The 57,671-nt window shown below is 45.6% G+C and carries 48 protein-coding genes (2 of these 48 running past the window's edge); 6 read left to right on the top strand and 42 right to left on the bottom strand.

What is annotated here, in order from left to right; all coding sequences use genetic code 11:
* Together K5Q73_RS04695 and K5Q73_RS04700 are read left to right on the top strand one after the other, a co-directional pair.
* Window positions 1-597 carry the 3' portion of a TorF family putative porin gene (locus K5Q73_RS04695; protein WP_220761971.1) on the top strand. The gene continues 96 nt to the left of window position 1, outside the view, so only the last 597 of its 693 coding nucleotides appear in the window; its start codon lies off the left edge, out of view; its stop codon occupies window positions 595-597.
* 332 nt (window positions 598-929) lie between these two features.
* Window positions 930-1,109, top strand: coding sequence for a PA3496 family putative envelope integrity protein (locus K5Q73_RS04700; protein ID WP_220761972.1), 180 nt, complete (start codon window positions 930-932; stop codon window positions 1,107-1,109).
* An 89-nt stretch (window positions 1,110-1,198) separates the two neighbouring features.
* Here the strand turns inward: K5Q73_RS04700 and K5Q73_RS04705 are convergent, their stop codons facing one another.
* The 5 genes from K5Q73_RS04705 to K5Q73_RS04725 form a co-directional block, all read right to left on the bottom strand.
* Complete coding sequence (locus K5Q73_RS04705) at window positions 1,199-2,578, bottom strand: sodium:alanine symporter family protein (RefSeq protein WP_220761973.1); 1,380 nt, start codon at window positions 2,576-2,578, stop codon at window positions 1,199-1,201.
* 614 nt (window positions 2,579-3,192) lie between these two features.
* A complete protein-coding gene (gene arsJ, locus K5Q73_RS04710) occupies window positions 3,193-4,407 on the bottom strand; it encodes an organoarsenical effux MFS transporter ArsJ (protein ID WP_220761974.1) in 1,215 nt (404 codons plus the stop codon).
* A gap of 595 nt (window positions 4,408-5,002) precedes the next feature.
* Window positions 5,003-6,013 (bottom strand): ArsJ-associated glyceraldehyde-3-phosphate dehydrogenase, encoded by a 1,011-nt coding sequence (locus tag K5Q73_RS04715; protein ID WP_220761975.1) that lies wholly within the window; start codon window positions 6,011-6,013, stop codon window positions 5,003-5,005.
* 150 nt (window positions 6,014-6,163) lie between these two features.
* Entirely contained in the window at window positions 6,164-7,198 is a 1,035-nt protein-coding gene (arsB, locus tag K5Q73_RS04720; protein WP_220761976.1) for an ACR3 family arsenite efflux transporter, read from the bottom strand.
* Window positions 7,199-7,243: 45 nt separating this feature from the next.
* On the bottom strand, window positions 7,244-7,588 hold the full coding sequence (locus tag K5Q73_RS04725) for a metalloregulator ArsR/SmtB family transcription factor (protein WP_220761977.1): 345 nt from the start codon (window positions 7,586-7,588) through the stop codon (window positions 7,244-7,246).
* Between the two features lie 198 nt (window positions 7,589-7,786).
* On the opposite strand from K5Q73_RS04725, the gene K5Q73_RS04730 reads away from it, so the two are divergent.
* The gene (locus K5Q73_RS04730) at window positions 7,787-9,070 is read left to right on the top strand and encodes an alpha/beta fold hydrolase (protein WP_259650768.1); all 1,284 of its coding nucleotides are present in this window, start codon (window positions 7,787-7,789) and stop codon (window positions 9,068-9,070) included.
* 60 nt (window positions 9,071-9,130) lie between these two features.
* On the opposite strand, the gene pmbA is transcribed toward K5Q73_RS04730, so the two are convergent.
* The gene (pmbA, locus tag K5Q73_RS04735) at window positions 9,131-10,471 is read right to left on the bottom strand and encodes a metalloprotease PmbA (protein WP_220761978.1); all 1,341 of its coding nucleotides are present in this window, start codon (window positions 10,469-10,471) and stop codon (window positions 9,131-9,133) included.
* A gap of 207 nt (window positions 10,472-10,678) precedes the next feature.
* On the opposite strand from pmbA, the gene yjgA reads away from it, so the two are divergent.
* On the top strand, window positions 10,679-11,221 hold the full coding sequence (gene yjgA, locus K5Q73_RS04740) for a ribosome biogenesis factor YjgA (protein ID WP_220761979.1): 543 nt from the start codon (window positions 10,679-10,681) through the stop codon (window positions 11,219-11,221).
* 157 nt (window positions 11,222-11,378) lie between these two features.
* The gene (locus K5Q73_RS04745) at window positions 11,379-13,925 is read left to right on the top strand and encodes an Ig-like domain-containing protein (RefSeq protein ID WP_220761980.1); all 2,547 of its coding nucleotides are present in this window, start codon (window positions 11,379-11,381) and stop codon (window positions 13,923-13,925) included.
* A gap of 264 nt (window positions 13,926-14,189) precedes the next feature.
* Here the strand turns inward: K5Q73_RS04745 and K5Q73_RS04750 are convergent, their stop codons facing one another.
* The 36 genes from K5Q73_RS04750 to K5Q73_RS04925 form a co-directional block, all read right to left on the bottom strand.
* Entirely contained in the window at window positions 14,190-15,326 is a 1,137-nt protein-coding gene (locus tag K5Q73_RS04750) for an ABC transporter permease (RefSeq protein ID WP_220761981.1), read from the bottom strand.
* 1 nt (window position 15,327) lies between these two features.
* Window positions 15,328-16,491, bottom strand: coding sequence for an ABC transporter permease (locus tag K5Q73_RS04755; protein WP_220761982.1), 1,164 nt, complete (start codon window positions 16,489-16,491; stop codon window positions 15,328-15,330).
* Window positions 16,492-16,510: 19 nt separating this feature from the next.
* A complete protein-coding gene (locus tag K5Q73_RS04760) occupies window positions 16,511-17,482 on the bottom strand; it encodes an HlyD family secretion protein (protein WP_220761983.1) in 972 nt (323 codons plus the stop codon).
* A complete protein-coding gene (locus K5Q73_RS04765; RefSeq protein WP_259650769.1) occupies window positions 17,472-18,863 on the bottom strand; it encodes a TolC family protein in 1,392 nt (463 codons plus the stop codon). The genes K5Q73_RS04760 and K5Q73_RS04765 overlap by 11 nt, the downstream gene beginning before the upstream one ends.
* A 200-nt stretch (window positions 18,864-19,063) precedes the next feature.
* Entirely contained in the window at window positions 19,064-20,512 is a 1,449-nt protein-coding gene (gene tldD, locus K5Q73_RS04770) for a metalloprotease TldD (protein WP_220761985.1), read from the bottom strand.
* Between the two features lie 101 nt (window positions 20,513-20,613).
* A complete protein-coding gene (locus K5Q73_RS04775) occupies window positions 20,614-21,450 on the bottom strand; it encodes a carbon-nitrogen hydrolase family protein (protein WP_220761986.1) in 837 nt (278 codons plus the stop codon).
* Entirely contained in the window at window positions 21,374-25,699 is a 4,326-nt protein-coding gene (locus tag K5Q73_RS04780; protein WP_220761987.1) for a YhdP family protein, read from the bottom strand. Before K5Q73_RS04780 ends, K5Q73_RS04775 begins: the two co-directional genes overlap by 77 nt.
* Complete coding sequence (gene rng / locus K5Q73_RS04785; protein ID WP_374706808.1) at window positions 25,699-27,165, bottom strand: ribonuclease G; 1,467 nt, start codon at window positions 27,163-27,165, stop codon at window positions 25,699-25,701. The genes K5Q73_RS04780 and rng overlap by 1 nt, the downstream gene beginning before the upstream one ends.
* A gap of 202 nt (window positions 27,166-27,367) precedes the next feature.
* Entirely contained in the window at window positions 27,368-27,964 is a 597-nt protein-coding gene (locus tag K5Q73_RS04790; protein WP_220761991.1) for a nucleoside triphosphate pyrophosphatase, read from the bottom strand.
* Window positions 27,965-28,031: 67 nt separating this feature from the next.
* Window positions 28,032-28,520 (bottom strand): rod shape-determining protein MreD, encoded by a 489-nt coding sequence (gene mreD / locus K5Q73_RS04795; protein ID WP_012156945.1) that lies wholly within the window; start codon window positions 28,518-28,520, stop codon window positions 28,032-28,034.
* On the bottom strand, window positions 28,517-29,404 hold the full coding sequence (gene mreC / locus K5Q73_RS04800; RefSeq protein ID WP_220761993.1) for a rod shape-determining protein MreC: 888 nt from the start codon (window positions 29,402-29,404) through the stop codon (window positions 28,517-28,519). The genes mreD and mreC overlap by 4 nt, the downstream gene beginning before the upstream one ends.
* A 41-nt stretch (window positions 29,405-29,445) precedes the next feature.
* Window positions 29,446-30,495: a rod shape-determining protein gene (locus K5Q73_RS04805; protein WP_012156947.1), complete on the bottom strand. Its 1,050-nt coding sequence runs from the start codon at window positions 30,493-30,495 to the stop codon at window positions 29,446-29,448.
* A 172-nt stretch (window positions 30,496-30,667) separates the two neighbouring features.
* The gene (locus K5Q73_RS04810; protein ID WP_220761995.1) at window positions 30,668-35,089 is read right to left on the bottom strand and encodes a DUF6701 domain-containing protein; all 4,422 of its coding nucleotides are present in this window, start codon (window positions 35,087-35,089) and stop codon (window positions 30,668-30,670) included.
* Window positions 35,090-35,102: 13 nt separating this feature from the next.
* Window positions 35,103-35,603 carry an MSHA biogenesis protein MshP gene (locus K5Q73_RS04815; RefSeq protein WP_220761997.1) on the bottom strand — a complete coding sequence of 167 codons (501 nt, stop codon included), beginning with the start codon at window positions 35,601-35,603 and terminating at the stop codon, window positions 35,103-35,105.
* Entirely contained in the window at window positions 35,593-36,477 is an 885-nt protein-coding gene (locus K5Q73_RS04820) for a PilW family protein (protein WP_220761999.1), read from the bottom strand. The genes K5Q73_RS04815 and K5Q73_RS04820 overlap by 11 nt, the downstream gene beginning before the upstream one ends.
* The gene (locus tag K5Q73_RS04825; RefSeq protein ID WP_220762001.1) at window positions 36,477-37,052 is read right to left on the bottom strand and encodes a prepilin-type N-terminal cleavage/methylation domain-containing protein; all 576 of its coding nucleotides are present in this window, start codon (window positions 37,050-37,052) and stop codon (window positions 36,477-36,479) included. The genes K5Q73_RS04820 and K5Q73_RS04825 overlap by 1 nt, the downstream gene beginning before the upstream one ends.
* On the bottom strand, window positions 37,039-37,515 hold the full coding sequence (locus tag K5Q73_RS04830; protein WP_220762016.1) for a Tfp pilus assembly protein FimT/FimU: 477 nt from the start codon (window positions 37,513-37,515) through the stop codon (window positions 37,039-37,041). The genes K5Q73_RS04825 and K5Q73_RS04830 overlap by 14 nt, the downstream gene beginning before the upstream one ends.
* Window positions 37,516-37,686: 171 nt before the next feature.
* Window positions 37,687-38,166 (bottom strand): type II secretion system protein, encoded by a 480-nt coding sequence (locus K5Q73_RS04835; protein WP_220762018.1) that lies wholly within the window; start codon window positions 38,164-38,166, stop codon window positions 37,687-37,689.
* 26 nt (window positions 38,167-38,192) lie between these two features.
* Entirely contained in the window at window positions 38,193-38,720 is a 528-nt protein-coding gene (locus K5Q73_RS04840) for a type II secretion system protein (RefSeq protein ID WP_220762020.1), read from the bottom strand.
* Between the two features lie 24 nt (window positions 38,721-38,744).
* Window positions 38,745-39,260, bottom strand: coding sequence for a type II secretion system protein (locus K5Q73_RS04845; RefSeq protein ID WP_220762022.1), 516 nt, complete (start codon window positions 39,258-39,260; stop codon window positions 38,745-38,747).
* A 132-nt stretch (window positions 39,261-39,392) separates the two neighbouring features.
* Window positions 39,393-40,001, bottom strand: a complete 609-nt coding sequence (locus K5Q73_RS04850) for a type II secretion system protein (protein ID WP_220762024.1) — start codon at window positions 39,999-40,001, stop codon at window positions 39,393-39,395.
* A 79-nt stretch (window positions 40,002-40,080) separates the two neighbouring features.
* Entirely contained in the window at window positions 40,081-40,572 is a 492-nt protein-coding gene (locus K5Q73_RS04855; protein ID WP_220762026.1) for a hypothetical protein, read from the bottom strand.
* An 18-nt stretch (window positions 40,573-40,590) separates the two neighbouring features.
* Window positions 40,591-41,811, bottom strand: a complete 1,221-nt coding sequence (locus K5Q73_RS04860) for a type II secretion system F family protein (RefSeq protein ID WP_220762028.1) — start codon at window positions 41,809-41,811, stop codon at window positions 40,591-40,593.
* Window positions 41,812-41,813: 2 nt separating this feature from the next.
* Window positions 41,814-43,547 (bottom strand): GspE/PulE family protein, encoded by a 1,734-nt coding sequence (locus tag K5Q73_RS04865; protein ID WP_220762029.1) that lies wholly within the window; start codon window positions 43,545-43,547, stop codon window positions 41,814-41,816.
* Window positions 43,547-44,818, bottom strand: a complete 1,272-nt coding sequence (locus K5Q73_RS04870; RefSeq protein ID WP_220762037.1) for a lipopolysaccharide assembly protein LapB — start codon at window positions 44,816-44,818, stop codon at window positions 43,547-43,549. Before K5Q73_RS04870 ends, K5Q73_RS04865 begins: the two co-directional genes overlap by 1 nt.
* On the bottom strand, window positions 44,815-45,723 hold the full coding sequence (locus K5Q73_RS04875; protein WP_220762039.1) for an ExeA family protein: 909 nt from the start codon (window positions 45,721-45,723) through the stop codon (window positions 44,815-44,817). The genes K5Q73_RS04870 and K5Q73_RS04875 overlap by 4 nt, the downstream gene beginning before the upstream one ends.
* A 2-nt stretch (window positions 45,724-45,725) precedes the next feature.
* Window positions 45,726-47,393, bottom strand: a complete 1,668-nt coding sequence (gene mshL, locus K5Q73_RS04880) for a pilus (MSHA type) biogenesis protein MshL (RefSeq protein WP_220762042.1) — start codon at window positions 47,391-47,393, stop codon at window positions 45,726-45,728.
* Window positions 47,394-47,398: 5 nt separating this feature from the next.
* Entirely contained in the window at window positions 47,399-47,734 is a 336-nt protein-coding gene (locus K5Q73_RS04885) for an MSHA biogenesis protein MshK (protein WP_220762044.1), read from the bottom strand.
* Entirely contained in the window at window positions 47,715-48,371 is a 657-nt protein-coding gene (locus K5Q73_RS04890) for a type 4a pilus biogenesis protein PilO (RefSeq protein WP_220762045.1), read from the bottom strand. The genes K5Q73_RS04885 and K5Q73_RS04890 overlap by 20 nt, the downstream gene beginning before the upstream one ends.
* Window positions 48,368-48,976: a PilN domain-containing protein gene (locus K5Q73_RS04895; protein ID WP_220762047.1), complete on the bottom strand. Its 609-nt coding sequence runs from the start codon at window positions 48,974-48,976 to the stop codon at window positions 48,368-48,370. The genes K5Q73_RS04890 and K5Q73_RS04895 overlap by 4 nt, the downstream gene beginning before the upstream one ends.
* A complete protein-coding gene (locus K5Q73_RS04900) occupies window positions 48,973-49,854 on the bottom strand; it encodes an MSHA biogenesis protein MshI (RefSeq protein WP_220762049.1) in 882 nt (293 codons plus the stop codon). The genes K5Q73_RS04895 and K5Q73_RS04900 overlap by 4 nt, the downstream gene beginning before the upstream one ends.
* Before the next feature lie 215 nt (window positions 49,855-50,069).
* On the bottom strand, window positions 50,070-51,977 hold the full coding sequence (gene csrD, locus K5Q73_RS04905; protein WP_220762051.1) for an RNase E specificity factor CsrD: 1,908 nt from the start codon (window positions 51,975-51,977) through the stop codon (window positions 50,070-50,072).
* Window positions 51,978-52,157: 180 nt separating this feature from the next.
* On the bottom strand, window positions 52,158-53,408 hold the full coding sequence (locus K5Q73_RS04910; protein ID WP_220762053.1) for a malic enzyme-like NAD(P)-binding protein: 1,251 nt from the start codon (window positions 53,406-53,408) through the stop codon (window positions 52,158-52,160).
* 204 nt (window positions 53,409-53,612) lie between these two features.
* On the bottom strand, window positions 53,613-54,386 hold the full coding sequence (locus K5Q73_RS04915) for a thermonuclease family protein (RefSeq protein WP_220762055.1): 774 nt from the start codon (window positions 54,384-54,386) through the stop codon (window positions 53,613-53,615).
* A 185-nt stretch (window positions 54,387-54,571) separates the two neighbouring features.
* On the bottom strand, window positions 54,572-54,784 hold the full coding sequence (rpmE, locus tag K5Q73_RS04920) for a 50S ribosomal protein L31 (RefSeq protein ID WP_220762057.1): 213 nt from the start codon (window positions 54,782-54,784) through the stop codon (window positions 54,572-54,574).
* Between the two features lie 246 nt (window positions 54,785-55,030).
* Window positions 55,031-55,759, bottom strand: a complete 729-nt coding sequence (locus tag K5Q73_RS04925) for a FimV/HubP family polar landmark protein (RefSeq protein WP_220762059.1) — start codon at window positions 55,757-55,759, stop codon at window positions 55,031-55,033.
* Between the two features lie 261 nt (window positions 55,760-56,020).
* Between K5Q73_RS04925 and priA the strand changes: the two genes are divergently transcribed.
* Window positions 56,021-57,671, top strand: the 5' portion of a protein-coding gene (gene priA / locus K5Q73_RS04930) for a primosomal protein N' (protein WP_220762060.1). It continues 545 nt past the right edge of the window; only the first 1,651 of its 2,196 coding nucleotides appear in the window; the start codon lies at window positions 56,021-56,023; its stop codon lies beyond the right edge, outside the window.

A 57,671-nucleotide genomic window follows, 5' to 3' on the forward strand; every position in this document is an offset into this window, starting at 1 on the left:
TCCAACTACCTATGGCGTGGTATCACCCAAACTAATGATGCTGTAGCAGTTCAAGGAGGGATAGACTATAGCCACGAATCAGGTTTCTATGCGGGGACTTGGGCTTCTAATGTCGACTTTGGCGATGACACAAGCTACGAGATTGATTTCTATACCGGCTTTGCAGGAAGCATTGGCGCAGAGTTCGAATATGACATCAGCTACCTCTATTACGCCTACCCAGATGCAAGCGGTAGCATAGACCTAGGTGAAGTCAGTGCGGCAATTAGCTGGAAATGGATAGCTGTCAGTTACTCTCACCTAGTAAACGCTGGGAGTGACGTGACGACAGAGCCCCTAGATAATACCGATATGGGTTACTTGCAAACTACTGTCACTTACCCCCTCTCTAACACCCTATCTATTGCAGTCCACTATGGCTACTCCAGCGGCGATGTCGTCAGCGCTTGGTACGATGAAGACAGCTATGCCGATTACTCGTTATCCCTGAGTAAAGACACTGATTTTGGTAGTATCACCTTTACTGTCAGTGATACAGATCTTAAAAATGACGATGCTAAAGTTTTACTCGGATATAACTACAGTTTTGAGCTATAACTGACTGTTAAAAAGGCTATTTACTCTATTATTTAGGATAAATAGCCTTTTTAGTCGATAAGTCATTTTGGTTGCTAATTTTCAACAAGCAACTAATAAATAGCTATTTTTATAAATAATGAGCTAAAAATGTAATTTTGTTACATTGATCGCATATTTTTAAATCACACCCTGCTAAATTCCAAATTAAGCACTCACTAATAAGGTTTAATCAAGTAAGCCAACGAGTGCAGACGTTGTTTAGTTATTAACCATATGGTATCGACAGCATTTCCTTTTAACGCTAAGCAAGCGATTCGGAACAATGGATACCTAGCTAAGAGGAATTCGTGATGGCTCAGACTATTGACTTTGTGCCCAACGATGCAGAGATGGAGGCGTATACAACGCCTAAGAATCAACAAGCCGCTGACGAGTTAGCGCACAAGAAAGAGGTGAAAAAGCGCCTCGAAGCTTACCTTGAAATGGCGCAATTAAAGCGTGATTTAAGCGAAGACGATTTTTGGGCATAAGCCCAACATAGAATCGAATAAGAAAAGCTCCTGATTAAATATCAGGAGCTTTTTTAGTTTATAGCCACGGACTATAACAATGATTATGGTTATCCGTTCTTCTGCGATTCCAGGTCTGTCTGGCGCTTCTTCAAGAAATACTCTCGCGTCAAGGCAAATACCACAGGGCTCAGTAGTGCCAAGGCGATAAGGTTAGGAATTGCCATCATCGCATTGAGCGTGTCTGCCAATAACCAAATAAACTCCAGCGAACTCACAGCACCGAGCGGCACCACAATTGTCCAGAGGATCCTGAATGGCTTAATGGCTTTAATACCAAACAAGAATTGCACGCACTTCTCACAGTAAAAGCTCCAACCCAAGATAGTGGTAAAGGCGAACACCGTCAGAGCGATTGCCACCACATAGTTACCGAGGGGGAAGGCATGAGAAAAGGCAAATGAAGTCAATGCCGCACCATTCTCGCCCGACGTCCAAGCGCCCGAGACGATAATAGCCAAACCTGTGATACTACAAACAATCAAGGTATCAATAAAGGTACCTAGCATAGCTACTAGACCTTGAGCCACCGGGTTATTGGTCTGCGCTGCCGCATGGGCAATAGGTGCACTACCTAGACCCGCTTCGTTAGAGAACACACCACGAGCCACACCAAATCGAATCGCAGCCCAGACCGCTGCACCAGCAAAGCCGCCTTGGGCTGCAACCGGATTAAATGCGCTATGTAAAATGAGTTCGATAGCCGCAGGGATCTCTGAGGCGTACACAACCAGAACTGCCACACCCGCTGCAATATAAAAAACTGTCATCATAGGCACGAGCTTGCCAGCAACATCGGCAATGCGTTTAATACCGCCCATAAGCACAGCACCAACCAGCACCATAAGTACCACACCGGTCACCCAGTTTGGCACCCCAAAATTACTGCTCAGAGCATCGGCAACCGAGTTAGCCTGAACCGTATTACCAATACCAAAACCGGCAAGGGAACCAAACAATGCAAAGGCGGTACCCAGCCAAGCCCATTTAGCGCCCAAACCATTTTTGATGTAATACATTGGACCACCTACGTGGTTACCATTGTCATCCACTTCGCGATACTTAACTGCGAGTACCGCCTCAGCAAACTTAGTCGCCATACCTACCAGCGCCGTACACCACATCCAAAACAGTGCACCAGGACCACCGATAAAAATTGCGGTCGCAACGCCGGCAATATTACCGGTACCAATGGTGGCCGACAGTGATGTCATCAAGGCATTAAAAGGGCTAATTTCGCCCTTCATGTTTTTATCTTTGTCAGGAATGCGCCCAGACCACAGTAGTTTAAAGCCTGTTCCCAGTTTTAAGATCGGCATCAAACGCAAACCTACGGTCAAGAATAACCCGACCCCCAGAATCATAACCAACATGGGTGTCCCCCAGACCACACCATTGATCATGCCTATAAAATTCGTAATAGCTTCCATTCAAACCTCGTCGATACAGAGAATTTATCGTTATTATTTATATTTATGCTTATTTATCGTCATGTATTTAGGGCTTTTTGATCTTCCATTTGAATAGCAAGATCAAAAGGTCCTAAAAGTTGAGGTCTATCTTTTTAGATATTAGCGCACTCAAACTTTCAAACAGAGTACAACGAATTGTTAACCTTTGGAAAGGCTAGAAAACAAACTAAAACGGACATATGAAAAGTTGTCATAACGTTTTACAACGCCATGACAACTATGAATATTGCTAGTGAGGCCTATCGCAGCGACTTATAGCGCTTGCAATTAATCTGCAGAAGTACGAGCTTATTTAAACGAGATAGTTAATCGAGACAGTAGAACGAGATAGTTAAACGAGATAGTTAAACGAACTTATTTAAACGACATAGTGGAACGGGATAATAAAAGTCACAAACAATATGGCTGCCGAAATAAACAAGTCGAAAGCAGACAACCCTGCCTCTTGATAGACCCAACCAAGAGGCAACATTGCTACATAGAAGCGATTAACTTTGAGTTCGAGCTAATTTAAACGACTATAGTTGAACGAGATAACAAAAGTAACAAACAGCATGGCTACATAGAAGCGATCAACTTTGAGTTCGAGGTAATTTGAATGAGATAACAAAGGTCACAAACAACATGGCAGCCGAAATAAACAAACAAGCCGCAAGCCCTGCCTCTTGATATACCCAGCCTGAAAGTACAGTACCGAGTAAGCGCCCCATAGCATTGGCCATATAATAGAAGCCAATATCCAGTGATACGCCATCCTCTCCGGCGTAACTGACAATCAAATAACTATGCAATGAAGAGTTTATGGCAAACACGGCACCAAAAATCATCAAGCCTACAATCAAGGCCAATTGTGGCGCGATCCAGCCAGTAAACATCACCACGCCCAAGATTGCGGTCACCAATGTCAGTAAGCCGACCCAAAGCGTGGCAACCTTGCCATCGGGTGCACGCTTTCTTGCGGTAAAAGAAGGCGCCATAGACTGAACCATGCCATAGGCAATAACCCAAATAGCCAAAAATGCCCCGACACTGCTATGTTCCCAGCCCATTTGGCTGGCAAGAAACACTGGAAGTGCAATCACAAACCACACATCTCGGGCTGCAAACAAAAACAACCGCGCAGCAGAGAGGATGTTAACGCTATCACTCTTAGAAAAGATCTCTGTAAACTTAGGTTTAGTTTTAGCTTTACCTAGGTCAGCTTTCAAACTCACAAGACTGCCAAGCCAAACAATCAGTAACATTGCAGCCATTATTGCCACTGCGCCAGTAAAGCCTGCAACAGACAGCAACAGGCCACCTAAGAAGAATCCAGCCCCTTTTAGCGCATTCTTAGAGCCCGTTAATATGGCTACCCAGCGAAAAAGTTTATCTTCGGCGTCTTTCGGCACTAAGGTTTTAATTGCACTCTTGGCACTCATCTTATTCAGATCTTTAGCGATCCCCGACAACGCCTGTGCCGCCATCACCCAGGGGACCGTTAGCATAGCCGCTGGCAGCAAAAGCATCGAAAGAGCCACTATCTGCAAACCTAGACCAATATTCATGGTGCGATTGAGCCCTAGCCTTGCGCCGAGCCAGCCGCCGACAAGGTTAGTGACAACACCGAAAATTTCATAAAACAGGAACAGCATGGCAATCGCCAACGGTGTATAACCTAAATCATAAAAGTGCAGCACCACCAGCATGCGCAAGGCGCCGTCAGTGAGCGTGAATGCCCAGTAGTTACCCGTTACCAGCAGATATTGCTTAACACTTTCAGGCAAAGAACGATATTTTGCTAACACGGCTTACCACCTTAAACCCCAGAATTAATAAAAAGAGCTAAATGCCCTCTCAAATAGGACACCAGTAACAATCAACTACTGCTTACGCTATCAGGCAATGAACGAAGTTTTATTAGCACGATCAAACCACCTTAAAAAAGGACCTAGGATGCGAGGACGTGGCTGTGCCACTACTAGAACGCTGCGCTGCTAGGAAAGCAAAGTCAAAAGCTATAACAGCAGACAGACTCAGTCTTTAACCGTCTCAGCTTTCCCGACTTTAACCGTCCCAGCTTGCATAGTCTTAGCTTGATGGGCTAAAGCCCAACAAACAGTCAATCTACTCTCTTTTCCGTAAGCGAAGCGTTCCGTGAGTGAACCTGCGAACGTTCCGTAAGGCCACAGGCCACTCATCTCAGCTTTTCCGGCTTTTCCTAGGATCTGCTGATGCTAGGAAAGCAAAGTCAAAAGCTATAACAGCAGACAGGCTCAGTCTTTAACCGTCTCAGCTTTTCCGGCTTTTCCGGCTTTTCCGGCTTTTCCGGCTTTTCCGGCTTTTCCTAGAACCTAGAAGCGAAGCGTCCTGCCTTTCCTAGGTCCTGCTTTTCCCTTGTATTTAAACCTGATCCAACTTACCAACCATAATGGCTAATTCAGCGGTGCGATTGGCATAACCCCATTCGTTGTCGTACCACACGTAAAGTTTCACTTGGGTACCATTAACCACCATGGTTGATGGCGCATCTATAATGCTCGAGCGCGGGTCAGTTTTATAATCCACAGAGACTAATGGACGCTCCTCATAACCAAGAATACCTTTCAGCTCGCCCTCGGCTGCTGCTTTTAGCAGGCTGTTCACTTCGGCTTCGGTAGTTTCGCGATTTAGCTCAAACACACAATCGGTAATCGAGGCGTTAGCCAATGGCACGCGAACTGCGTGGCCATTTAACTTTCCTTTTAGCTCAGGGAAGATATGCGTAATCGCCGTTGCACTGCCCGTTGTTGTAGGAATAAGACTTAAACCACAGGCACGTGCGCGGCGTAGATCTTTATGGGGCGCATCTAAGATAGTCTGGGTGTTGGTAATATCATGAATGGTAGTCATAGACCCATGCTTAATACCTATTTTTTCATGGATCACTTTAACAACTGGTGCCAAACAGTTAGTGGTACAAGAAGCTGCCGTAACGATTGGATGAAGTTCTTTGTCATAAAGGTCATGGTTAACCCCCATAACGATATTGAGCACGCCTTCTTCTTTCACTGGCGCTGTAACCACAACACGTTTTACGCCTTGGTCTAAATACGCTTGTAACAATGCTTTAGTCTTCATCACGCCAGAGGCTTCAATCACCACGTCACAATCTGACCAATCCGTATCGGCAATCGCTTTATTACGCGTAGTGGCAATGCGGCTTGCACCAATCAAGATATTATCGCCGTCTGCCGTTGCTTCCTCTGACCAACGACCATGAATTGAATCGAACGTCAGCAAGTGAGCCAATGTTGCCGCATCGCCGGCTGGATCGTTGATCTGTACAAATTCCACATCGCCATTGTGCCATGCCGATCTTAGCGCTAAACGCCCCATTCTACCGAAGCCGTTGATACCTATTTTGATTGTCATAGTCGTCTCTTAATCTGTTTTGAGTTTAAGTTAACTGTTGTTGCTTACATCTACCTTGTGCAACTAAGAATACATACATCACGTTACACGGCTAATACTGCAAATATTACGCTTAATGCTTACATTATTAGCCACCTTAATGACTACTGCTTAACTGCTTGCTTCATCTTCAGCAAACAGATGGCGACTGCGGTTAGCGATCGCCACTAACGACAGCATAACCGGCACTTCAACCAAGACTCCGACTACAGTGGCTAATGCCGCTCCTGAGTGTAAGCCAAATAGTGAAATAGCTACTGCAACCGCCAATTCAAAGAAGTTTGATGTCGCAATCATACAAGCTGGCGCCGCCACTTTATGAGTAAGCTTCATCTTTTTAGCCGCATAAAATGCAATAAAGAAAATACCGTAAGTTTGGATCAATAACGGAATCGCAATCAGGGCTATATTTTGTGGCTCAGCAATAATGGTTTCTGCCTGAAAGCCAAATAGCAGCACCACAGTGGCAAGCAGTCCCACCATAGACCAAGGCTTCAGCTTAGCCACAAATGCATTTACCTGACTATCGTCGCCTTTTTTCTGCAGCATATAGCGGGTGATAACACCTGCAATCAATGGCAATACCACATATAAGCCGACTGATGATAACAAGGTCGCCCATGGCACCTGAATATCACTCACGCCCAATAGCAATGCTGTGATTGGTGCAAATGCCACAACCATGATTAAATCATTTACCGAGACCTGTACTAAGGTGTAATTCGGATCGCCCTTAGTCAGCTGGCTCCAGACGAAAACCATAGCAGTACAAGGTGCTACGCCCAGTAAAATCATACCCGCAATGTATTCACTCGCCGTTTGTGGGTCGACAAAATCAACAAAGAACACCTTAAAGAATAGCCAGCCTAATGCAGCCATAGTGAAGGGCTTAATCAACCAATTAATCACTAATGTCAGTACTAACCCTTTTGGGCTTTTACCCACATCTTTCACGGCTGAGAAATCGATTTGCACCATCATTGGGTAAATCATCACCCAAATCAGTACCGCAATGACAAAATTTACATGGGCATATTCAAGCCCAGCTATCACTGTAAATGTGTCTGGCGCTAAGTTACCCAGAAACACACCAGCTAGAATAGCCAGACCAACCCAAACACTTAAATAACGTTCAAAAATACCCATTGTATGTAGCCTAATATGATTAAAAATAGTCAAACAAGATGCCGATTAGCAGCAGACTTTAGTCCGTTCTGGACGAGAGCCCATCTGTAGAAGCTTATTTAGGTTATCGGCAATCATCTCCCCCTGCTCTTTTGCCAGAGTCAGTAAGATCTCATTTGCCCACACTGGTAACTCGGGGTTAATACGATAAAAAACCCATTGCCCCTGACGTCTATCCACTAACAAACCAAGCTTACGCAGCTGCGCCAAATGACGAGAGATCTTAGGTTGGATCTCATCAAGTGCGGTCATTAACTCACAAACACACAGTTCTGACTCAGCCTGAATAAGCAGTAGGCTGCGGAGCCTCGTATCATCAGCTAGCGCCTTAAAAAAAGTTAAAGGTGTCATCATCATCTCTCGATAAACTTAATATTTACTGGACACAGAATATATGAAAAATAATATATATGTTTTTTCATATATTCAAGTAGCTTTATTGTTTTCAGATAAAAATAGGTAAATGTTGAACCCTTGAATAAAAATACTGCTAAGTTATCTATATGATTTAGATGAGATTGGCGTAGCCCAGCAAGGAACAACTTCGTCATGCAGAAGCTAAAAATAATTTTCATGGTGACCTTGATGCTCTTGATGATGCTCGTCACGGGCTGCGCTAACTTTCGTCATCTAGCGAAAGAAGTCGATATGCTCAACCGTGTCTATGTCGAATACCAAGTCACAATTGAGTCGCAGCATGAGACTGAATCTTTTGTCTTGGTGCAATTACAAAGCCTAGATGCCGACACCATTGATGGCTATGAAGTGGTGATAGGTAATCAGCACATTACTGTAACGGGCGACACTAAGAGCCAGTATCTTTTTACGTTTAACGACACCAATAACGATCTACGATTTCAAGTCGGTGAAGCATTCTCAATTAACCTGTTACCCGAGGACACCAGTAACCCTCTGCTTCTGTATCTGAGCAATTCCCAAGACAACTATCCGCAAGCCTTAGTCGATAAGCCATTGAACAACTTAGTCAATGTGAACTTCAGCCCTGCTAAGATAGGTGAGCCTGCCGACCTAGATTTTCCGCAGTTTGATAGAGAAATAGCTGAACTCGGCATGTGGAAACCCATAACCCACCTCAAGCAAGGCAACAGCGGCATTTTCTTTATCGATGATTTCGATCCAAACAAGATCCCAGTACTTTTTATTCATGGTATGAACGGTACTGCACGGGATTTTGCGCCACTTATCGCCAAACTAGATAGGCAAAAGTACCAGGTTTGGGTCATGAACTATCCGAGCGGTTTGTCTATCGAGCTATTAGCAAATGGGCTCAATAGCCTGATAAAGATCATCGACTATCGTTATGACGTTAAGACTTTTCACATAGTCGCACACAGCATGGGAGGACTGGTCACTCAGGCCTATTTAAATTTGTGCCGCAATCAGCTTGGCTGTGATGATATTGCCAGCTTTAGCTCTATATCGACGCCATTTGCGGGCGTTGATTCGGCGCAAAGTGGTGTCGATTATGCCCCAGTTGTTATGCCAGCGTGGCGTAATCTAGCGCCAAACAGTGACTTTATTAACACGCTATTTATTGATAGCTCCTCTGAGCCACTTGCAAAGAATCGAGATGACCTCACCCGCCCACCACACCAGCTTATTTTTGGTTATAAAGTCAGTGGTATTATCAATAAGAAGAGCAGTGACGGAGTGATAAGCCTTGATAGCCAACTAAGAGACACGGCACAACAGCAGGCCGAACGCATATATGGCTTCAATGAAGACCATGTCAGTATTTTAAGTAACGATAACTTAGCTAAAGTGCTACATCAGTTTTGGCTAACAGCAGAGAAACAGCATGCCGCTAGATAAAGCTGGCGAGCAACAAAAAAGGCTTCCCCAAGGAAGCCTTTAAAATATTCAACAAATGGCTTAGTTACCGGCGATCTTCATCTTATCCATTAAGATCCCGCCAGTGCGGATCGATGAACGTAAATCGCGATCTTTAGCAACGCCAACGATATTCTGGTACATATCCTTAAGGTTGCCGGCGATGGTGATCTCTTCCACTGGATATAAGATCACTCCGTTTTCGACGTAGAAGCCCGCAGCACCACGAGAGTAATCACCCGTGACCGTATTCACGCCTTGGCCCATCACTTCTGTGACTATAAGCCCTGTGCCCATCTCTTTGACCAATTGATCGAAAGTTTGGCCGGTAGTCGATAGGGTCCAGTTGTAGATCCCACCTGCGTGCCCCGTATTGGCAATACCTAACTTGCGTGCTGAGTAGCTTGTCGTTAGGTAAGTGGCCAAACGGCCGTTATCGATAATATTGCGCGACTGGGTGGCTACGCCTTCGCTGTCGTAAGCTGCACTTGCTAATGCACCAACCAACAGTGGATCTTCATCAATGCTGAACCAATCTGGGAAGACTTGCGTGTCGATCGCGTCAAGTAAGAAGCTCGACTTACGGTATAAACTACCACCGCTAATTGCACCAACTAAGTGACCGATTAAACCTGTAGCAATCTCAGGAGAAAACAACACAGGCAGTTGTGTGGTAGCTATTTTACGTCCACCTAATCGACCCGCGGTTTTCTCTGCCGCTTTACGGCCAATCATCTCTGGTGCCAGCATTTCATCAAACTTACGCGCTACCGTGTAATCGTAATCGCGCTGCATACCGCCTTCATGCTCACCAATCGCCACACAACTTAAGCTATAGCGAGAACTGCAAAAACCATGGAGGAAGCCGTGGCTATTACCATATACCTTAACGCTTGAATGGGCGTTAGCACTAGCACCATCAGAAATTTGTACCCGCTTATCAGTATCTAGTGCTGCTTCTTCAGCAAGTACAGCTAAACGCGTCAATTCATCAGGCGAGATATCTTGTGGATGGTACAGATCAAGATCTGGGAACTGTGTCGCCATCAACGACTTGTCAGCCAAACCATTAAATTCATCTGCAGAAGTAAAACGCGCAATATCGTTAGCCGCTTTAACAGCTTGCTCAATAGCAGCTTTACTCAAATCTGAAGTTGACGAACTACCTTTACAGCCATCTCTAAAGACTGTAATGCCCAATGCGCCATCTTTATTAAATTCAACGGTTTCAACTTCTTTCATACGAGTCGAAACAGACAGGCCTTGCTGCTTACTAATCGCAACTTCGGCACCAGAAGTGCCTAATGTTTTTGCATATTCCAGCGCCATAGAAACGGCATCTTTCAAGGAATCTAATTCAATATCAATGCTATGTGAAGACACAGATCTACTCTTTATTTGTCGGCAATAGCGCTAGCATAACAAACCCAAATACCAATCACATTAAATAATCCCTCTACAACAGGCACAATCGCGACGACAAGCAATAAACAAATCATCGCTTTGGCCTACGCAACGACTAAAATAGGAAAGGAAATAAGCAAGTATAGATGTTATTATTAGCTCAGAATTTGTAAGAGATTTTTAGATATGAAGATTGTCGGTGACTCAGAACACTTCCACCAGCCCTATGACAAAGATGAGAACTACGAAAGTAGAGCGGACGCTAAACGCGAAATCGCAATCTATCAAGAATATGGCAATAGATTAGTTGCACTTAGTAAGACTCAAGTACAGAAGCTAAATCTTGATGAAACGCTTTATGATAATGTTTTGAAAGCTAAAACTATCAAAATTAATACTGAAGCGCACCGTCGTCACATTCAGTACATTGGTAAACTAATGCGTTATGTTGATCTCGAAGAGTTAGAAGTAGCGATTAAGAACGTGCTGAACCAAAACAGCAACGAAAGTGCTAAAACCAATGTGGCTGACAAGACCCGCGATCAGCTATTAGCTGAAGGTGATTCGGCAGTACAAGCCTTAATTGAGCAGCACCCTGAATTTGATAGACAAAAACTTCGTCAGTACATTCGTCAGACAAAAAAAGAGCTAACGAAAAACCCTGATATTGAAGCGTCAAAGACAGCTAAAGAATTAAGTAAATATTTACGTAACGAGATCAAAGATTAATCGTTACATATGTAGACATCACTTCTATATAACTACACAATAGCTCCCAAAGTCATAACACGGCTTTGGGAGCTTTTTTATGGGTCTTTCCAGGCTTAATACGCAAGCGCCCCATCCTAAACTTACAGTTAAATTTGTAGCACAAAGGAATATGCAAATGCGCCTGCCCTCAAAACTGGCTAGCCTCCCCCTATCTTTATTCTGTCTTTCTTTACTCGGTGGCTGTAATGGCGCATCGGATGACAATGGTGATACCGACAACGGCGGAACCTACACCCTCTCATTAAGTTATAAAACCGTTGAAAATGGTGCCTGCGCTGAGCCAACAGACTCACTCAGCTTTGCTGCCAATGGCAGTTTTTGCGCCGTTGCCCATTTAAAGCAAGACAACAGCAACCGTAGCGGCCAGCTCATCACTTTCTCAGCAACGATTGGTGAGCTTTCTGTTGCAACCAAGCTCACCAACGCCAATGGCCTCGCTGAAGTAATTATCAGCAACCCTACTGGTGCAGAGGGAGCAGGAGCCTTAACAGCAAGTTTCGCCGAAGGTGAAAGCAATACTAATGCCGTCAAGAATTTTGAATTCACTTCAGCAACAGCCCCCTCTGAACCTAAGTTCACTTTAAACAGTGCCATCATCAACGGTGCTGACGTGGTAACTCAGTTCAAAGCCGATGAAACTGTGCAGCTACAAGCTCAATTTTTAGATGAGCAGGGCCAAGGCATAGCTGGCAAGATGGCGAGCTTCACGGCGGGTAGTGCAAACTTAAACCCTGGCTCTGCACTGACCAAAGCAAACGGTATTGCGCAGGTTAGCTATACGCCTACTGATAGCGATCTTGGCGCGGCTAACTTCTCAGTGACCTTAGAAGATAATGGTAAAATCTACCAAAGCTCTGGTCTCTACGAAGTGCTAGCAAAAGATGCCGTCAGTGAAGATGGTATTATAGTTATTGGTCATTTCTCTGCTGATGGCAGCACTTTTACCGAGAATGAACTGGCGACAACCTTACCTTTAGAGGCAGATAAGTACACCGTCAGTGCGGGCGGTACTTTCGGTGTGACTGCCGATTTAGCCATTAAGAATGATGATGGCAGCTACACCCGCTTACAAACCCCAACTAGCGTAAACTTCAGCTCTAGTTGTGTATCAAGCAATAGCGCCAACATCGACTCACCAGTGACCACACTGTCAGGTACTGCTAGCTCAACTTTCCAAAACACTAGCTGCAGTGGCAATAGCTTGCGTGATGATCAAATCATCGCTTCTGTAGTGGCGGGGAACCAGACGTTATCGGCAACACTCGATTTTGCACTGGCGAGCCAGACGTTAGCCAACTTAAGCTTTATCTCTGCAGAACCTACTTCTATTCGCATTAAAGGGGCTGGCGGCACAGGTTCAAGCGAGTCATCGCTTATCACCTTTAAGGTTGCCGATGCCAATGGCCAACCTATCGCTCAGCAAGATGTAGATTTTTCCCTCGATACAGCTGTAGGCGGGATCAAGTTTGCCAATGACGACACCAGTAGCAGCAACACCAGTAACTCAGCCGGTCTTGTGAGTGCAACCGTGCTTTCAGGAACTGTACCTACCCCGGTGCGAGTGTTAGCCACCGCAACAGCTGATAATGAGTCTGTCACTAGTCAATCTGAGCAGCTCACCATAAATACAGGTTTGCCACAGCAGTTAGGTTTTGGCTTATCGAGCAGCCTATTTAACCCTGAAGCCGGTGACTTTAATAACGTTAAGGCGACTATCACTGCTTTTGCTTCAGACAGCTTTGGTAACCCAGCTCCTAATGACACTACGATTAACTTTACTGCCGAAGGTGGCCAAATTGAGCCTAGCTGCTTAATCGTCGATGGCAGTTGCAGTGTTGAATGGAGCTCTACTACGCCACGTCCAACCGATCACCGCATTACAGTGCTCGCTTATGCTCTAGGACATGAGACGTTTTTTGATACTAATGGCAATAATGTATTTGATGCCAAAGATGGCGGTGCGATTGCACTTGCCTGTGTCGATAGCAAGGGCTCTGCGGTAGCTTGTAAAGGTAATGGTTTTGACCGAGAAACCTATCATGAGAGTGGCTTTAGCGACCTTGGCGATGCGTTTAGAGATAATAATGAAAATGGCGTACATGACTCAGGTGAGCCCTATTTCAATACCAAGCCTGATCAACCATATAGTGCAGCAGATGGCTTCTTTAACGGCCCTCAATGCGAAAGTCTTTGCGATTCACAAGCAACTAAGACCTATATCCGTAAAGCTCTAGTAATGACAATGTCGGGTTCTGATGCTTATTTTGAAATAACTCAGAATGATGTGGTTATTTTCACTGAGTTGAACCCAGATGGCACGGTTGATACCAATAAACCACGCAATAACATTACCACGAGCCCCATTGCTGCAGGTGACACAGCCACATTTGAAATACGTTTCTTTGATAAGAAAAATCAAATTATGCCCGCGCAAACCACACTAGCCACAACAGCAAGCGAAGGTGAGCTTGATGCATCCCCCTTTACTGTGCCTAATCGTAATGGCAGAGACGGCTCAGTAACAAGCTTTACCCTCACCAATGACATAGACCCGGCAAGTGTTGGCGAGCCAGCTAAAAGCAGCTCGATATCTATTGATGTTACAACGCCAAAGTCAGTCGAATCAGGCATTGGCTTTATGGTTGAGCTAAGCGGCACATAAACCTGCAACTTATCTCAACATGAAGTAAAAAGCCCGCAGTAACTAAAGTTACTGCGGGCTTTTTAGTCATCACGAGTTCATCTGATTCTATCGCCTAATAGCAATTTAATTCGATGAGTCTTACAGTCCAATGAAGATCAGCTTGGTATTGAGGGAGCAAGTATCTGCAGCATGGATGCTGCGGTTAAGCCCTCATGGATGAGTTCACGGCGTCTTGCTAAATCAAATTAAGTCAAATTAAGTCAAATCAAGATGAGCCGTTAATTAAGCTGTCGGCTTTAATCGCTTTGATACACCCCAATACGCTAAGCTGAAGTAAACAGCGGCCATCACCCATAGTTGCACCCACTGGGGCATAATGCTCTGCCAAGGAGCGCCCATTTGATTTAACTCCAGCATCGCCATAATGCCAGGCACTGCAGGCACGACTTGTGAAATGGCGACCACAGCATCGGGAATAAGCGCCGTCGGCCACACAAAGCCAGACACAAACAGAATTGGCATAGAGATCAGCAGCAAAACCTGGGTGGGCAAATCGCGGCGGGTAAACAAGCTACTAAAGGCAATACCAGCAGCACAGGTTGCAAGTAAAAATGGCAACATTAACAACCAAACCTGGCCTAAACTGGCTTGCAGACTAACGTCATACCAATAGTAACAATAACCCACGTAATAACTGCTAAGCAGACTGTAGATAAACATAAAGGCTGCCATACGCCCACATATTAACTTAAGTGGGCTAACGCTATGCCAATAACCTTCGGCTCGCCATTGACTAGCCCCGAGTATACCGGTGCCAATAAGCAAGGTTTGATGCAAAATCAGCAGGAATAGTCCCGGCACCACATAAGGCGTATAACCTAAGCTTGGGTTGAAGGCTGGAATGCTATTGAGCTTAACCACGTTAAGGCTTTGCTTAACTGCCGTCGCGTTTTCTCCCTTAGCCAATAAGCCTATACGCTGAATATCCTTGCCTACGTCTAAACCTGCCGAAATAAGCCCCTCTACAACCGCTGAGTAAATCAAGAAGTAGCTGGCATCGCCGCCATAACTTAGGGTCACTCCCGAGCCGAGTAATAAGTCTCGTCTAAAGTTAGCAGGAATAACCAGTAAACCGTGAGCACGCCCAGTCTCAATCCAATGCTTGGCTTCATCCATGGAGCCAAGCTGTGCAATCACCTTAATTTTAGGACTAGCTTCGGCATCGCGAATAAGTTTTCGACTGAGTGAAGAGTGGTCATGATCAATCACCACTACCAGCTGCTCGGTGGGCACTTGATTAAGATAGGGCAGCGGGTAAAGAATCGAATAAAACAGTACCCCGCCAAACACGGTAATGACGATTGTCTTATCCGCCAAAACGGCTTTGATTTCAGACCAGATTAACTGTAGCAAACTCATCTTATTGCTCTCCTACCACAGCGCTTGGTTTACCCGCCTCTTTTAGCGGAAACTCCTTCTTTGCTAAAAGCGTGATTGGAATTAACAGCAACAAAAATCCCCAGTAACCAGTCATTTGGCTTAGGCTAGCAAGCAGTCCTTGGCCATAGCTGACAACCGCTATATGGGTTTCAATATAATGACTGGTCGGCATAATGACTCGCCACCACTGAGCGGCAACAGGCATCTCATGCACAGGGAAAGTCACCCCCATAAAGGCAAATGCAGGGGCAAACATAGCGGTACAAAAACTTATCACTCTCGCGCTATCTTTTAAGGCAAAGAAGATGGTGAGCACCATCAACCAAACGGCCAATAACATCACGGTTTGAGCCAACAAGATCACTGCTATGCTACCTGCGATGGGAAGCTCAAGAAACAGATAAATAAGCGCTAAAATAAAGCCACCATGGAGCAATACCAGCGGAGTATAAAATAACACCTTAGCTGCAATCACTTTCCACAACCCAAGCTCATACCACTGTTGAGTGGTATTCCAGCGCAGTTCCCGATTAAGGCTATTAGCAAATACCATCATGGCTAAAAGCTGCAATAGCGCAATCAACACCGGAGGCACTAAGAAGCCCACATAATTAGTATTACGATTAAATAGCGCCGTTGTTTGGCTACTGACCGGACTTAGGTTAACTGCAACCCGCTCTGGCATAACCCCAGAGGCAAGCAGTTTTAGCTCTCCAAGCGGTTTAAGGCCATCGGCCATAGTGGCCAATAGCTGGCTTGATAATAGCTTACCCACCAGCAGGAATTGACTGTTATAACGGATATCAATAATTGGCGTTTTAGCAGTCAGCAAATCGCGGTTAAGGCCATAAGGCAAGACCAGCAAGGCATACACTTCTCCTTGCTTCATTGCCGCTTCTGCACTTGAAAGCTCGCTATAACTTACAGGTTTAGTCACTGGGTTAGCTTGTAATTGACGTGCCAAAGATCGGCTCACTTGGCTGTTATCCAGATCCACTACTGCGACAGGTAGCTGCCTTGGCAAGCCTGCACTGAACAGCAACCATAAGCCAATAATACTCAGCAGTGGAATATAACTGATTAACGCCAACTGCCAGGGATCATCTTGCAGGGCGATGAATTCTCTTTTAAGCGCTTTTATCAAAGCCTTAACCTCATATCACTTAAAGCGTGAACAGGATCGACATCCCCACTCTTAAGTCTGCTATGGTTTCATTCGGACGCAGCTCCACTTCAAATGTACGCATATCGAAGTCATGACCGCTCTCAGTCGAACGCCACGTCGCAAAATCGCCCATCACAGCAATATTGGTGACTTTGAATTCAACTTCACGCTCTAGAGCAGGAATGGTCAACTTGAGCACATCACCTTGCTTAAACTGCTTTAACAGATCTTCACGCACTTGGAACACAGCCCAAGCATCACTCATGTCGATCAAACTGACCACAGGGAAGCCACTTGGTGCCAACTCACCCGCTTGCAGTAGTACTTCGCTTATTTCACCTGTTTTAGGTGAGCGCATTTGGCTATCCGCAAGAATCGCTGAAACTTCGTTAACCGCGCCTTCGGCCATACGCGCATTACCCGCTGCGGCAGCCTTAGTTTCAACACGTGCACCTTCATCAGCCATCTGGTACATAGCCAGTGCAGCTTGCTCGGTATACTTGGCTGCTTGCCATTGAGTAAAGGCTTCATCACGCTTTTGCCTAGCGAGCACGCCTTCGTTAAACAACACCTCTAAACGCTCATAAGTGGTTCGATATAACTTGGCAGCTGCTTGCGCCTTTAACCACTCTTCTTTTGCTGCTGCAATTTGCTGCTTTCGAGCACCGTTATCAGCCTCTTTTTGCATTGCAACTGCTGCATCACGTCCGCCCTCAGCTTGCATCAATTTCGCTTTGAGCTCTGGGCTGTTAATAGCGAAAAGCAGATCCCCCTCATTAACCTTGTCACCACGTCTAACAAGCACTTCCTCTACGCGTCCAGGTACTTTAGACGAGACGTTATATTCACGCGCTTCAATTTGCCCTTGCAGTAACTGCGGCTTAGGCGTGTAAGCTAGGATTAGGCCATATACTAAGGCACCAACTAATATGATTAATGCCGCTGCGGCTAAAATACGGTTAGTACGCATTAGTTTCCCCTTGCTTAATACTTCTTCCAATAAATTCATCTAGCTGACCACTGATGGCCATGAGTCTTGCGTATGCTTGTACATAGCGATATTGTGCGCCTAATTGCTGCGTCTCAACCGCATTAAGCTTGAGCTCCGCATCCACCTTTTCGATTGAGGTCGACAATCCTTGCTTAAACGCAATATCTCGCAAACGTTTGTTCTCTTCAGCTAAGCTCAAAGAAGTATTGAGTGACAACACCTCCTCTTGAGCTTGCAGCATCTGCCGATAACTTTGATCGAGCAGTAAGTTCAGATCTTGTTGAGTTTGTGCTTTGGTGTATCTGGCTTGTAGTAACGCACTTTGCGCCGCTTCGACCTTGCCACTGCGACCATCTCGGCTAAGTAACGGCATAGTAAAGCCAACCCCTAGCATCCAATCAGGTTCGATTTGGGCAAACAGGCTGTCATCTTCATACAAGGTGTAATTACCGTAGAGGAATACCGTTGGCAGGTAGCTACCCTTTTCAACGTCCACTAAACCTTGAGCTTGGGCTTCTTTTGCCTCAAGCAGTTTTAATGCAGGGTGTTGCTTCATCGTGAGCTGGGATAACTGCGGTAATGAGGGAGAGCTATTTAGCATAAATAGCGGCGATGTGGTGTTCACTTCTCTTTCATGTAACATACGTGATAGAGCAATCATCGCCATTTCAGATTGACGTTTCGCGCTACCATAACTAACGCGAGCATTTTCTAATACCACTTGAGCGTTGAGACGCTCTACTTTAGCGATTTGCCCTTGCTGTTCCAGTTTTTGTGCATGGGAGGCGTGTAAGGTCAGTGAATCAACCAGCTCAGCCTGAGTATTCACCAGTGCTTGGGTGACTTCAACCGCGTAATAGCGATCGACTAACTGCAGAAATAGCTCGCGAGTTGTCAGCTTAAGTTCTTGCTCTTTCTCGGCAACTTCAGCCTCATGGATCCCTTGAGCCGCCGAAATTTTGCCGCCGGTGTAGATAGGCCACATAGCTTGTAAACTAGAGCGGAAAATATCTTGCTCAGTGAAAGGTGTCACAAACAAGGAGCCAGGGATCCCGGCCAGTGCTCCGCCAAGCGCTGGTGGCAAAGTAGCGGGATCAAGTGAGGCTAAAGGATTGAGATCGCGCAGATCCAACTCAATTGGTTTTTCTAAGCGAGTGTAGCTACCGGTCAAGTTAATCGACGGTAGATTCATATCTTCACCGGCTTCGCGTTCAGCTTCTGCGCGGTTAACTTCTTGAGCCCCCGCTTGCAATTTATCGCTGACTTTGGTCAGCTGCTGCCATGCCTCGTCAAACGCCATCGTTTTAGCTTGGGCCGTTATCGGCAATGTAAGTAAAATCGCACACAGCAAACGTTTCATTAGCACCTCTAGAGCTTTTACTCTAATTCCATTGGTAAATACTATCATTGCTATATGTAGCAAGCTAGGATTTAGACGGAACTCCTATCGCTAAATCCTAGACTATATTAATTTTTTTGCTTTACACCGCTCAATATAGAGTATGAACGGGTTTGCTAAAAAGCACTCGCAAGTAAAGCGAGTACTTAAGCTGTCAGCAATTAAGCCGTACCGCCAACGGTTAACTTATCCAGCTTCAAAGTTGGCTGACCAACACCCACTGGCACGCTTTGACCATCTTTACCACAAACTCCCACGCCCTTATCCAGCGCTAGATCATTACCGACCATAGAGATCTGGCTCATCGACTCTGGACCATTGCCAATCAGGGTTGCGCCCTTAATCGGCTGAGTGATCTCGCCATTTTCGATTAAGTAGGCTTCTGACGCAGAGAACACAAACTTACCCGAAGTAATATCGACCTGACCGCCGCCAAAGTTAGGTGCGTACACACCTTTTTTAACCGATTTAATGATCTCTGCAGGATCAGACTCACCCGCTTCCATATAGGTATTGGTCATACGCGGCATTGGAAGGTGAGCATAAGACTCACGACGACCATTACCTGTAGACTGCTGACCCATCAAGCGTGCATTGAGCTTGTCTTGCATATAACCTTTCAAGATACCGTTTTCGATCAATACCGTCTTCTGTGTTGGTACACCTTCATCATCGATAGATAATGAACCACGGCGATTAGCTATGGTGCCATCGTCAACTACGGTCACTAACTCTGACGCCACCTGCTGACCGACTTTGCCACTAAAAGCACTGCTACCTTTACGGTTGAAGTCACCTTCTAGGCCGTGACCTACAGCTTCGTGTAGTAGCACACCAGGCCAACCAGCACCGAGTACCACTGGCATTTCGCCTGCTGGCGCATCGATAGCTTGTAAATTCACTTGTGCTTGACGCACTGCTTCACGGGCGAAGGCAAAGCAATATGGCAAACCATCGTCGCCGTCTTCTATCAACACGCTGTAATCGTGACGTCCGCCGCCACCTGAAGCACCGCGTTCACGCTTGCCATCTTCTTCTAAAATCACGCTACAGTTAAAACGTACTAACGGACGAATATCTGCCGCTAAAGTCCCGTCACTCGCTGCAACTAAAATCTCTTCATGGACACCAGACAGGCTCACTACAACCTGAATAATGCGGCTGTCTAGGCTACGAATATACACATCGGCCTGCTTAAGCAGTTCAATTTTCTTCACCTCTTCCATCGCGGCAATAGGATCTGAACTAATATAGAGCGCCTTGCTCTGTTGCTGCTTCCAAGCATTAACTTTACCTTCACCACCAACAAGGGCAATACCACGCGCCGCTGTCGCCGCAGCCTCTAGTGCCGCAGGGGTAATTTCGTCAGCGTAAGCAAAACCGGTTTTCTCACCAGTAATGGCGCGAACACCCACGCCACGTTCAATATGAAAACTACCGTCTTTAACGATGCCATCTTCTAGTACCCAAGATTCATGACGGCTGCCTTGAAAATAAAGGTCTGAGAAGTCAATTTGATGCTTATGGATACGCTTTAAATAGCTTTGTAGATCATCTATTGCTAGCCCATCTTGCAATAAGCTCTGTCCAACTTGAGTTAAAAATGGCATCTCTTCTCTCTTCATATTGATTCGATAATACATTTCGGTAAACCGAGTCTCACTCTGTGAGTCTCAACGTACCTTAAATTCATGGTTCGATTTAAGCCGAGTCAGTTCGACTTAAGCGCAGGTTGCACAAATCGATTATGCGTCATCACCGGCATTTTAGTGCGGATATCTTGCAAGCTTTGCAGCTCAACCTCCGCTTGCAACCAGCCGGTTCCTTGTTGCTTTTGCGCGAGAACCTCTCCCCACGGGCTAACAATCATACTTTGCCCCCAGGTCTCTCGGCTACCACCGTTGTGAAGTCCCCATTGGGCTGCACCTAAAATAAAGCATTGGGTTTCGATAGCTCGGGCCTGTAATAGCACCTGCCAATGGGCTTCTCCCGTTACCTTAGTGAATGCGGCGGGAACGGCAATAAGCTCGGCACCAGCTTCTCGTAGAGCTCTAAAAAGGTCGGGAAAACGTATGTCATAACAGATTGCCAGCCCCAATTTACCCATAGGTGTATTAACGACAACTATCTGCTCACCAGGGCAGAACGCATCGCTCTCACGATACTGTTTAGTGCCATCTGTTACCTCAACATCGAACAGGTGTAGCTTATCGTACTGGCCCAATATGCTACCGTCGACGTCAAACACATAACAGCGATTATAGACCCGACCATCTTCGGCCAAAATGGGAATACTCCCAGCCACTAGCACCACTAGGTAGCGTTTCGCTAACTCTGATAATGCCTGCTTTAGCGGACTTTGCTCGGCATCGGTTGCATATTGCAGTTGCTGGCTTTCATGCCCGCCGAATAGCAGGCAACACTCCGGCAAAACTACCAGTTGTGGCTCATCGCTATGACGCGGTAATACCTTAAGCTGCGACTCGATAAACGCTAGATTGTCCGATACGCTGCGGCTGCTTTGACATTGCAGTAGGCTGACTTGCATCTACATCTCCCTTTAGTTTCCCGTCCGATGTCTCGTTCAATAACGATTCACTCAATGGTAACTCACCCAATGATGACTCACTAAGTGACGACTCGGCCTCGGTCTTACTCTGCTCTACCTGCTCGCTCGGCTGACTCTCAACCACTGTTAACTTTGCAGGCTCCTTGCGACTTTCAACAAAATTAGTTTTCACATGCGTGATCGCCTGAAGCTCGACTCCAGATCCCAGCACATCTTTGCCATCTACAACCTTTGACTCAACAGTAGCCCCTGCGTCATTCTTAAGCTCAGCTTTAACGCTTTCACCTGTAGCTGTATCCCCTACGGCTTGCGGCCCAACAGGCACTTGCTGACTGCCAGGCTCTACGGCCTTCTTAGGCAGGACTGACTCAGGGATCTCAATCTCTTTGCTCTTACGCTCTAGCTCTTCTAGCTTAGGCTCTGACATGGTACCTGTGAGTCTAAAGCGGATCTCTGAAATCACCTCAATCACAGGCTCTAGCACCTTAGTCAGTGCAAATGCACCTAAACCAAATGTCCAACCACCGGTACTGAGCAAGACAACAGTTGGCACACTCGAGGCAAGCTGCGGGACAAAGCGAATATCATAATTAAGGCTCTCAGTAGTCAAGTCGGTATAACCCCGCACTCGCATATTGCCTGCTACCGCCTTCATCTCGGTATCCGTAGTTTTTACCACGCCATTATCTAACTTTAAGGTGCCGTGAAATGAATCGAAGTAGAGGCCTTTACCAAAGACGTCGGAAAAATCTAATGACAGCTTTCTTAACAATGAATCTAAACTAAATAGCGAGAAAATGCGCGCTCCCTTATCGCTGACTTCAGATAAGTGACCCTTACCTAGCTCGAAGCTCACGTCACCATTAAGTGTCTCAAGCGAAAACGCATAAGGTGCTCCAGTCCAAGAGATCTCGGCTTTGACCTCTGTTGGCGCATTCTTAAGTCCAGGATCGATACCTAACTGCTCAGAAAGATAGTCAAATTTGCTAGCATCTAAGTTGAGCTTAAATGAGGTCAAATTCTTGCCCTCACTCATATCCCAATCACCGTGTCCCTTAAGCTCAACGTTTGCTGTCGTCAAAGACACTGTCTGGATCTGATAGGATTCCCCCTTTGGCGTACCTTGCAGTACCAAGTGGCCTAAGGAGCGACCATAAAGAGAGAAATCATCGACATCGACAGCTAACGGAGGCAAGTTAGCCATAATGGTATCTGACTTATAATGCGCATTTTCTTCACTCCGCATTGTAGGTGCCATATGGAATTTACTCGCCACCAGTTTTAAGCCCTGATTGACCCAGTCAGGATAAAAATCAATCCGACCATCAAACTGCTGTGAAGTCACGTCGAAACGCCAAGCATGTTCAGTTGGCGCCGCGCTAAATACCATATCCTCGAGTGGCTGCCCCATGAAATCAAATTGATTAAACTCGGCATCGATCGACACTAAAGGTGGAAAGAATGCAGCCTTCTCTTGTTCGCTAGTATCTGTCACCAGCTTGGTGACATCACTTTGGCTAACAAAGCCTTGAATGATTGGCAGCCAAGGAGAAAACTCAGTGCTATCAAGATCGATCTGTAAGTGACCTTGGGTTTTGCGTAGCTGATCTCCAGGCTTAAATAAACGGCCTAAAAGAAGATCAAAATGCGACAGAGCATTGCCTGAGTCGGCATCGAAACCGCCCCAAAACTCTAACTGCTTATCAAGCTTTATACCTAGAGAGGCCTGCTTATTGTCACCAATCAGCTCGGCCACCAGCTGCTTAGCTTCATCTTGCTGCTTAGCAAAAGGGGCTGGAAGATTAAGCTCGGTGCCAATAAGATCGGTTTCCACTCGAGCTTGAACTCGATAACCTATGGGATCGAAAATCAAGGTAAGATCGCCAGACCAATCGGCCTCACCCGAATAATACTCGCTCAACGGATTATCGAGCTCTGCAGGTAAATCAGCGAGCTGCCATTGCCCTTTCAGACTCACATCCACACCGTAATTCTGGTTCATGCTTTGGCTATTAAAACTTAGCTGCAACGGTTGCTTATACATGATGGCATTGAGATCTGTCCCCGTTACCACATCATTAATAAACTGAATTTGCCCCGTGAGTTTCTCTAGCGCGATGCCAGGCTCTGTGATGTAGACGGGGGTATCTTTAAAGTTAACCGTCCCCTTAATCACTTCAGACTCACCATCATAAAGAGGGATGCTTAAATCGATTTGGCCAGTAATATCACCTGCTATTTGCACCACATCTAGCGTGGCACCGACTGAGTCTACCAAGGGCGATTGTTGGATCACTTCATTGGCTGCTTCGGCTTTGGTAGCAAGATCGGCTTTCACTGTCAGTAGACTCTTTTCTCCCAGGGCCGGAATACCGATATAAGCTCCATCGGCTTTAACATCGAGTAACTGCCCTTGGTTTACCCATAGATCCATGGAATCGTTTTCAAAGAGTGCAGAAAGGTTAAGTTTATCTACCGCAGGCCAGGTATTTTGAAACTCAAACTCGGCTTCAGCCAGAGTAAAGCCAGCTTGAAAAATACCATCATGTTGAGCATAGGGGTAATTGCTAAAAGCACCGTGCCATATCACGAGAGCGTCATCGGTTTTACCAGACTTTAACGCCTCGGTGAGGTAAATGACCAGATCATTGCTCATGCCTTTCAGTGGGAAATAAAGATGAGCCTTGGCAACATCATGGATATCGATATTGGCCAGTAATGCCATATGTGCTGCATCGGCAAACTCTAGACGCACAACTGCGTCAATATCGAGATCTGAATTACTAAAATGCACCTTAGGCAGAGAGAGTGCTAAGTCGCTAAAGTTAAAATCACCAGTTAATGCATCCCCGTTAAACTGAAGAGGCTCAGCAAAACCACCATTAAAGTCGATAGTGTACTGCTGCTGTGGCAATTCAAAACTGAGTGAATCATTAAACATTCTCAAGCTGGCATCGACTGGCTTCAAACCTGCAATAGCGCCACTCGCCTGCCAGGAGATCTGCTCTAAATTTAATACGACTTGTGGCTGCTCAAGTAAAGATTTCCAATGGGCTCGCAGCTCGGTAACCTTACCGACAGGCTTTAAAGACTGCCAAGTATTAAGTCCGTCGAGCTCGACGCCAGGGATCAAAGGCAAGAGTGGCAACAAGCTGCTCAGCTCAAGTTGATTAAGGCTGGCATCGATCCCTTGCTTATTCTGCCTCGCAAGCAGCTGAGCCTTTGGCCAAGGCTGCTCATTGGTTGAAAAGTTAAGATCCTGGCTGGCTAATAACCAACCCTGCTCGTTAGGTTTCCAGGATACGGCGCCGGACTCGATGGTAAACTGCTGTGGCTCACCATTTAAGAACCATTCCAGCCAGCTTGGCTGAAACTCTACTGTCGCACCATCAAACATCCGATTAGAAAAGCCAACCCAAGCTTGTAGGTTAACCACGCCTTCTAGAGGCAAACGCTTGCTAGTATCGTAAGGGTTCGGCTGTCTTGAGGCCCATTCGCCTATATCGAGAGAGCGAGCGGCTAGATAAAACTGACCGACCAGTGATTCAGGACGATAACCACTGCCTTTCACATCTACGCTAAGTGCGAGCTGCTCGACTTCAGAGGCATCTTGGTCGAGAAACAATTTGCCCTCGCCACGGTGACGACCACTAGTATTACGCCACTTCATATCTTTAATATAGATGGGACGATAATCGTGATCTTTACTCAGAAGCTGAAACCTAGCATCGGTTATTGAGAAACGATCTAACTGCTCAAGCAGTAACTGATAGAGCCAGTCAGTTTGTAACTTGCTGTTAGACTCCCGAGGCTCAAGTGCCTTTAATCGATCAAGATCTAAGGCAACATTCACGCCATCAAAGATGACATCTTCAATCTGTGGCGTCGCGGTAATTAATGTCTGCCAGAAATCAAGCTTCACGTGCACTCGCTCAAAAAGCAGAGTCACAGGGAGATTGTCCTGCGCGGGCAAGACGAAGTTTTTAACCGTTAAGGCTGGCCCATAGGCCTGCCACTCAGCCGCAAGCTGACCGACTTCGACTTCGACTCGATATTCAGCTTCCACAAATGCAATCAGCTCCATACGGACCTGATCCAACTGAGGTAACAAGCCCCTAAAAAGGCTAACCATTAGCGCAAATAACACTAGAATAATGGCGAGAAATTGCCAGCAAAAACGTGTCAAATTAAAGGAGCGCTTTTTAGGCGCACAGGTATCTGGTGGCACTACATTATCACCACATCGAATTTGTTTTGCGCGTACATAGGTTCACTCTGCAGCCTAACTCGCTTACCGATATAAACTTCTAGCTCGCCGAGCAGGTGGCTCTCATCACCCTTTAGGCTTTGATACACAGTAGGCGAACAATAAACTAAAAACTCATCGGCATCATAGCCACGATTTAAGCGAATGATCTCTCTGAAGATCTCGTATGAAACCGTTTCAACCGTCTTTAAGCTACCTGTACCTTGGCAAGATGGGCACTCTCCGCAAAGGACATGCTCTAAACTCTCGCGAGTACGCTTGCGAGTCATCTCCACTAAACCTAAACCGGAAAAACCACTGATATTGGTTTTAACACGATCGTGAGCCAAGGCGCCTTCTAAACTCGCTAACACACGCTTTTTATGTTCGCCATTAAGCATATCGATAAAGTCGATAATGATAATGCCACCTAAATTACGTAAGCGTAACTGACGAGCAATCGCGTGAGTGGCTTCGAGGTTGGTGTTAAAGATGGTTTCTTCAAGATTACGATGACCAACAAATGCGCCGGTATTAATATCGACCGTAGTCATGGCCTCGGTTTGATCTATGATCAAATAGCCACCAGACTTAAGCTCTACTTTACGACCGAGTGCACGTTGCACTTCATTTTCGACATCATACAGATCGAAAATCGGGATCGGACCATTGTAATGCTCAAGTTTATCTGCGATCTCCGGCATAAACTCTTGGGCAAACTGCTGTAACTCTTCGTAGGTTTGCGCAGAGTCCACTTGGATCTGATCCAGCTCTGTTCCCACGAAGTCACGCACAATACGCACAGGTAAGGCGAGGTCTTGATATAGCAAAGATACACCGCGACGCTTACGACGCTCACTCACTTTAGCCCATACCCGTCTTAAAAAGCCTGCATCTTGCACTAACTCATCTTCGCCGGCACTTTCTGCAGCGGTACGGATGATAAAGCCACCATCGTCATCGACAAATGGCTGAGTAATTTTCTTCAGGCGTGCACGTACAGATTCAGACTCAATGCGCTGAGAAACGCCAACATGACTAGAACCGGGCATAAAGACTAAATAACGAGAAGGTAGGGTGATATCTGTAGTTAAGCGCGCACCCTTAGTACCCAGTGGATCTTTAACCACCTGCACCATGATGTCTTGCCCTTGCCTTACCAGCTGAGCAATATCACGCACCACAAAATTGCCTTTTTCAACATCGGCAACACATTCTGTGTGCGGCACGATATCGGATGCGTGTAAAAATGCGGCTTTATCTAAACCAATATCAACAAAAGCGGCCTGCATACCAGGCAAAACACGACTGACTTTACCCTTATAGATATTGCCAACTAAACCTCGCTTCATGCGGCGTTCAATATGGACTTCCTGTAAAACACCATGCTCAACTAGGGCAACTCGAGCTTCAGTTGGTGTTACATTGATTAACAGTTCAGAGCCTATTTTTTTCTGTACTCTGTTTTGCGCGAATCGACTTCTACTCACAACTCACCCCACTTAGGGAAATAGCTAATTTAAAAAGGATTTGGCGTAGATTGTGATCCTGCTAACTGGGTAGATACATACCCGTTAGCGAGCTAAAGTCTGCAATGATTGATGTTTTATAGTTTGGCTACTTAGGCCTAATTATTACTGTTTCTTATCGCTATAAAACTTGCATCTCACACAACAACGCACGGGTTTCGACCAAAGGTAACCCAACTACCGCGGAATAACTTCCTTCGATAGCTTCAACAAAACTTCCACCTAAGCCTTGGATCCCGTAGGCACCCGCCTTATCCATTGGCTCGCCAGTGGCAATATAAGCCAAAATATCAGTCTCACTTAGCACACTAAATTGCACCCGAGTTTTAACTAATCGACTTATCATCTTAGTGCCATCGGTTAGGGCCACGGCTGTCATCACCTGATGTGCATTACCCGATAGGCTTGCTAGGATCTCGGCAGCATTAGCCTCGTCGGTAGGCTTACCCAAAATGGTTTCACCTAGCACCACGATAGTATCTGAGCCTAACACCACTGCTTGTTTATCAGTACCGTATAAGTCTAGGCCAGCCAAGGCTTTTTCCTGCGCTAGTCGCAGCACAAACTCTTCAGCTGACTCACCAACTTGATGACTCTCATCAATATCGGCCGCCAAGATCTCAAATTCGAATGGTTTGGCGCGGTTAGTATTTAAAAAAGCTAACTGACCTAACAACTCTTTACGACGAGGCGAGCCCGAAGCAAGTACTAACTGCATATTGAGTACCTTTTATGATGCTAACTAAACCAATCGATTAATCTAAATCGTTCGGCCAAACGTTTGTCTATCGAACCTTGTACAGACGCCTTACACGACGCAAGACCCAGAAGATCCATGGCCACATTATCAAGCTGGAAATTGCCGGATAGAACAAGCTAATATCAAACACTGCGGATTCGGTGACAAATTGCACCCAAAATACCACTAGGTTATAAACTGCGACCTGCATGGCCACCAATAAAGCTTGTTGCCACATAGGGAAATTACGTAAGCGCTGAAAGTGCAGTACCACAACATATACTACAACTGACATAGCAAAGGCACGAATACCTAAGGTTGCCCCGAGCAAGATGTCTAGCATCACACCCAGCACCCATGCCGTTAAAATGTTGTATCTATGCGGTAAGGCCATCGCCCAATAGGTGATAACCAGTAATAGCCAATCTGGACGCCATGCCTCAACCACATCTGGTAAGGGCATGATTTGAAACAGCATAGCCACTAATAGACTTAACCAAACAACCCAGCGGCCATTTGCTACATGTAAACTCATTGAGGTTTCTCCTGACTCGCCTTTATCGCCTCTTCAACACCTTGCGGTGGTATGAGTTCGCCGTCGTCAGATTCAATATCAGGCCAGAGTAATAACAGGTAACGAATTCTGTCTAAGGCCGCTAAAGGCTGAGCGATAACGGTAGCGTAATTTTTACCATCATCTTTTTCGACACTCATGACTCGAGCAACGGGATAGCCTTCAGGAAAACGCTTGCCAAGACCTGAGGACACCAACAGATCGCCGACACGAACGTCGGTACTCTTGGCTACATGCCTTAGCTCCAGTTCATCGAGCACCCCGGTGCCAAATGCCATTAACCGCACATCATTACGGGTAATTCGTACCGGAATACCATGAGTGGTATCGGAAAGTAATAATACTCGGCTGGTGAGCTCACTCACTTGCACAACCTGTCCTACAACACCTTGAGCGTCAACCACAGGTTGGCCAACAAATACGCCGCTACGTGAACCGTGGTTTAGCACCACATATTGACGAAATGGGTCGCTTGCCACTTCCATGACTTCGGCAACCACCTTCTTAGCATCCATATGTACTGGAGAGCCAAGTAGTCCACGTAAGCGATCGTTTTCTTGGCGAAGGTGTTCGAAGCGCTGCAAACGTTCGCTCATCAACAGTTGATGACGCAATAGCTCTTTATTTTGTTGAGCCAGCATATTGCGAGTAGCGAGACTTTCCGCGGAAAGATCGAGTAAGGCGCCAGGAATATTAGCCACATATTGCAAAGGGCTTAAGAGTGAAGAGAGTGAATTACGCACAGGCTCAAGCCTGTCGTTAGCGACAAGCAGGATCACCGACATAATGACTGCCAGTGTTAATCGAAATTGGTTGGAAATACCGCGAGCAAAAATAGGCTTCATAACAAACTAGGGCGGTGTATTACCGCCCTTTTTAACCGTGGTTAGTTTTCTTCAGAGAACAGGTCGCCGCCATGCATGTCGATCATCTCTAAAGCTCTACCACCACCGCGAGCCACACAAGTTAATGGGTCTTCAGCGATCATTACGGGAATACCCGTTTCTTGCATCAGTAATCTGTCTAGATCACGAATTAACGCGCCGCCGCCGGTAAGTACCATGCCGCGCTCAGAGATGTCTGATGCCAATTCTGGTGGAGACTGCTCTAGGGCAACCATTACTGCACTCACAATGCCTGATAATGGCTCTTGCAGTGCTTCTAAAATTTCATTGCTGTTCAATGTAAAGCTACGTGGTACACCTTCTGCAAGGTTACGACCGCGTACTTCAATTTCTAATACTTCATCACCTGGGTAAGCAGTACCGATTGTGTGCTTGATACGTTCAGCCGTTGCTTCACCAATTAAGCTACCGTAGTTACGACGGACGTAGTTAATGATTGCATCATCAAACTTGTCACCACCGATACGTACTGACGATGAGTAAACCACACCGTTTAGCGAGATAATCGCAACTTCTGTAGTACCACCACCAATATCAACAACCATAGAACCTGTCGCTTCTGATACTGGTAAGCCTGCACCGATTGCAGCAGCCATTGGCTCTTCAATCAAATACACTTCACGAGCGCCAGCGCCCATTGCCGATTCACGAATTGCACGGCGTTCAACTTGAGTTGCCCCAACTGGAACACACACAAGAACGCGAGGACTTGGACGGAACACACTGTTGTTATGAACTTGCTTGATAAAATGCTGAAGCATTTTTTCGGTGACATAAAAGTCGGCGATAACGCCATCTTTCATCGGACGAATTGCTTGAATGTTTCCAGGAGTACGACCTAGCATCTGCTTTGCTTCAGTACCGACGGCCGCAACCGACTTCTGACCCGAACCGCTTCGTTCTCCACGAATAGCAACAACTGAAGGTTCGTTTAGCACAATGCCTTCTTCACGGACGTAAATTAGCGTATTTGCTGTACCCAAATCGATCGAAAGATCATTAGAAAAAATGCCGCGTAGCTTCTTGAACATGTAACCAGCCTGTCTATGTGGAATCGTAGAAAAAAGAAATCAGGTAACTTTATCACGCTTCTTAAAATCCACAAGACCGCAGAGGTTAACAATTGCTAATGAAACTGTATTTTTTGCGATATAACCGCTAAAGAGCGAGTCAATAACTTATCTCGCCCTCAATTACTGACATTTAATTAACTTCTCGCCAGTAAATAATACGATCATGGCCTCGATAGGTACCAAAGTAAGCGGTTGCTCGTGGATCTTGTAAATCGCTACTTGAGTCAAAACTCCAGTACCACTGCAGCCATTTATCCACATGCTGTTGCAAACCCACTTCACCATCGGTATTCGGTGCAGCGAAATAGATAAAGCTGTTCCCCAAACCTATTGTGCCAGCTTTACCTGAGCCGCCACTTTGAGTAAAACCTTGCACGCCTTCTAGCCCCACATCGGGAGATAAATGTAATCCAATATCGGCAGACTCGGTGGCACTGGTGGTATCGAACACTGAGCAGCTGTCAGCCGTATTGGTAAGCCAATGCGCTTCACCATTTACAATGGCAGCCACATATTCGGTGCCCACATTTAAACGCAGCTCCTCAGACGATGGGCCATAGGCATTTTGCATCACAAAACGGCCGTAGCGCATAGCAAACGAATCGTCTTTAGCGATATCCTCAAATTCAAAATCACGGCAATTATCGCTGGCGGTATCTCGATAACAAATACCATCTTTATCGGTCACATCATTCTTTGACAACGCAAGATCAAACTGGCCACTAAACGACACCGCTGGTGAAGCAGTTCGGGCATAGTGCAGCTTTGCACCGCTCAGGTAAGCGCGCTGGACGCTGTTATCGTCATTAATCGGATAGTAATCGACAATCCCGGAGATAGGCGACTCATCTAGCACTTGCAGCGCAGCACCATCCATTGATGTGGCGCCAGAGGTATCACTATAACTGCGATCTAACCACTGCTTGCCGTGATAGCGCCACCAGTCTCCTATTTGATAATTTCGCGTTTCAGCGCCTGCTTTATTTTTACCGCTGATCGACAACGTTGGCTCACTACCAGAAATAAAGCCAAATGGCTGGTCCATGTAAGTGAAACTGCCACATTGCATTTCGGGACTAGGTTCGTTCGCGTTAATACTTAAAAAGTAAGGTGAAAAACGGCCAAATATATCACTACTTGAATTGGCTTCAGGGATCGCGGCCCCTAGGTAGTTCACCTCACCATCGAGAGCAATACTTACAGCACCTACCTCAGAATAGGTCTGATTGGTCACTTTAAGCGGTGCGCTGTTATTCTTAACAAAGCTCAGTTTTGTACTACCAAGCAAGCCTAGGACGCCATCTTTAGCATCACCATTGGTAAGTAGTGGCGCCTGTAACACAGGTTGGATATTTAAATCGGTAAACCTAAAGTTCTTAAGGGCTGGGCGATCTTTATAAGGCGTGCCATCGTCGGCTCCACACACCGCCTTAACACTCATGTCAAAGTCGTCACCCGCTTTGGCAAATAAGTCACAATTAGCGCCTGTGCAGCCATTTTTACCCGAGGTATTAAAGAAGTAAAAACCATCAGGCTTAGCCACAAATTGATCACTATGCTCAAGTACCAGCGTCTCGCTAGTACTGCCGTCAGGTGACTCAATGACTTCGGTTAATGTTGCCGCTAGCTCAACTTTGCCCGCCTCAGGGTAGTTTACATATAGCTGTGCTTTACCATTGGCATCAAAGCGAACCTGCAGTTCCTCACTCGAACCACCCGCTATGTCTTTACTGGCTGCTGGAGCGTTAAGGCTGTTAATGGTTAGCTTGGCAGCCTCATTAATCCCGGCGGCATCAGGGGTAATATAATTAAATGCCATCGAGATGGGTTTAGTTTGATTAGCAAATAACGGCACACATTGAGGGGCTATTGATGTCTCATCTTGCTTAACCGCAAATAACTCGAAGTTGCTGGAGTTTTTACAGGCAGTAGAGTCATCAACATCAAAGTATATACCACTGTTTTCAAAGGTTAAATCACACTGCTCATTATCAAACAATTTGTTATCAATATAGCAACTATAATCGCCGCTAGGTACAGTATTACCGAGCCCTAGCGTCACAGAGCCTCCTTGTGGGTGCCACACCTCAATATCAGCGCTACCGTTAACGTTTGCGCTGGTATAGTTACTACCATTTTTAGTCAGAGTCACAAATGCTGGATCACTTAGCAATGAGCTACAAGTAGAGTCGGCACAGGCTTGCACCGTGACTTTTTTCAAAGCGCAGCTTAACGCCCCCGAACTGAAGTTAATCCGATAATGATTTACCGCCGGAGGCTCGTCTGCGTATTCAAACGCAAAGTAACCGATATTCTCAGCAAGGTGCATCTGTTCATTATCTCGGCTCTGATCTTCATCAACAGCAAAGCTTACATGATCATTAAAACCCTCTTTTAGGCAACGACGTACCCAACCACCATCACCGCCATTACGTTGGTTTTTATTAGCGATTGTTAATGGTTGCCCGGGATAGTCATTTATATATCTATTTGGGAAATCACACTGCTCATATAAATAACGAGTTCTATTGTCATCGCCATGATTGAGTGCATTATTGACAAATTCATACTGCAGCGAGGTGCCATCGACCTCCATAGTGCCGTCACCTAAACCCGCTACGTACCCCAACCACTCATGAGTCGTGATAGGTGTACTGATCTCAGACCCTTCTATCGCAATATCAAAAGACTGGCCTTGGCTGTCTACGTTATTAATCGACGTGGTCATAAAGCGATTATTATTGTGACTCAGCACCTGCCCCAGCATGGCGGGTTTTTCACCGAATTTATGTGGGAAGACTAGGTTCTGGTAACCTCGTCCTGCTCTACTTAAATTTTTACCTTGGTATCTATCGGTCCACACTTTACCCGCTTGCAGTGCTTTGCCTTTTTCTAAAAAACGATAACCCGGCTCCATAACAAAGTAATCAATACTGCCCATCGGCTTTTTCAGCTCATAAGGCCAATTTGAATTAATTTGCTGAATTTGTGCAGAGCCGTTATTGAGGTGGTTGACTCTCACAGTTGAAGGACGATCACTGTTATCATCGTTATTGGTAATATCTATGGTTGGCATCACCATAATCACTGGCGCTGCAGCGTACGTATTGTTGAAATCAATTGTGGCTAAACCATTACTATCGAGTTCAGCACGGCCAAATTCAAATTGAGGAGCTGGACAAGTTAATAGATTTTCCGCCGGCACTACCTCAAAGTTATTTTGGTTAGGCTTTTTCCAGAACAGCTTAAACGCTTCATCGTAAAAGGTCTCATGGAACCTAAGCTCAATCTTATGAGTCCCCTGCTCTAATGAAATAGCCCCTTGGTGGTCATAACAATTACAAATACCATGGACGCCATAAAATCCCGTCACTACTTCACCGTCAATTAACAGCTCAATCGCATCATCACCGTCAATTGCAAAGGTATACTCTCCAGTCACTGGCACATCAATGTAACCTTCAAAAACCCCGAGATAGAGGTCGTTATCTACCGCGGCACGGCTATGTGGATTAATGTTGCGGCCACTTTGTTCTAACACAGTTTCAATCGATTCACCGATTTGATTTTCAGTCGTTTTCACTCTGCTGATCAAATCCTCAAACTGGCTGTGACTTTGGGGACTAACTGCATTTGTACGCCAAGGCCTCGCGTCATAAGTGCGATAAGTGAGCCCTCGAATATTATCTTGCTCAGCTGGACATTGCGGCAAAACAGGCGGATTAGGCGGCCTGAGATCACAATTTGGCACCAGATCAATCAAATGCGATCTTGCATCAAATACCACTCGAGATTGATTCGCCATCGAAATATAGTTACCCGTAAGTGCTCCTTCAACATCCGCACCATAGCTGAGCACCAAGTTATGCTCTGATAAAATGTGGCCACGGACGTAAGAGTTAGTCGCTAACTCTATATCGCCATAGCCGTAGAGCACAAAAAGCTCTGAACGGTAGGGGTATAAACGGTTATATTGCACAAACCGATTGTTTACAAAAAAAGCAACCAAGCCATCTGTCGGCCACTCCACATTAACACCGCTTAAAATAGTTAAGCTCTCTATCCAGTATTGACCAGGCTCCAATTCCAAGGTGCCAGACTCCATATACAGAGATTTAAGTCGATAAATCCCCGAGCCATTTTGAGAGGTAAATTTAACTTTATTCCCTCTGGAGAAAATACTGTCATACTCACCTTCCGCCACAGTAATAATGTTATTCACAGCATCGGATGGACCCAGATCTTTGTTGCTAGTTGAACGGCATTGCTCAAAAGGAATTCTGTCGCTAGGTAAACCAGCTAAAAAATGACCGGACTTACACTTTTTGGGGTTACCATTGCTTGGGTAACAGGATTTATCATGGTCATCGACGCGGTAACTCGGCAATTGCCCCCGCATAGGGGCATTGTCGAGCCGAGAGCCATCATGAAAACGAAGTAAGCTTGAACTTTGATAACCATTAGTACCCTCAGGAAAAGTGTCGCGCCAATCCGCCGCTGATGCAGTGCCGATGGACAACACTGATAGGAAGCTAATCAACAAAAATTGCATTAAACGAGCCATGTTAATCACGGGCTTCGACCTCCACCTTGCGGCTCACTCGAATACAGCTAGCATCGCTATCGCTGCCAGAATCACACTCACCACTGCTGCAGGTTGCAGTGCTGGTAATCAAATATTGGGTCATCTTGTTTTGTGATGAATTGGTGGTTGTAGCCGAGCAGGTCATCAGCACTTCGCAACCATGAAAGCCGACAAGACCTGTGTCATTGCCGATTTCCCAGAGTGGTGGGTTACTACAACTTCCAGTACTTCCATCGACAGGGAATAGAGTCGCTAAGGCGCGATCTGCGCCGCTATTAGCTGCAGCAAACGCTCTAGTGCCCCACACTTCGATACTGATCTCTTGATCGGCATCATCAAGCACATTGATCAGCGTCGCAGCCAGTAGAAACATCACTGTGATAATAAATACACCTATCACTAAGGCGCTCCCCCTTTGCTTAGAGCGATGGGATATTTTGCTCACTTGGCTATTGAGAGAAATCACTGGATTAAGGAACATTGATCACCTGCACTTGATGATGATATTGAAAACTCTGTCCTTGTACATCGAACAGCGGATTTAGATGCACCATAGCATTATTTCTCAGCGTTCCTGGGGTATACGCAATAGGACTGTTGTTACCTATGGTATTGACAATATTTTCAGCCATCAGCACTCCTGTACCCATATCATTAGGCGCAGGCTGTAGGTTTGGGTGATTAAAGCCGTAACCCCCATAGCGCTTTAATAAGCTTAACTCTGTAGTCACTTGCTCAAAGCAGTAACTCACCGCACCTTGAACACCAAAGTAACGCTGCCTAGGCGAAGCCTCATCGAAACGCACTGCACGGCCAAAATCGATTGTAAGCTCATTGGTTGTGGCGTTCGCTGTAACACTGTCAATACTAAACAGCTTGCCTTGTGTTCTTATCGCTGAGGTATAAACATCGGCTGGCGTGAGCGGGTAAATCAGTAAAAATTGATCTGCAGTTAAAGATGCGCTGGCACTGGATTGCATCGCTGTACCACTACTAGCAGCTGCTGCAGGCGCTATCGGCATCTCTATATAGGATGCGCTCGAAATAATCGGCATCATCTCAATGCATTGCCAAGCACCATCACCACTATCTCGCACCCGAATACTGTTTGGCACGGCGTTACGCAGCTCCCGAGTCATACGCTCTATGGCAAAACGGCTTTGACTCATCACTTGATCGACTGATGTGGCATCAATAAAGATGCGTGTGCCAAAAATTAGAAAACTACTCACACCTAGTACCAATACCCCAAGGATGATAATAACGGTAACCATCTCGACTAAGGTGAAGCCCTTAGACTTAAGCTGTTTAAGCTGATTCAATGACCTAGAAGCAGGACGTATTAACGCATTCATTAATAGTTACTCCTAATCGCATTGAAGGTCATCACCTCACCTTTTGGTGTCGTGATGTCGATAGTGACTAACTTAGTGTTGAGGCTTGGTAAATCGTTATATTCAACCTTAACCAATAACTTATAATTGATGTAACGCTGAGCGTAGGTCTCACTACTGTTGAGCATAGGGCTGTTAATTGTCAGCCCATTGTAATCATCGACATCGTTATAGTTATTACGCGTCTCTTCTATACCATTAATCTTATCTGGGCCAAGGTCTTTCTTATCGGTACAATCCTCTCCAGCGGGCAAGCCTAAGCTAGGCTTCGCTGGTGCGCCACAGGCGGGGACGCCACCGTTGGCATTGGTATTCTGGTCATAACGTTTACCCCAGATCTCATTCAAAATTGAGTGAGCTAACTCTGCTGAGCGCACCCTATGTAGCGTATCTGCCGCACGCTCTGCCTGCGGAAATAACATGGTGCTGAGCAAAACGAAGGCGATACTGATCACTACCATACCCACGACGAGCTCGATTAGAGTAAAGCCTTTTTGAGCTTGCCACTTTTTGGCTGACAATCTATTGCCCATCATGGATATAACCTTCAGATTCAATCGCAATAAACAGTGTTTCATCGGCGATGACACTGATACAGTTGCCACTACAACGACTACCGTCAACTATCGGCACGCCTTGAAGGTTAAACTCAATATTAAAATTGCTGGCGCCACCATTAAGCAAAGCTAGACTTGCGCCGCCTTGAAACGCTTGTAGCGCATCGGTGCGCACTGGCGTGCCAGAACATCCGCCATTAAAACGAGAAACTTGGTAATGGCTGTCGGTAACCGATAAACGATAGCAGCGATCTTGATTGTTCATCGCCATGATCTGCACCTTACGCAGCTCACTAATAAATTCATCTTGCAAAGTAAAAGCGCTGTAACTAGAAGAGGTCAGCAAGCGAGGAATAACCACCACAGCAAGAATGGCAATAAGGATTATCGTGGTAACCAGCTCCACTAATGTAAAGCCTGCGTGTCGCTGCACTCTATGCATTGAACTTCCTAATTGATTCAGCAGTGTTTAGCTTAGGTCCTAGGTCCTAGGTCCTACAAATTCTTAAACCTAATTTTCCAACAGTTTAATAATTATGGCAAATAAAGCTAGTAGTTACGCCCTAGATACAAAAAAGGCCTGCGAGGCAGGCCTTTTTTAATAGAGACTAATCTAACACTGGTCTGCTGTTGGCATAGTGCCGTATACAGGTGGTGTAGTCGCATCTTTAGCTTGTGTGTAAATAAATTTACAGTCTGTGGGTGCATCCTTTGGAGATATAGCTATCGAAGGAGCATCAGCGGCATCACCACCTGTAACAGGTGTAAATTTCCAATCAGTTGCCGTGATTTCTAATGCTTCTAGTAGCTCACTTTCTTTTGCCTGCACATAACCATACTGCAAAGTCACATCGCCAACCTTTGGAGGATTGCTCGTGTCAGTCGCTGCATTCTTTTCAAAACCGCCAATCGCCGCTTTCGAGTAATAAAGCGAGTTAGCGCCCTGAATTGCAGCCTTCACTCCCTGCAGCGTTGACAAACGGGCATCGCCTTGTAGGTTGATAAACTTAGGCGCTGCAGTAACCGCTAAGATACCTAGAATGATGATCACAACCACTAATTCGATTAGGGTAAAACCATTTTGCTTTTGCATTTTCATTTTCTCTTAAACAGGTCCGATTAACAGCCAGTGTCTGTAATTAGGTAAGTAGGCACAGTGTTAGCATCTGCAGCTTGTGTGTATACCAGTTGACAAGACTTGGCACCTGCAGCTACTGGGGCACCATTTTGGGTGATAGTAATCGTGCCTGCATCGGTGTCTTCATCAACTTTCCACTCATTGGTATCTGCAGTACCAAAATCGGCATCGATAGCGTTGTTGAACTCTGTTGCAGTCGCCTGTAGGTAACCAAAGTTAGTTTTAGCTTTCAGATCAGTACCAATATCCACACCACCATTTACATCATCAGGCTTTGTAGCATCGCCAGTCCAGGCTGTTGCCGCTTTCTTCTCCGCACCAGCCAAGGCTGCTTTGGCGAACACTAGACCGTTAGCGCCTTGAATGGCGCCTTTAACACCTTGCAGCGCAGAAGCACGTGCATCGCTTTGTAGATTGATAAATTTAGGCGCTGCAGTCACAGCCAAAATACCTAGAATAATAATCACAACCACTAACTCGATTAGGGTAAAACCGTTTTGCTTTTGCATTTGATATTTCTCTTAAAGGTGAGATTAACAGCCTGAATCGTCAATTACATACGTTGGTGTAGCGGTAGCCGTAGCTTCTGTATATGTGACTTGGCAAGTATTGCTGTCATTAGGAGCATCAACTTGACTGATAACCATAGTGCCAGGAGTACTATCAGTACCAGCTGTTACTGTGTATAGCCAATCTGCATTTCCAGGGGTTGCTACTGGTGCAAACGAGGCATCAATGGCAGTATTAAAGTCATCACCCGTTGCTAATAAGTAACCGTATAAAGTTTTAACATTGACAACATCGTCTTTAGTACCAATATTCACATCTGTACCAGTAATAACACTCGCTCTTTCTTCACCAGCTAAAGCTGCTTTGGCGAATACTAGGCCGTTAGCGCCTTGGATTGCGCCTTTAACGCCTTGCAGTGCTGAGGCACGCGCATCGCTTTGTAGATTGATAAACTTAGGCGCAGCAGTCACAGCTAAAATACCTAGAATAATAATCACAACCACTAATTCGATTAGGGTAAAACCATTTTGCTTTTGCATATAAATATCCTCAATCACTTATCAAATACAGTAGACAGATTAAAAATCTTTCCACCGAAAACTATTTACTGTTTACATCAACTAATGACTTAAACGACTACCAATCAATTCAGTCAATAAGTAAAGATTATTTTAGTCAATAAAACTAGCCACTTGACCAGAACCAGGGTTGTAGGTCACCCCTTTACCCGCCAAGTTACTTAAATTGGTTAAATCTTCAGTCGGTATTCCCGTTTGCGGATTTAACACTAGTGATGAGGCTAGGTAATACAAACAAACATCTAGATCGCTAACAAGCTCGCCATCTATACTATTTGAACTGCCACCCGCTCCTTTTGCCACGCTCACTACATATCTTGCTTTACGCGCGTCTTCTCCTGCAACTACGCTTCGTGGTGCATTTTGTAAAACAAGATCAAACACTTCTTGGCAAGAAACTTCATCCATGTCTTTAGCATCAGTATTACTCTGGCCTGTTGGATAACCAAAACGCGTATCCAGAGCAACCGTTGTTCCATCCAGTAACACGGTATTATTTCGACGACCATCGACTTCCCACTGTGAACGCACAAAACTCACCGCAGTACTTAGTCCGCCTGCTACACCGTCTACACTGGCATCTTCTGCATCGTCAGTGACATTTAAGAAACGTGGGATAGCCGTCGCTGCCAATAAACCTAAAATCACGATAACTATGACTAACTCTATTAGAGAAAAGCCCTTCTGATACTGATGTTTCATTTTACCCCCAATCTTGTATGCGGCTATTCTAGCAGTTTGTTAAAATTAGAAAACAGATAATTTCACTATTCAGCCGCTCTTAATCGGTTTGCGTCAAAAAAATGACCCGTCCAGAAGTGGTTTGATAGCTAATACTTTCGCCCGACTCGCCAAGATAACGGCAAACACCTGTATCTGGGTTGAATCGAGTATCAATTTGTTTGGTATAACCCGGCCCCAACAACTCAACCAATAATTGTCGACAACCTGCAACACTTGTCTCGCTAGGTATAGGCCATCCACTAGCTGCCATACGCACTTGTCCTGTAGATGAGGCATGCTCTTGGCTATCGGAATACCAGTCAAGCTGTAAGATCTCTGGCTTACTACGCATCAACCATTGAGACCTAGCTACACCGAGTACATTGAGCAAACGTGTATGCTCTACTTGCATGCTTGGCTGAGCCAGCTGCTTAATGCTGCCAAAGTAATTAAAACTCAAGTAAAACAATACTATTAGCAAAATAATCAAAGCAATAAGCTTGCCATATACATCAAGCAGCTTTGCATCGGCTTTATGTTGACTAAGCACGGCGCTTTTCCTGCTTCATCAGTTACCGCCCTTAACCACATTGAGCATGTCCCACATGGGTAGGTAAATACCTAACGCCAACACCAACACGATACACGCGACAAAACCAATCAAAAGAGGCTCTAACTTGGCAGTCAAATTCTTCAGGTCGTAGTCGACTTCACCTTCGTAAAAATCGGCTGCGTCATTAAGTAACTGATCTATCTGTCCTGTCTCTTCACCCACAGCCACCATCTGCAGCACGAGTGGGGTGAAGAGTTGGCTGTTATTCGACACTCTTAACATCGACTCACCAGACTCAATACCACGGCGCATCCCCACTATGCTGTCGTGCATGTAAGCGTTATCGACGGCGTCCGCCACAAGACTAAGGGCTTGGGTCATAGGCACACCCGCACTCAACATCATAGAGAAGCTGCGGCAGTAGCGCGATAGGGTTGAACGTTCAATAATGCTACCTACGGCGGGAATGTTTAACTTCCATTTGTCCCACTGTTTCTCACCTTTTTCGGTGCTATGCCAATAGCGAATGCCAACAAACCCGGCCACTAGAACAAGGAGCATTAAAGGCCAGTAATTAACAAACACATTAGAAGTATTAATTAATAGTTTAGTCGCCCAAGGCAGATCGGCGCCAAATCGTGAGAACATTTCAGCAAACTTTGGGATCACCATGATATTGAGGATCACCATGGCAATGGCAATCGCAATCAATACAAAGATCGGGTAACGCATCGCCGCTTTGATACGTCTTCGAGTTTCCTGCTCACGCTCGATATAACCAGATAACTGAATAAACGCATCTTCAAGCTTACCTGTGTTTTCACCGACATGAACCATAGAGACAAAAAGCGCATCAAATACATCGGGGTGCTGATTCATCGCCGAAGATAGAGGGCGGCCTGAGGTTAACTGCTCTGAAATATCATCGAGCGCCTCTTTCATACGAACCGAATGTGTCGTCTCAGAAAGGCCAGCGATCGCGCGTAAAATAGGGATCCCTGAGCGTGTTAGTGAATACATTTGTCGAGTGAAGATCTGTAACTCTTCTAGTGCTACCTTACCTTTAAATAAAGCCTTAAGGTTAAACTCCTTAACCTCTTTCGCTAATACGAGATCCAGCGGGATCACCCCACGAGACATCAGTTGATCGGCAGCCGCGCTCTCAGAGGCTGCGTCAACAAGCCCCTTTACTTGCTCACCTTGAGCACTTCGGCCACGGTACTGATATGTAGGCATACTTAAGCCTCACTAGGTTCTATTTGAGTGTCACTAACATCTTCAACAAGTTTTGCGACCTCTTCGATTGTCGTCATCCCTTGAGCTAGGTACTTTAACGCTGATTCTGCAAGCGGCGTAAAGTTAGGACTCTGATAAGCGGCGCGAGTAAAGTCCTGCGGGTTGCCCGTACGCATCGCCTCAATCATTGGCTCATCGAGTTCAAGAATTTCAAAGACACCGATTCGACCGCGATAGCCGCTGCCATTACAGCTCTGACAGCCAGTACCGATTCTAAATGTTGCTTTTGAGTAATCGAGCTTGCTCACGCTAGACAACCAAGCTTTGTCTGGAGCTGAAAGCTGATAATCGATGGCGCAGTTTTGGCACACGCGGCGCACTAGGCGCTGAGCGATAATCACCCTGAGCGCGCTCGCGACCAGATAACTCGCTGCGCCCATGTCTAATAAGCGTAGAGCACTGGTTACCGCATCGTTGGTATGCAGTGTAGATAATACAAAGTGACCAGTTAATGCACCACGAAGACCAATCTCTACCGTCTCCTGATCACGCATTTCACCAACCATTATGATGTCGGGATCTTGTCGTAATGTGGTTCGCAGTACATTGGAGAAATCGAGGCCGATTTTATGATTTACCTGAACCTGGTTGATACGAGGTAACTGGTATTCAACAGGATCTTCGACAGTGATGATCTTGCGGTCTGCAGTATTTAACTCACTTAAGACGCCATATAGCGTCGTGGTTTTACCGCTACCCGTAGGGCCGGTAACTAACAGCATGCCATGAGGCCGCTTAATTTGACGACGGATCCGCGCTAACATCTCTGGCGGCATGCCAGTTTCATTTAAGGTTAACAAGCCTGCCGATTGATCCAGCAAACGCATCACCACAGATTCACCATGGTAAATCGGCATAGTCGACATACGTACGTCAATCTTGTGCCCTTTAATCTCCATGTGGAAACGGCCATCTTGAGGCAGACGCTTCTCTGAAATATCTAGGCCTGCCATTAACTTTAAGCGTAATACCAATGCCGCTGCGATGCTCACTTCCGGTAGAATATTTTCATGTAACTGGCCATCGATACGCTGACGAATTCGCAGTGCTTTCTCACCCGGTTCAATATGGATATCCGAAGCTCGCATCTGTACAGCATCTTCAAAGATAGATTGTAGTAGCTTAACGACGGTGGTTTCGTTATCACTGTCGCCATCGGTGAGGCTACCTAGATCGAACAGTTCATCGGCGGCGTATTCCTCTTCAAGCTTACCCGCAATTTGAGCAATCTCATCGGTACGTCGATAGAGGTTATCAAACGCATCCAATAGCTGCTGTTCAGTCACTACCGCAATAGAAATACTCTTAGGTGCTAACTGCAGCTCTAAATTATCCATCGCCTGTAAATCGGCGGGATCACTCATCGCCACCAGCACGCCTTCACCATTATCCTCGACAACTAAAGCGCGATAACGGCGAGCTTGTACCTCAGGTAACAGACTCACTACTTCAGTCGCAATGGCGCGCTTGCTAATATCAAGAAAAGGAATGTTAAGCTGATGCGACAAGAATTGTAGTAATTGCTGCTCAGTGATACATGAAAGATCGATCAGTGTACGACCAAGCTTCTTTCCCGTACTACGCTGTTCGCCTAATGCTTGCTGTAACTGCTCTTCAGAGATGATGTGCTCTTGAACAAGCAGATCACCGAGTCGCATCTTTAACTTGGGTTTCACTAGTACGCTCCTAACTGCAGCAATCGATTATCGACGTAAACTTTAGCCTGTGCCGATAAGTTACCTTGGGATAAAGCTTGGTTATAAGCTGATTTTGCTTCGGTATATTTTTGCTGTGCATCTAACGCGTAGGCCAGCCCCATCCACCATCGACCTTGTAAAGGCTCATGCTTGGCAAGTTGACGAAAGCTCTGCTCCGCAGTTGGGAAGTCTTTTTGCTTCTGCGCTAAATCACTCTGTTGATGCCACTTTTTAATCGCCAAATCGCTGCTGTCGGGGATCATAGCTAAGCTCTTAAGCGCCTGTTCACTTTGCCCGCCAGCCTGCTGAACGCGGGCTAATAGTAATGAAAACTCATACTCTTGCGGGAAGAGTAACTGTCCCTGCTCAAGAACCTTGGCAGCCTTGGCTAATTTACTCTGGCCATAATACAAGGCAGCAACTTGCCGCCTAGCCTGGTGCAATGCAGGGTTATACATGAGCGCGGTTTCGTAATAGGCTAATGCATCACTGTGCATCCCCTGTTGCTGAGCATCGGTAGCCAAAATCATCTGTTTCTGAGCCAGCTCCTCAGGTGAAAGCTTAACTTCTCTAACCGCCATATTACCGCTGTTATGCAACTGGCTTGAGCGACTCGCTGGCGCAATACTTAACTGAGCAGGCGTTGGCTTTTCTACCTTAGCGACTTCCGAGTGCACAGCTTCGTTCTTAACTGCTTCCGTCTTGATTGTTTCCGTCTTGATTGTTTCCGCCTCAGCTGTTTCCGCCCTAGTAGCTTCCGCCTCAGCTACTTCCGTCTCGGCTGTCTCCGCCCTAGCAGTTTCCTTCTCTGCTACTTCCGTCTTAGCTATTTCCGACTTAGCAGTCTCCGTCTCGGCTATTCCCGTCTTGACTGTTTCCGCTCTAGCAGTTTCCGTCTCGGCTACTTTCGTCTTAGCAGTTTCCGTCTTAGCTATTCCCGTCTCAGCTACTTCCGTCTCAGCTACTTCCGTCTCAGCTACTTTCGTCTTAGCTATTCCCGTCTCAGCTACTTCCGTCTCAGCTACTTCCGTCTTAGCTACTTCCGTCTTAGCTGTTTCAGTTTGCATCAGGTTTAAGCCAAAAAATACCGCAAAGCCACCGATGGCGAGAGAAACAACACTAGTCAGCAGCAAGGTTCGCTTCGATGAGGACTTTGGCTTAAAGGCCAACTGCGGAGCAGCCATACTCTCAATGCCATGCGGCTGTTGGCGTTCATCTAAATCTTTGAGCATCTTATTGATTACGCTCATGCAACGCCTCCTTTAAACCAGTAAAACGCAGCTAAACAGCTGCCAATAATGACCATAGCGGCCACTGACCACTTAACCATGCCATATTGATGCTTCATAGCATCTTCCGTATCGGCAATCGCGGCATCGATATGATTGGACTCAATTGTTTTAGCCCCCTCACCAAAACCTACAAGTAGGGCTTTATGAGCTAACACGTTAATCAACCTAGGGATCCCTCTCGCGGCTCTCGCGATACGCTTAGCGTTGGACTCGGTAAATAAACGCCCACTGGCACTGCCAGCAACGGTTAAACGATGCTGAATATAGGCCATGGATTCCTCAACCGTTAACGGACGCAAACAATAGCTAAAAGTGATCCTCTGTCTTAACTGCCGAAACTTATTCTGCGCTAGACGCTCATCTAGCTCTGGCTGAGCGAATAAAACCACTTGCAGTAATTTTCGACTCTCAGTTTCTAAGTTAGTAAACAGGCGCAAAGCCTCTAGACTCTCATCAGGCAGCGCCTGCGCCTCATCGAGCACTAAGATAATCGAGTGGCCATGAGCACTTAAGGCTAAAAGTTGCTGCTGAATAAGGCCTGTTAGTTGTTGCTGATCTATCTGACTTGAATACTTAAGCCCTAATTCCATCGCCACCGCCCAGCGTAACTCATCAGGTGTGAGATAAGGGTTAGGCAAATAGGCACAATGGAAGCGCTCAGGCAGATCATTCATCAGTTTACGGCAGATTAGCGTCTTACCCGTGCCAACCTCACCGGTAACCTTGATAAAACCTTCGCCTGTTTGCAGCGCGGTTTGCAGCACTTGTAACGCTTCTACATGGGGTGCCAGGCCAAAGAAAAATCCCGTATTCGGCGTCAGCGAAAACGGGGTTTCAGTTAATCCAAAATGCTGCAGATACAAGCTTACTGCTCCTCAGGATACCAGCGTTCAAGTAGCTCTTGAGAACGCTTAAGTTCGCTCTCCCAAGTATTGGCACCAACAACGACCGGTTTAAGTAAAATCACTAGCTCAGTCTTAACCGTTGAATTAGCGCGGTTAGTAAAAGCCTCACCAAGGAAAGGAATATCACCCAGTAGTGGAACCTTAGAAACCAGTTCAATATTCTCACTCTTCATCAAACCACCAATAACCACTACATCACCGCTTGCGGCCTTGATCACTGTATCTGACTCGCGGATCTCACTCTGTGCTAAAGGCAACTCTAGTGTGCTATCAGAGATCTTAATGCTCTTTACCTGCTCTTTAATGTCGATAACTGATGGGTGAATATGCAGTAGCACATTACCTTGCTCGTCGATTTGCGGAGTCACGTCTAAGGCGATACCTGAGAAGAAAGGAGTCAATTCAACTTCAGGGGTAGTTACAGGCGTGTTACCTGCCACCGTTGTTGAAGAAACGTCAGTCACAAAGTACTCGTCGGTACCGACTTTAATGACCGCTTTTTGGTTATTCGACGCTGTAACACGTGGGCTAGATAACACATCGACATCACCCTGAGTATCGAGCAAATTGATCATAGTGCTAAAATCTGAGCCCTCTAGCTTAATAGAAGTCACTCCGCCCAAAACGTTAGTGATAGTGTCACCCAATCCTGAGGTAGGGCTAGTACCAAAGCTAATATCAGTACTTCCTGCATGGCCTAATACACTTTCCCAGTGAATACCTTGCTGATAACCATCAGACAGGGTCACCTCCAGTACTTTGGCCTCAAGGATAACTTGGCGCTGCAAATGACTTTCAGCGGTCTTAATAAAGCTACGCACCTGCCTGATCTCGTTAGGGTAAGCTCTTACCGTCACTAGACCTGCCTGAGGAGTCACCACCACTTGGCGTCCGCCACCTGTGTTACCTATGATAGACACCAGCGTTTCTTTTAATTCGCCCCAAAAGTCAGACTTAGTCTTAGAGCGAATAAAGGTGCCGTTGGTTTGCTCATTGTTATTGCTATCAGAACTAGAATTTGAGTTCGAAGAATCGCTAAAGTTACTATTACTCCCGCTGTTACTATTGCTACCAGAGTTGGAGTTATTATCTGAAATTCGACCAGAGTTCACCGAAGTTAAAGACAAGCCTTGACGCTCCATATACAGGTAGTTCAACGAGAAAGTCTCGGTGCGCATGCCCGCAGGGAAAATACGTAAAATACGACCTTCGCGGCTGACTTCATAGCCGTAAATATCTTCTACAACCTGTAGTGCTTCTTTTAAGGTCACACTCTTTAACGATAAAGAAATTTTGCCTGTTACATCTGGATGCACCGCAACACTTAGCGGAGTGCCTTGAGCAAGACTGGGGAAGAAGACTTTGGCATCGACGTTATTAGCTGACACATCGAAACGACGCTCACTAGGTCTTGCGGGAGCAAACCCTTCTAACAAGCTGCTTGATGACAGTTCACGCTGAACATCGTCTGGCATGACTGCTGGCGGTGGCGTTGCTGTAGCCGCTTCTTTGGTCGCTAGAGACTCTGCCAGAGCTTGCTTAGACTCAACAGGATTGGGTCTATCTACTGTTTGGCAGGCCACTAAAAATAAAGACAGCAAAGGAGTAATATAGGTCAATGAGCGCATGTTAATTATAGTCCCTTAAAGTCTGTAATAGATTGAAACAATGTCAATTTACGGCCGTCTGCTAACGACACGCTGTCTTTACCAATATGCACAATTTTGACACCTTTTACACTTTCACCTAATGTGAAAATTTGATTATTTATCACAGCGTAAGCTGAGCTACCTTTGTTCACAATACTGTTAAGCACTAAGCTATTATTTACTGTCGATTTAACCGAGGTTGACTTTCCAGATGAATAACCTGGCTTAGTCGGATCTCGCAGCGTAGCAGCATTAAGGTTTAAACCTAAAGTACTACATAGGAACGCAATCAATAGCGCGCTAATCTTTTTGGGCAACACTGATAAAGTCCTTATTAATACTCAAAGTATAAAGTTCTAATGAAACAGAGGCCTTAGGATAGGTATCGACTCGATAGTCCATGCTGCGCCAATACAATTTGTTAGGCATACTTTCCACGGCTTCAAAAAACCTCAGAACGGCAAAGTAATCCCCCACAAATTCGAGACGAATACCGTGGCTGTACAAGTTAACTTTCTTATCTTCGCCCACCTCTAATAATGGAGTTGGGGCAATAGAAGTAAAGGATTTCAGCTTAATGCCTTTAATCTTTGAAAGCAGTCCTGCTAACAGCGTCGGCATATGATCGGCTGGGACCATATCAACCATCTGAAAAGACAGCTGCTCATCGATAGCTTTATTTTGCTGGTTAATATTGTTTAAACGCTGACGATAGTCATCATCGGGATCTTTGCGAAAGCTCTCTTCATAGAGCTGTATCTGCTGCTCAGAGATCCTATTTTCACTCTCAAGCGCTCGGATCTGCTCACTCAGTTTACCGTGCTGGTTTAGAGCTGACTCGAGTGGTAGATAAAACAGTAAGCCAGAAACAATCAGCGCAGCGAGAGCGACCAAAACTCGCTCACGCTGACTTAAGGCATCAAATTTCTCAGCGATTAAATTCCATTGTTGTTTCATTTAATCAACTCCTTACCTGTAGGAGTCGCATCACTTGTCAGCTTAAAGGCTAGCGGCTGGTTTTCACCTAAATTCATCGTCATAGTTGCAAAAGCATGGCCTTTAAGCGTTGTAGTGGTTTTTAAGCGCTCAATCCATAGTGGCACGTTCTCAGGGCTAGACGTAAAGCCTTCGAAAACAAAGTTTTTCTCATTAACTTGAATACGTTCGAGCCAAATACTCGAATCAGCTACGCGGGCAAGGTCTGTCATTAGTGGTGAATAACCATAACTTGTTAATACCTCTTGCTGACTAAGTTTACCAAACAGCTGTTGTTTCAACTCCAACTGCTGCGCTTTTAGGTTTACCTCGGCGACCAAGGCCTCACTTGGCCCCCGCTTCGCTAGTGCGGCTTCTAGATCTTTTTTCTCGGCATCAAGAGCTTGCTTGGTCTGCAGTCGCTGCGCTTGGTCTGACTCTAGGCTAGTATTCAATCCAAAGACCAGTGCGCTTGCGCATAGCAGCACGACCACAATCACCAGCATCGCTTGATTTAATCTTAAGAAAGATAAGCGTAACTCTGGTGGAAATAATGTATCGGAATAAAGGTTTACCCTTAATTTCATTGCAGCTGACCTCGCATCATTTCAGCTAAGGCCAGTTCAGCAAACCTTGTGTCAACTGAACCACCTTTATGGGGAGTGACGGCTTGATTAAAGTTGCCGCTAATTAGGTGCGCAAGCTGCTCACACTCACCATCGGTGACGAGCTCGATGGATGACACTGGCGCCTCTCGCAGTTGGCTCTCAAAGTAATCCATAGAACGCTGAATTTCTAAACTTAGGTTATCGGCGACGCCATAGGCTAAGTCTTCCGCAGAAATTTTATCAAGCTGTTGAAATCCGCGTACTCGACGCTGCATAAAGACCTCACCGCCTCTAACAACTGTTAGTAGTAACTCTTGTCCTTCACGATGACTTAATACCAGTCGGGCTTGATTGTCATTAAACAGATTACTCAACGCCATCTCTTCAATTGAAACACCCACAGTTTGAAAACCAGCGCTTTTAGCGGCCAACAATAAAGCGGTTAATAGCGACTTTTCAGTGACAACCACATTCACTTTATTACTGGTCTGTTTTGATGATTCGAAGTAATCCAAATGAATGTCGGTGACAGGCTGAGTCACAATATCCTTCACTGACCAAAGTAACGCGGCGTTGAGCTCTTCAGCTTGCACATTTGGCTTATCAACGAGTAAGAGTTGATAGAAATCGGCAGCTAATACTATTTCAATTTTTGCTAGGCCAAACTCTTTAGCCACTTGTGAGAATGCATTTTCCCAGTCGTGATGCTTAAATGAGAATGCCACCGCCTTAGCGCCCACGTCAGCGACTCCCCCCTGAAAGACTGATACTTTTTCTGCGCATATATAAATGCCTAACTCGAGTGTCGGTGCGGGTTTGCGCCAAAACTGAATATTATCAAACAGGCTTTTTTTCATTTATTTATGCCTTAAAAATTATCAAAAAATCTTATCGAAATGAGCATGTAAGATTGTGATGACCACTTAAATTGTATATTTAATACTGACAAATCATATCTAAACAGTGCAAGGCACTTATTATGCCATTAGTGTAGCGAGTTATCCCTGATTATTATAGATAAAACCCCAATTTAGGAATGACCAGCAACATTTACCAACAAATGCGAAACAAACTATACCTCTTCGATCGGCTCACTAAAGAAGCTCCCCTGACCTGCACTCACCCCTAAAATCTGCAGGGTTTGCCACTCCTCGAAGACCTCTACCCCTTCGGCACACACCTGCACTCCCGTTCTGAATAAACCTCCAATTAGGCTTCGTACAAACAGTTGGTTCTCTGCACGCAAATGGATTTGATTAACAATAGAGCGATGTAGCTTAATGAGAGAAATTGGGTAATGGTGAATATACTCTGTACTAACCACCTGTTGCCCAACACGGTCTACACTGATACTCGCCCCCATTTTATTGAGCATATCCAAGGGGTCTACAAGCTGCTCCTGATGATGAACTAAAATATCTTCATTCACTTCAAAGATAAGCCTAGGAGCTAGATGGCGATACTCGAGCAGTGTGGTCTTCAACCAGCGAACAAAAGCACGACTCATTAAAGTGTCTAAGCTCAAATTAATACTAAACTTGAGGCTGTTATCTTTATGTTTTGGTAACAGATCGAACAGAACCATCTCTATGACTTGGCGCTCAATTTGTGGGGTTAGACCACATTTTGTCGCCATTGGTAGAAACAAAGTAGCTCTAACAAGATTTCCCTGCGTATCTCGTAGCCGGCAAGTCACTTCTTGATGATGAGCATGGGAGTCACTGTCTACAACGGGCTGTGAAAATAGGAAAATCCGCTTACTAACCAAAACGTTTTCGAGAAAGCTACGCCAACGCACGGAACCTTTCGACAAGTCCCCATCAACAGCACCTTTATCATACATAAACCAGCTACTATTGCCTTGGAATTGCGCCGAACGTAATGCCAGCTCAGCCTCTTCGACTAAAGCATCTTTATCGTCTCCGACTTTAAAGTACGCTCCGCCGATATGAAAACAATCATCAGGAAGCTGAACCAGAGCGTTCATCTGATTCAAGACTAATCGCAATAGTTTGGCCACCAGCTGATCGGCTTCATTTTGCGAGATCTGCGGTACCACCACGGCAAATTGATTGTATGAACGCCTGGAGAAAATACTGTTAGCTTTATCCCCTAATATTTGATTAATGGTGGCAATAAGTTGAGACAGCAGCTCATCAACTTCGTACTCTCCAAGCTCATTGCTTAATAGGTCTAAATCTTCTATCTCTAATAAATACAATACCCCCGGAGTCATCATCCCAGAGTGATTACTGAGAGCATCGAGTCGGTTTTTTAAAAACAGTCGATTACCAATACCGGTACTGGCATCAAGAAATGTATTTGAGCGAATAAACTGATCGAAGCGAGCCCGCTCTTTATGGGCATCATCTAACTCGAGCAGTAAATGGGTAAGCGCTCGATTAATTAATCTAGGCTTACCATCGCCCTTTTCGGCCAGCGCCTTATCATGCTTACCCGACAGGATCAGGCTCGAACGCAGCGCCAGATCCTCAATGCCTGTGAGTTGCACCGAAAACCAGCGAAAACCAAAGCGGACAAATGTGAATACCGCCGCGCAACCTATGATGATAATCAAGAGCTCACCCCAACTCACATCGTCTTTACTAAATGGTTGGGGCAGAGTGAGCTTCATCATTAATTCCCCATCGCCAAGGGAGCTTTGGTAGTGAACGCCTCCTTCGATTGGTGTCGATGACAAATATTCAAAAATGGGCTGATTGTTTCGGGATAATGTAAAAGAATTAGCTCGGTAGGCACGCAGCAAGGGCGGCAACCATGCTTCAAGAGATTCACTCGCTTGTGGCGTATACTCTTGCTCAATTAGGTTTTCGAGTTCGGTCACTTTTTGCTGCTGAAAAGTGTAAGTTAACTGGATAAAGCTGACCATTGCGGTCAAGAAGCAGATAAATGCGACTCCAGCGAGCGACATCAGCCAAAAGCTAGTCAATTTTTTAGTTAGAATTCGAGTTAGTTTCATCAGTCCGCTTCCTGCAGGATCTTTTTATTGTGTCTGAATCAGCCTTCTCCAAACTGAAACGTTGGAAAATGGTGATAAAGCCAACCTTAGCTAGTTATCCTTCAGTTATACAGTAATCGAAAAACTATCGGCAACAAAAAAGGGCCCTTAGGCCCTTATTTTATGACTAGCACGAAGTGATTAAGACTCCATGTAGCCTTCTGGTAGCTGTTTAATTGTCGCAACACCCGACTCAATCGCAGCAATCGCTACGGCTTTTGCGACGTTTGGCAGAAGACGTGCATCGATTGGTTTAGGGATCACGTAATCAGGGCCAAACTCTAGTGAGTCAACATTAGGGTAAGCTGCTAGCACTGACGCAGGAACAGGCTCTTTGGCTAATGCGGCAATCGCGTGTACTGCTGCAATTTTCATCTCATCATTAATCTGTGAAGCGCGAACATCTAGCGCACCGCGGAAAATGAATGGGAAGCAAAGCACGTTGTTAACCTGGTTAGGATAGTCACTACGACCGGTACCCATAATCAAATCTTTACGCACATCGTGAGCCAGTTCAGGCTTAATTTCAGGATCTGGATTAGAACAAGCAAAAATTACAGGCTTATCGGCCATCAATGCTACATCTTCAGCACCTAATACATCTGGGCCCGAAAGACCTAGGAATACATCAGCACCTTTAATCACATCTTGCAGCGTACGCTTATCAGTGTTGTTAGCAAATAACGCCTTATACTCGTTAATGTCGTCACGACGAGTATGAATAACACCTTTTCTATCTAGCATGTAAACGTTTTCGCGCTGAGCGCCACAGTTCACAATCATTGTCATACAGGCAATAGCAGCTGCGCCAGCACCCATACATACAAACACGGCTTCTTCGATAGACTTGCCTTGAATTTCCAGTGCGTTAATCATACCAGCCGCAGTCACAATCGCGGTGCCATGCTGGTCATCGTGGAATACAGGCACGTTACAACGTTCAATCAGTGCTTTTTCAATCTCAAAACACTCAGGTGCTTTGATATCTTCAAGGTTAATACCACCAAACGTGTCGGCAATTGCTTCAACGGTGTTGATGAACTCTTCAGACGTTCTATGTTTAACTTCAATGTCTGTAGCGTCGATATTCGCAAAGTGTTTGAAAAGTAGCGCTTTACCTTCCATTACTGGCTTAGAGGCCAATGGGCCTAAATTACCTAAACCTAAGATTGCTGTACCATTTGAGATAACAGCAACAGTATTGCCTTTACCTGTATAGCGGTACGCATTATCTGGATTAGCCGCAATTTCACGGACAGGTTCAGCTACGCCTGGACTATATGCTAAGGCGAGGTCCATGCTGGTTTCTGCTGGCTTGGTTAGGCAAACTGCTGTTTTGCCTGGAACGGGGAATTCATGATAATCGAGGGCTTGTTGACGAAGATCTGCCATTTTTCTAATCCTGAGTGCGACTAATAATATCCTGAGCGAAAGGTCGACAACTAAAAGGTTAATCACGCTGCTCATTAAAGATACATTTACAAGGTACTTTAATTGAACAAAAAACAGTTAGTTGATAGCCGCTAAGATACTTGAATCTCAGGTCATTTCAAATAAGTTCTTCTCATTTTTTAACTTTATCGCTATATATTATTCCTAAGGGCTATTTTTCAAGGTTATCTGGGATGGATGCGTGGCATTTAGCCGATATTTACCGTAAGAAAAATACAACTTACCCCGCACAATCACGGCAGTTTCGAGCAGATTTAGCGTCAAAATGTTACTAAACTTACCAATATCTTGCTGAGACATCATCACCACTAAGTTATTGTCGATTTTAAGCTCAAAATTTTGACCTTTTCTTTCATAACCAGTGACCACACCTCTGACCTCTAACCATTTATTGGCATCATTGCGCGAAAGCGCATTTGTTAGCTTGGCTTGATAATCCTTAACACTCCAAAGTCCAACTTGATCTTGGCGGGCGACTTGCTCAACTTTACTCAAACATTTCCAAAAATAATCATTCTGATAGACCCTTGCCTTGGCAAAGCCATTAGCTAACATCAACTCTTGCAGATGCTGTAATTCTTGTGTGTAAACATAAGCGAGTGTGCGCCCAAAAGGATCTAAACGCCGCTTATCAAAAGCGAGTAGCAGAGGCTGCCCGGGTTTAATGCGATCCGATAAATACGCTTTAGCTGAAGTCGCGTAAGGCTGAGAAAGTGCTGGAAATTGAAAATCGATTTCTGGCGAATCGATACCGATAAGGCGGATTAATCGACCATCAGTTAAAGTGAGGGTATCGCCATCATTGACGTAATCTAGGGTCACAGTTTCATCAAACTGAGTCGGAATACACTGGCTTGCTCGCAAGGAAAAAGCTTGCAAAGACAACAGTAGAACTGCCAATACTTTTATTCGTTCCATGTCGCCGCTCTCCCCTAAAACTATTACTAAGCTAATCGTATCGGGACACTCACCCCAATCAGTATAAAACTATCACGAGCCCACAACTGATAGCTATCCAAACAGGAGCAAGATGAGTTATGGCTGAATTTTAGATAGCAAAAAGGCGCCAGAAGGCGCCTTTTTTAAATTCATTGCAGAAGTAATTACTTCTTGCCAAGTGCACCAAAGCGCTTGTTGAACTTGTCGATACGTCCGCCAGTATCCATAACTTTCTGGGTACCAGTGTAGAACGGGTGACATGCACCACATACGTCTAGGTGTAAATCTTTACCTACAGTAGAGTTAATCTTGATAACGTTACCACAAGTACAAGTTGCAGTGATTTCTGCATAATCAGGATGAATGCCTGGTTTCATTGGAATTACCTCAGTAAAAGGCCATGTCGCTCTTCCAACCCGAAGTCGGACACCACATGCAGTTAAAATAAAATTATTTAGGCGGCGAATACTACAGCATATAAATGATAGATTCAAGCAATGCAATGCGTGATCAATAAATAATCTTTCACCACCACGCAGAGCCTACGCTAAATAGGGGCTGGAGCCTATATATTCCTCTAAATAGCCCTCTAAAATTAGGCTTCAAAATAGTCCTATAAAATATTATTTCATTGCATCAAACTGCTTCTCTGCCGCCTTAGCATCAGCGTACTTTTCCAGAGTGTCCATTGATGGACATTCCAATTGCGCCATGGCTTTTAAGCCATGAATACTCTGCTTATTAAACGCCTTAGGGTTTGCCTCAAAGATAGCCAGCATCGCGCCAAAAGGGCTGATCCCCCATTGCTTAGACTGTCGATTCGCGATTCGCCACAAACTCTCGGTACCATTGAACTCAACTTGGCAGTCATCTAAACGGCTAACAATGACATCTGCACCACTGACCCTAATGCCACTATTTAACGCCATCGCTTTTGCTTCTGACTGAGTTCTATTTCCGCTAGTTAACATACCACTCTTGCTAGCATGACTGTTCATTTCCAGTTCCGGAGCATTAGCATTGAACAGGCTTAATACTTTGACCTGATGCCAGCGATTAACTCGGTACTCCTTCACAATCAACTGCGCATCTTTATCGACAACATCGTCGATGCCAGTGACTTCAACCATAAAAGTAGTCAGAGGCTGAGAGAGCAACCGCTCTTCACCACTCGCCTGACGAATAAAAAACTGAACTTTGTTCAAGTTACTGTGAGATGACACAATATTGAGCTTTAAGCTGGGGTACTGACCAAGCTCAAACTGCCGCTCATTAATACTAACGTGGGACACCTCAGCCTGGGCTGTGGACAGCATCAATATGCCAGCTAATACCCATATGACTCTCTTCATTAAAGTGCTTCCTAATCAAACCATTTGTTAATTATTTTTATAAAGCGTAAATCGCACATTCAGCTATTAACATCGACACTTATCGTGTGAGATGCAAGTGCTATAACAGCTTTTTCTGTTGCATAACTCCAAAAGCTGAATCCCTAGCCCACCTTCTACAGAGATAAATCAACGCAATGACTAATAAAATAAATTGTCGCTAGCTCTGATTAAATAGGCTCGGTACACTTAAAGCCAGTATCCTTTCGAGTCTGTAACCCTATGCCTTTGTTTGTTGAGGTCGCACTTCCTGTACCAATGCGACAAAACTTTAGCTATCAAGTGCCTGAAAATATCACCATTACGCCTCAAAAAGGCATGCGTGTACAAGTGCCATTTGGTCGCCAACAACTCATAGGTTTGATTACAGCTACCAGTGATAGCTGCTCGCTGACACCTAAGCAGATCAAGCCGATTATAGCCATTCTCGATACCGAGCCGCTGTTACCTGAATCACTTTATAAATTAACAGCTTGGGCCGCAAGATATTACTTTTGTAGTCTAGGGCAAATGCTTTCACAGGCCATTCCTGTGGCGCTGCGTAAAGGCGCTGAAGTCAAAGCATCAACCGTCAGCTATTGGACGTTAACGCAAGCAGGTAAAGAAGCTGATATTAATCAGTTAAACCGTGCCCCCGCACAACGTAAGTTGCTACACAGCCTACATGAGCGAGATCTAGAACTTAGCGAAATAACCAGCCTTGAACTTAGCAAGGCGGCAGTCAAAGCCTTAGATGAAAAAGGTTGGATTGAAAAGAAAAGCCGAACGCTGGCTATAGACTTAAGCTGGCGTAGTGAGCTTGAGATGACCGAAGAGCCCCACCGGCTCAACCCAGAACAAGCCATTGCCGTCGCGACGTTAACTCAGCAAACAGGCTATCACTGCACCTTGCTCGAGGGTGTCACGGGCTCAGGTAAAACTGAAGTCTATCTGGCCATGCTAGAAACCATTCTCAGGCAAGGTAAACAAGCTTTAGTACTAGTGCCTGAAATCGGCCTGACACCGCAAACCATTAATCGCTTTAGACGCAGATTCAATGTCAAAGTGGCGGTGATCCACTCAGGGTTAACCGACAATCAAAGATTGGATGCCTGGCGCCAGGCCAAATCTGGCGAAGCGGCGATTATTATCGGCACCCGCTCGGCGCTGTTTACCCCAATGCTTTACCCAGGCGTGATCATCTTAGATGAAGAGCATGACTCGAGCTTTAAGCAGCAGGAGGGTGTTGGCTATCATGCGCGCGATTTAGCCGTAATGCGTGGCCATTTAGAACAGATCCCTGTGCTTTTAGGTACAGCAACGCCTTCGCTTGAGACACTGCAAAATGCACTTAGTGGGCGCTATCAACACTTGCACTTGGGCAAGCGCGCAGGCGCGGCAGAAAAAGTGCGCCAAGGTATCGTCGATATTCGCAATCAGCCACTGCGATCGGGTATGTCACACGCACTATTAAATGAGATGCGCATTCACCTCGATGCAGGCAATCAGGTTATTCTGTTTTTAAACCGCCGCGGTTTTGCCCCGGCACTGATTTGCCATGAGTGCGGCCATTTACATGAATGCGACCGCTGTGATGCCTTCTTTACTGTGCATCAAGCACTTGGTGAAATTCGCTGCCATCACTGCAGTAATCAATACGCAATTCCAAGACAATGCCACAGTTGCGGCAGTACCATGCTTGCAGGCCAAGGCGTGGGCACCGAGCAATTGGCCTCTTTTTTAGAGAAAGAGTTTCCAAATCATCCAGTGGTGCGTATCGATAGAGATACCACTCGTAATAAGGGCTCACTCGAAGAACACCTCAATGCGATTCACAAAGGTGAGTATAAAATTCTTGTCGGTACCCAGATGCTCGCCAAGGGGCATCACTTTC

The organism is Shewanella sp. MBTL60-112-B2 (assembly GCF_019655055.1).
In the GTDB taxonomy this organism is placed as follows: Bacteria; Pseudomonadota; Gammaproteobacteria; order Enterobacterales; family Shewanellaceae; genus Shewanella.

Bases quoted from the DNA above. Each gene is read 5' to 3' on its own strand.
- K5Q73_RS04815 (WP_220761997.1), bottom strand. From the start codon at position 35,603: ATGTTCCTTAATCCAGTGATTTCTCTCAATAGCCAAGTGAGCAAAATA.
- mreD (WP_012156945.1), bottom strand. From the start codon at position 28,520: ATGAGTTTACATGTAGCAAATGGCCGCTGGGTTGTTTGGTTAAGTCTA.
- K5Q73_RS04810 (WP_220761995.1), bottom strand. From the start codon at position 35,089: ATGCAATTTTTGTTGATTAGCTTCCTATCAGTGTTGTCCATCGGCACT.
- K5Q73_RS04900 (WP_220762049.1), bottom strand. From the start codon at position 49,854: ATGAAAAAAAGCCTGTTTGATAATATTCAGTTTTGGCGCAAACCCGCA.
- K5Q73_RS04825 (WP_220762001.1), bottom strand. From the start codon at position 37,052: ATGATGGGCAATAGATTGTCAGCCAAAAAGTGGCAAGCTCAAAAAGGC.
- yjgA (WP_220761979.1), top strand. From the start codon at position 10,679: ATGAAGATTGTCGGTGACTCAGAACACTTCCACCAGCCCTATGACAAA.
- K5Q73_RS04750 (WP_220761981.1), bottom strand. From the start codon at position 15,326: ATGAGTTTGCTACAGTTAATCTGGTCTGAAATCAAAGCCGTTTTGGCG.
- K5Q73_RS04805 (WP_012156947.1), bottom strand. From the start codon at position 30,495: ATGTTCAAGAAGCTACGCGGCATTTTTTCTAATGATCTTTCGATCGAT.
- mshL (WP_220762042.1), bottom strand. From the start codon at position 47,393: ATGCGCTCATTGACCTATATTACTCCTTTGCTGTCTTTATTTTTAGTG.
- K5Q73_RS04840 (WP_220762020.1), bottom strand. From the start codon at position 38,720: ATGCAAAAGCAAAACGGTTTTACCCTAATCGAGTTAGTGGTTGTGATT.
- K5Q73_RS04765 (WP_259650769.1), bottom strand. From the start codon at position 18,863: ATGAAACGTTTGCTGTGTGCGATTTTACTTACATTGCCGATAACGGCC.
- mreC (WP_220761993.1), bottom strand. From the start codon at position 29,404: ATGAAGCCTATTTTTGCTCGCGGTATTTCCAACCAATTTCGATTAACA.
- K5Q73_RS04910 (WP_220762053.1), bottom strand. From the start codon at position 53,408: ATGGCAGATCTTCGTCAACAAGCCCTCGATTATCATGAATTCCCCGTT.
- K5Q73_RS04835 (WP_220762018.1), bottom strand. From the start codon at position 38,166: ATGCAAAAGCAAAATGGTTTTACCCTAATCGAATTAGTGGTTGTGATC.
- K5Q73_RS04895 (WP_220762047.1), bottom strand. From the start codon at position 48,976: ATGAAATTAAGGGTAAACCTTTATTCCGATACATTATTTCCACCAGAG.
- K5Q73_RS04890 (WP_220762045.1), bottom strand. From the start codon at position 48,371: ATGAAACAACAATGGAATTTAATCGCTGAGAAATTTGATGCCTTAAGT.
- K5Q73_RS04820 (WP_220761999.1), bottom strand. From the start codon at position 36,477: ATGAATGCGTTAATACGTCCTGCTTCTAGGTCATTGAATCAGCTTAAA.
- K5Q73_RS04830 (WP_220762016.1), bottom strand. From the start codon at position 37,515: ATGCATAGAGTGCAGCGACACGCAGGCTTTACATTAGTGGAGCTGGTT.
- K5Q73_RS04730 (WP_259650768.1), top strand. From the start codon at position 7,787: ATGCAGAAGCTAAAAATAATTTTCATGGTGACCTTGATGCTCTTGATG.
- rpmE (WP_220762057.1), bottom strand. From the start codon at position 54,784: ATGAAACCAGGCATTCATCCTGATTATGCAGAAATCACTGCAACTTGT.
- K5Q73_RS04915 (WP_220762055.1), bottom strand. From the start codon at position 54,386: ATGGAACGAATAAAAGTATTGGCAGTTCTACTGTTGTCTTTGCAAGCT.
- K5Q73_RS04715 (WP_220761975.1), bottom strand. From the start codon at position 6,013: ATGACAATCAAAATAGGTATCAACGGCTTCGGTAGAATGGGGCGTTTA.
- K5Q73_RS04870 (WP_220762037.1), bottom strand. From the start codon at position 44,818: ATGAGCGTAATCAATAAGATGCTCAAAGATTTAGATGAACGCCAACAG.
- arsB (WP_220761976.1), bottom strand. From the start codon at position 7,198: ATGGGTATTTTTGAACGTTATTTAAGTGTTTGGGTTGGTCTGGCTATT.
- K5Q73_RS04705 (WP_220761973.1), bottom strand. From the start codon at position 2,578: ATGGAAGCTATTACGAATTTTATAGGCATGATCAATGGTGTGGTCTGG.
- K5Q73_RS04925 (WP_220762059.1), bottom strand. From the start codon at position 55,759: ATGAAGAGAGTCATATGGGTATTAGCTGGCATATTGATGCTGTCCACA.
- K5Q73_RS04745 (WP_220761980.1), top strand. From the start codon at position 11,379: ATGCGCCTGCCCTCAAAACTGGCTAGCCTCCCCCTATCTTTATTCTGT.
- K5Q73_RS04775 (WP_220761986.1), bottom strand. From the start codon at position 21,450: ATGCAAGTCAGCCTACTGCAATGTCAAAGCAGCCGCAGCGTATCGGAC.
- csrD (WP_220762051.1), bottom strand. From the start codon at position 51,977: ATGAAACTAACTCGAATTCTAACTAAAAAATTGACTAGCTTTTGGCTG.
- K5Q73_RS04760 (WP_220761983.1), bottom strand. From the start codon at position 17,482: ATGCGTACTAACCGTATTTTAGCCGCAGCGGCATTAATCATATTAGTT.
- tldD (WP_220761985.1), bottom strand. From the start codon at position 20,512: ATGCCATTTTTAACTCAAGTTGGACAGAGCTTATTGCAAGATGGGCTA.
- K5Q73_RS04850 (WP_220762024.1), bottom strand. From the start codon at position 40,001: ATGAAACATCAGTATCAGAAGGGCTTTTCTCTAATAGAGTTAGTCATA.
- K5Q73_RS04725 (WP_220761977.1), bottom strand. From the start codon at position 7,588: ATGACACCTTTAACTTTTTTTAAGGCGCTAGCTGATGATACGAGGCTC.
- K5Q73_RS04790 (WP_220761991.1), bottom strand. From the start codon at position 27,964: ATGCAGTTAGTACTTGCTTCGGGCTCGCCTCGTCGTAAAGAGTTGTTA.
- K5Q73_RS04845 (WP_220762022.1), bottom strand. From the start codon at position 39,260: ATGCAAAAGCAAAATGGTTTTACCCTAATCGAATTAGTGGTTGTGATT.
- K5Q73_RS04700 (WP_220761972.1), top strand. From the start codon at position 930: ATGGCTCAGACTATTGACTTTGTGCCCAACGATGCAGAGATGGAGGCG.
- K5Q73_RS04860 (WP_220762028.1), bottom strand. From the start codon at position 41,811: ATGCCTACATATCAGTACCGTGGCCGAAGTGCTCAAGGTGAGCAAGTA.